The sequence below is a fragment of the Mucilaginibacter sp. SMC90 genome (assembly GCF_022811725.1).
In the GTDB taxonomy this organism is placed as follows: Bacteria; Bacteroidota; Bacteroidia; order Sphingobacteriales; family Sphingobacteriaceae; genus Mucilaginibacter.
In genome coordinates, this window is sequence record NZ_CP094527.1 from 8,066,183 (window position 1) to 8,122,274 (window position 56,092).

Below are 56,092 nucleotides of genomic sequence, written 5' to 3' on the forward strand. Positions count from 1 at the left end.
CCTGATTTAGGAAATGTTTTACCTGATTAAAAAAAGCGTCCCAGCCGTTTTAACATCAATAACACTACAAAAGGCCGGAATTTCCAGCCCTTTGTAACCTATCTTCTATTTGTTAGAAGTTGTCTACGCAACGGATTTTTAACACTGTGTATAACGTTTTGTTTGATAAAATTTTAGCGAAATATATCTTATTGCCCAACTTCTTCAAGCAGGCGTAATGCAAGAATATTACTGACATCGAGCCAATCCTGTAGTCGTTTATCGGTACATACCCAATTAGAACGCTCTGCATCACGGACAAAGATAAAATAACGTGTTTCGTCTGCCAGGTATACGAAATGAGGTGTCCATAGCCCTGGTCCTTTACCAGTTGCTATGACAATAACATCGACATGTTCATTATAGCCCGAAGGTAAAATTGTCCGGGCAGTAAGGAATGCGCGTTGCAAATCGGAAATCATTCCGAAAGATAAAAAATCTTTAACTTTCAGCCATCTTGAACCAAATGAATTGGTTTATAAATTCAGGCGCTCTCCTCTAAATTGCCCCCATCATAATTTTCCAATATTCCTTGCTGGTAAAGTTTCGTGATATCCGTTTCAAGTACCATTGCGATTAGAAAAAGGCGTTCAACCGTCAACAGAGTGTGACCCAGCTCCATCTTACTGTAAGCGTTTTGACTAATTCCAAGTTTCGCTGCCAAATATCCTTGCGAATACTCTTTTTGTTCGCGAATGATACGTATATTCTTTAATATTGATTTTACCCGCTCCTGTGCTGACTGTTCCATGTATTGTTAAATTACTGATCTTCATAATTCGCAAGAATATGAAGAGTAAGCCGTAGCATACAATTTTGAGACCTATTTTACCCCTATTAGGAATAATAGAAATAAAAAACAAGGCGCGAATATTTTGCTCATTATGGGGAGCCTATTACTCACGTAATAAAGCTGGTAATCAATTCATTACTTACTTACTTACTTACTTACTTACAGACTTCCTAAATACCAGCTTAATGCCGTTTTGCCAATATTTTGCTAACGTGATGACGCTGAAAAAGTGAATAATATAAATCAATATCTTGAACTTTTGATTATTCATGTCCGAACTTTTAACATTTAGTACGCATTGCATCACTAAAGGTTACGATCGCTTCGGCAACGGTAAAGGCAAAGCTATTATTGCAGGCCAGGTCCGGTCGGAATTAATATGTCAGTTGGAAGATAGCTATGCGGAGAGATTTATTAGCGGATAATGAAGATGGTAGGCATACCAGCGTATTGCCGCGTGTAATGGTGACAAGTCTTCATACTGATAACGGATCACCCGAAATACAAGCGAACGCATTCCGATAACCGCACAAAGTACTAGATCGTCTTGCATAGGTGAATAATCCTTTTTTTCTATCACGACAAGCCGGCAATCCAGTTCAGGAATGATGATGACATCTATGCCATGACTTGCTACTAAATGGTAGGTATATGCTTCCATATAGTATAGCATGCAAAGTTTATTCCATTGCTATAAGGATAGAAGATACAAGGTCATACCCGTTAGGTAATCGATAGCGCAATAGTATCTGAAATCGTCTTTCACAGTCTTAATGTCATTTCATACCTGCAATTTCCTCACTTATTATAATCAATATCATAATATTCTAACATTTGTGATTACCCACCGTATAAAGTGCAAAGGGAATGATAGATGGGCAGCAGACCAGGTACGACGGAATTTACCGTAAGAAAAGAACAATTTGTTTCACGGCTTGCAGTGTACGATATTGCCAACCAATCTCTTTTAGGCTTATATCACTATACCACTCTCGCTGAGTGCTTTGAAATGGTGATTGCGCACAGTAGCTTCGGCCTCCCTTGTTTCCGTTTAAAACAGCAAGCAAACGTCGTATTGCCTATAGAGGTCCAGCGCCTCGCGCTGATGCTGTTCAAGAAATGTCTGGGTACTTTTGCATTGTAAAAGTCGCGTATGTTTCAAACCTAAGTTAATTCCATTAAATCATCGATGGTGCTTACTTTTTGGGAATCAATCCGATGCTCTATCAACTCTACGACATCGACCTCCAGCACCGCCGCTATTTCGATAAGGCGTTGAACGGAGAGCTTGCTATATCCGAGTTCAAGCTTGCTGTATGCATTTTGGCCGATGTCAAGTCGGTAAGCCAGGTAATCTTGTGAGTAATGTTTGCTTTCCCGTAGTTGTCTTATGTATTCGAGAATTGGTGTAATTTGATCTTTAATTTGTTCCATAGATAGCCAAAGCGCATAGAGCCAAAAGCTCTAAACCAAGAAACATAACCTGCTGAACTAATAATTGTTTTGCAAATATTTTATCGGTAAAAAAATTCTCCTAAAATGAATGTTATTGAAAGAAGTTTGATTCCAGACCGAGCAAATTTAACTAAATATTAATTATTGAGACATATATATTGTCTGTTTTTCCTAGAATGAAATATTGCATTGGTTTAAGCACTCCGGTTCCAGGGCATTCCGGTTTTGATTGAAATCAGGTCATTGCCTGTGTAATTGTCATTGGCAAAAAAACAAGCCCGAGCCAAAAGGCACGGGCGCAAAATTAGTGTATCGGAAAATATAATGCCAGTGGACACTAATGGTGTCGTAAGAAGCATGTGTTTAAGATGTGGGTAACTATAAAGAGAATAGTGTTCTACTATCTTTTACGGCGAAATAGATAACAAGGTTGCCAATGTAAGAAATGATGTTTTTGACTAAGGAAGATTGCTATATTCTTTATCCCGCTTTCTGTTTTTGCAGTTCACAAAATGCCGGATAATTTGCATACCCACAAAATATGGCAAGCACGTCCTTGGTAAAGCGGGAGGGTGGGAATTTCGATGACAGATAGCCGTAAAGCCTAAGGATTGTCGTTTCTGAAAGCTGATACTTAGTGAAGGACAAAACGGAAGCGGCGACGTGACCTGCGTGAAAAGGCGTCATCGACGTAAGCGAGCATTTGGCAAGCACCGACAGTTTCAGCGCTTCCAGGCAGTGTGAAAGAGGAGACATTTAGGTTTATTTTAAAAGAAAATACGAAACGTCTGCTCTGCTGGTTTTCCTATACAGAGATAAATTTCCAACCTCATGAAGACCCCTATGCGAAAAAGAATAATTGTCGTTGACGACGATGATGACATACTGCAAATTATTCGCTATGTCCTGGAAGAACATGGCATGACCGTGGAGGCAGTTAGCGATATCGTTTCTTTTGAAAAGTTACGTCAAAATACGGCCGATTTGATTTTGCTGGATGACTGGCTTAATGATGGCCTCGGCAGTCAACTTTGTAAAGGTCTGAAAAACAATAAGCATACAGCAAATATTCCCATCATACTGATTTCTGCGGCAAACAACTTAGCAGAATCTGCTAAAGAAAGCGGTGCGGACGATTTTCTGTCAAAACCTTTTGACATAGACGATCTTTTAACCAAAGTTGATTTATGGCTGTACGAAAAAGTGTTATCTTAAACATTCCAACATTTTAGCGAGGAATTTATTAAAAAAAAGACCACATTGCTATCAGCAACTTGAACGAATATTGAGCGCATAAATAACCGATTGATACCTTTTTACACCTGCTATTCAACAGAAATCAAACTTTGGAAGTTAATTTGCATTCAAATCTTAATTACTCCACTATGGCTGGTATTAATAAGGTGTTTTTAGCCGGTCATTTAGGCAAAGACCCGGATTTACGTTATCTCGATAATGGCGTCGCCGTCTCATCCTTCCCACTTGCAACATCGGAAATAACCGGCAGAGGGGAGCAGCAAAAAGCTGTCACCGAATGGCATAACATAGTCATGTGGCGATCTTTGGCGGAAAGGTCAGTACAGCTAAAAAAAGGTCAACTTGTTTATATCGAAGGGAAGATACGTACACGAAATATCATAGATCGAACTGGCCTTAAGAAATACGTAACGGAAATATCGGCTGACCACTTTGAAGTACTCGGCGGACAATGTTCCTAAGTCAATCTACCGTATTAAACAAGCGTTGCTTTTCTCAATTTAGATTTCGGCTGTTACTGGATTTTAGTAACCTAAAGTGGAGTGCTTGCTCTCACTTTAGGTCGCTACAGGTTTTTAGCTTATAAGCAGCAATACGATTCGCTTATATGTTGATCGGTGTACGCACTGAAAAGGCTTACTTGTTAACGACTTTGCCTCATCATTTGATCCTCACCTCGCATTCGGTTTGCTCGAAAATACATAGCACGTTAGCTTCGAATTTCCCGGCGCATGAATAGATAATATGCCAAACCAAAACAACAGGTCACCGAGGCTAACAGGCCGCTGAATTGTGGCCACACCACCAGCAGGCTCTGGGTAAACGGCAATGGCGAAGGAATTGCACCCGCCATTTGTTCCATCGTCAGCGGCCCGAGACTCCGAACTGATGGCATGAGCAGCGTTGTAACCGCATCCGTGTAAAGCTGATTAGGAGATATGCGCAGGATGTTCAACACAACATCGTTATAGGCAATCGCCTGCTCCTGGGTAAGTTGTGCAGCGTCCGGCAACAGCGATCTCAGCGCCACGTTAACCAATATCTGGTAAAACACTGTAAAAAAAAGCCAAAGACCTATACAGGTGATAGCCGAAGTGGCAGCTTGTTTGAATACAATGGAAAGCGTCATGGACAAGGCCAGCCAAAACGCGACATAAGTGATTGTGACGAAAACAAAACCAGTAATTCTAAGTACCTCGTCGGGTTCCATCCTTACGCCCGTCAAGATAAGGCCTGCACCGATCATCAGTAACGCGAGAACTATAAATAGACTGCTTATGATCAGCAGGGCGCTGCTGAATTTCGCGAGCAAAAGGTTATCCCGGTAGACCGGCTGGGCCATGAGCCGTATAAGTGTACCGTTGTTCTTTTCAGAATTGATGGCATCAAAGCCCAAACCGATACCCAGCAAGGGTGCTAAAAAACTCAAAAAAATGTGAAAAGGCGGAATGGTGTTATCCGTTACTGTCAGCAACTTAAGATAAAGAAAATTCTGATCCGGATTAGGGAACATAGCGCCAGTTGGCTTAATGTTTGAAAGCGAAGTATAAATAGCAGCTATAAATGTCAGGACAATCAGTGCAACCAGGACAATGAAGCGCCAGCTACGTATATGGTCAGTTGTTTCCTTACGTAGCATCACAGCGAACGCGCCCCTCTCAGGCTGTCCTTTTGTAATCACTTTTTCCGGTTTGGGTTTCAAAATATCTTTGATAAATATCGTCAAGTCCATAATTTTTTTGATTTACACTGATGATGTTATGATCATTTTCGACTAAGAAACGTACCAGGGACGGGGTAATATTCCTGTTGCAGCTGAACACTATCGTTTCACCCTGATATGAAATATCATCGATGGCGTCCCAGCCCTGCAGCACCCGTTCCGGTGGCCAGGGATGGCTTAAATGCTCGTCGAGGGCAATTGAGGTAACATAGCCGTTCTTTCCAAATAATTGCTCAGCAAGCCGGGGCAGGTCTCCTTCTGCCAGAAGCCGCCCCTCTACAAATATACCTACCCGATCACAGACCTGCTGTACATGATGTAAATGGTGCGACGATAGTAAGACGGTCAGGCCCTGTTCCCGGCTCAGCTTCCTAATCAACACTAAAAAATCTTTAACGCCGGTGGGATCGATCCCAAGCGTAGGTTCATCTAAGATGATCACCTCCGGGTCCTTGATGAGCACTTCCGCAAGGCCCAGACGTTGCTTCATGCCCCTGGAAAATGTGGCAGTTTTTTTAAGCCCCGCCTCGTTCAGCCCGACAAGCTCAAGCACCAATTCTACTTTATGCTTAAGCTGATGTTCTGCCAGGCCATTAAGCCTACCGATATACAGCAGGTTGTCCAACGCGGTCATGTGATCATAAAAGCCAACACTATCCGGCATATAGCCGACTTTCGTCTTTACTTTGATGGGATCGGTGGTAGCATTATATCCGCATACCAGTGCTGATCCTTTGGTCGGTTCGGTCAGGCCCAGCATCATGAGTATGCTGGTGGTTTTCCCCGCTCCGTTAGGCCCGAGCAAGCCGAAGATCTCTCCTTTATTTACCTGCAAATTTAAATTATCGACAGCCAGGTGACTGCCGTAGCGTTTAGTCAGGCCCTTTAATTGTATGATAGGAATTTCCATCTGCATATATCGATTATCTTCGGCCATATTTACGAATAAGGTAATAAACGATACCGATAGCAACGAGAATGACGGTTATACCGAGCCAACCAGCCAGTAGCGATGTTTTAACACTAAGCCTGAAAGCCGCCTGGGAATTTGTACTGATGTTCGATGCGGTGATGGTAGCGGCATAGTCCCCGGCAAGTGTCTTATCCGGCACTTTGAGGGTTAGTGTTATGTTTTGAGATTTTGCGGGCTCCAGCGCGGTGATATTGGCCGGTTCGAAACTCGCTTCCCATCCTGTCGGCAACTGATTGGAGAAGCTGATATTGCTGAGGGGCAAGGTGCCGGAATTTTTGACAACCAGTTGAAGCTGTTTTTGGCTTCCGGATGTAACATCCTCACTTAACCTGCCTGTCGGTGTGGTTAGGGTCAAACCATAGGTACCCTTGACGACCGCTTCGAGCGTCAAAGCTATCGTATCCTTACCGGAAATGGCATCAATCGGAATTTTATATTTTCCTGGCTTGGCTTCCGGTGAAGCATTGATCTCGACGGAGATATCCTGCGATTTGCCTGCATCTACACTGATAGAAGTCACCTGGCTGCTTTCGGCTTTGAAGGCTATGATCCAACCAGGCGGAAGCACGGTCTGTAAGTCATACAAATGTGTTGTGGACGATCCGTTTCGTAACGTCGTGCTGTAGCGGAAGGTTTCGTTGGTCGCCGCTTCGATGTTCACGAGCTTGGCGCTGAACCCTGATCCGGAAATCGACTGAGCGGGCAATTGCTGTGCATGACTCATAGAAGAAATAAGAATTAGGAAAAGGAAGAGGGTGGTCTGGCGTAAGACGCCTGATGGTGTTGTAGATAATTTAATTAACATAATTCAACGACTAGAATGATTAATAATAGCTTTCAAAAAATGCTTCGAAAAATTTGTTTAAGGATTAAAAAATGATGGTTCAAATAAAAAAACCTCTTCAAAATCCTGCAATAGGTTTAACATTTTTTAACAAATGAACACGAGAAGTAGCAAACCGAGGCATGGCTGATTTTATAATATTGGAAGCAGAAACCACCATATTTAAATGTCAATACTTCTTCCTCATCTTTAAAATAAATCATCGTGATATTATATTTGTAAAACGAATTATCATGCAAGCTGGAATTTTATCTACGGATCTATCGATTTTAGCTGAAGCGGTCAATGCTTCGAGCAATAGCGTCATAATCACTGATCATTCCAAACCGGATGACCCCATTATATTTTGCAACCCTGCTTTTGAGAGACTTACGGGCTATACGAAAGACGAGGTCATAGGTCGGAACTGCCGTTTCCTTCAAGGTCATGACCGATCTCAAAGTGCCCTTAGCCTTGTTCGGGAAGCAATAAGCGAAAGTAAAAATTGTACTGTGGTGCTGAAAAATTACAGAAAGGATGGCGTGTCATTTCTGAATGAGCTATCCTTATCCCCAGTCTTTGACAATGATGGAAAACTATTACACCTGGTGGGTATACAAAGAGAAGTGCCCTCACCTTTTGACGGCTCGTTGTATGGACGGCGATCATGGATCAGCCATGAGTGGCGTACGCCTTTAACCACGATAAAAGGAACACTTCAAATCTTGCAACGCAAGGGGTTGTCGTTAAATCCGGTTTTCCTGCACAAAAGCCTCTCGTCCGCGCTTCAAGCAGTCGAGCGGCTTGAGCAATTCGCAAAAAGATTGACCAGATAAATAATGCTTTAGTGCGTTACCTATTTGTCAAACCCAAACCATGACAGATATCAATTGAATAAATACTCCAATTAATTCGAAACTAATATTTTAGTGCAAATTGAGTGAGCGCAAGAGTTCAATGGGTTATTGTTTCTGCTTGATATGCCAAAATGGAACGGGATTATTAGATGTAAGGAATTACACTTAGAAGTCATCATTTTTGGTCGGCTAATTGCTTAGGATTTCCCTATTCATATTTTTTTTGCAGATCTTTTAAGTGCTTATTCAAATATATGGTATACTGCACAGTATACTTTTTTCTTTTTCTTCGCCAGCTATAGGACGTTAAAGTATCCTTGGGGTTTACTCAAAAGCCCAACTTTGCTTGCTCCTCTGACTCGTCCTGAAATGGGTTTACAGTTGATACGCTTTCGCGAAGCGACCAGCTCTTTTCTTCCTGATTTGCGAAGCTTAACTGTTATCTATTTGGTCCGAAGACATAAAATATCCGCCTGTTTTACGGCTTCCTCGCCGTTCAACAAGATTTTGCGATACTAATTCTTTAATTTGACGTTCAATAGTTTTCAAAGGCCTATTTTCCAACAATGAAGGCAAAGCTTTAGCTTGTATGCCAGGATTCTTGGCAATGATTTTCAACAATGATTTTAATCCCTCATTTAATCCCTCATTTAATCCCTCATTTAATCCCTCATTGTCATTAAGCTGGCTTGTACTGATTTTTTGCTCTTGATAACTTAAGGCTATTAAAAATCCATTGGGGACTTCATCAAATGATAGATCCATCGATGGATAAGACTTTAACTCCTTCCTAATTCTTAAAAAACCGCTCCCATACTTCTCAATATCTCCGGTAAGGTAAAATGCTTCTGCGATTAACTTATTACGAGCAAATGCCTGATAGCTGTCCTTTTTTAAATCATTAACCGTTTGATCGCCAAATAATTTACCGGGATTGAAAAAGGTAATATTATTATCAAATATTTTTATTTGCACATCAGCAGGACTTAAATAGTCTCGGTGGATCAATGCGTTCAACACTATTTCACGCAAAGCGGGTAACGGATATTCGAATATCTCAGTCCTTTGCGTCGGCATGCCTTTTATTTCAAAGGCAACTTTAAGCCAAGAAATGAGGTAACGCATGGTTTCCTCGACCATTTCAAACAGAGTGCCATTCAGCATCTTATCATCGATAATCAAAGTTGGTGTTTTAAATCGCCCAAGATGGATGTTGTAGCCTGTGGCATGTTTGCCGAAAAGAAGCCAAGCAGCATTAGTGATTGTGTCACCTTTAATAAATTTCAGCTTTTTCAAATTGCCCATCGTGGTATCTTCTAGCAAAAAGCGACCGGCTTCATTTACTTTTTTGACAAACTTTTCAACCTTCTCCAAATCAATATCAGCAATTGTTCTCCCATGTGCAGGATAGGCATCCCATGAAAGTTGAAGTGATTGTAAACTCAGGTCTGCTATTTCAACTACAGATAATTGATGATTGGAATTATTTACCCGTTTAAAATAGCGCCCCCTAAAAGCGACCGGCTTAACCGGAAATTCCTGAATTGATAGGGATGCTATATTTTTACCCTGAATTTGAATAACTTCAGCGTTGGGGATTATACTGGGTTGAGTTTTATTTTTGATTTCATTAATCCATGTTTGAAGACTTTCTGAACCGATGATGAAATTATTAACGGGATTGCCTTTGTTGTCAATTCCAATAAGCACCTTTCCTCCTTTGGTATTTGCAAAGGCTACCAAACTCTCAATTACACCTTCTGAAAAGTTACTTTTAAATTCTATTTTATAATCTTCCTGCATGAATTCGTTTTAAAATGCATCTTCTCTAACGCACTTAATAATCATCTATATATTGTCCACAAAGTCGATACCATACAAAGACATTAATATCAAATGCTTTCATTGATGCGATCGTCAAACAGCGGATCCCCTATTTCATCAAGATATATTTCGGTGGTTTTTGTGCTATCATGTCCCAAGGTTTTTCCTATTTCTTCGATAGTTAATCCCTTTGCTTTGAGCGTTGTAGCATAGGTATGCCGAGCGACATAAGTTGTGATATTCTTCTCTATCTCCGCCTTTTTCGAAATTATTTTCAAATCCTGATTTACCCGCTTCAGAATTTTCATTCGACGGTCTCGCTTTGAGCGAACAGAGGCATGTCGTTTATAAAGTATCGGGAAAACATAGCCATCATCACTATTGCCTTCCATTGTTTTATAGAAGGCTAAAAGCCGTAAAGCCTCGGGATGTAATTTGAAATCAAATTCTTCTTTTGTCTTGGCTCTAATATAGTTAAGATTACCATCAATTATATTTGTCCATTTCATCTAATTCAAGATTCGCAATTTTTTTAAACTGCTCTTGGGTAATCGCACGCTTCTTCGTTTTTGGATTATTGTATTTAGAAAAAGCAAAATCTTTGAATGGGTAGTGATTTTCTTTACAATGCTTCTCCTTTATAGCGTTTCGCCATACCGTACGGAATGTTCGCAGGTCAATACTTCTAGTTGTCACAGCGATATCTTTCTTTATCATCCAATCCTCAAATCTTCGAATGAAATTTAAATCGATATCCTCAAAAGCCATGTCGATATGGTTCATGAATTTGCTTAAACGGTTTTTCGTCATTATATGAACAGAAGCATATCCTAATCTATCCATGGTCTTCAATCTACTAATTTCGTCATCGAAAAACTCCAGTATCTTTTTAGTTGGCGCTTTCTGTATGGCTCCTGTCAACCGCGCAACTATTTCTTTTATTGCACCAATACGGGGCTGCTGGTCGTCCGGTAAACTTGCGAAATATAATGTTGTTTTAACTTTAATATTGTTCAATAAAGCATTGATAGGCTTGTGGTTGGGATGGCTTGTGTGAACCGTCTGGGTACGCCCATCCCAGTCCTTTAACGATGATGACTTTTTCGTAGCAAGCTCATAATTACGCCTTTCCTCGGTAATTCGAAACACAATCGGATGCTCCCCATTAGGAAGGGTCTTATTAATTCTTAAAATTATTTTGATGTTAATTGCCATAATAGGTCTAACATTAATTATTTTTAAACACTAAAAACTTCATTTTAGACAAGTTAAGGCCTTTTTTTGAATAAAATCAGGTCTAACATAGGTCTAACAATTGGGTCTAAAATAGCTAAATTTAACTCAAAATACAATTGTGAAAAAACGGAAAAAGTGCATTTAAAGCCAATTTAAGCAGTTTTTGATCAATAAAAAAGAGAGACAAGTAAGCATGGGGTGCTGGAGGTCGTGGGTTCGAATCCCGCCATCCCGACTTAACAAGACCAATCAGAATGGCTTCTGATTGGTCTTGTTGCTTTACAACTCGCTTTACCTGATAAATAATAATACAACGAGAGGGCTTCACAGTTATAATGTCATCTTAGGTATAAAACAGAAAAGATGACACCATAGCTGCAAAGCCCTTATTCAGTAACTATGATCAACCGCGGCCGGTTGACATGCCACCGTCTACGGCTAAAATAGCACCAGTAGTGAACGCGCTTTCGTCTGATAAGAGGAATACGATTGCGCCGGCCGCCTGCTCTGGCTTACCATTTTTGCCCAACGGATTCAAACTTAACAGGCTGTTGTAAGTTTCTTCAACTTTGTCAACCCCTACAACATCGTTTAACACATTAGTTACGAACAGACCGGGTGCGATGGCATTAACACGAATATTTTCGGGGGCCAGTTCCACGGCCAGGTGTTTAGTCAACGCATGCAAACCTGCCTTCGCTACAGAATAAGCAGAAGTTGGCATTCCTTTTACCACATTGTCTGACCAGTAAGAACCGATGTTCACGATCGATCCGCCTCCATTTTCTTTCATTTTTTTTGCTACTGCCTGTGAAATGAAATAAAATCCTGTGTTGATGTCCAAAAGTGCTGCGTATTCTTCTGGTGTTGTCTCCAGGAATGGTTTCGGCCTGAAGATACCGGATGCATTCACCAGGTAATCGATGCTGCTTTCCTTTTCAATTTCTGAAATAAATGCCTTTACGCTATCCGTGTTGGTAATGTCAACAACATTGCCTGCAATTTTGCTGTCGGGGTTATTGTTTGAGAGTTCTGTTACCGTTTCAACAACTGATTCTTTTCTTTTGCTGGCTACGATAACGTTTGCGCCTCTTTCGGCAAGCAATGTTGCAGTTGCTTTGCCCATACCACTGGTTCCGCCTACAACCAATGCTGTTTTTCCTTTCAGATCCTGAGTTTTCATATTCTTAATTATTTTATTTTACCCTTTGACGTAACTTTCAAATTCCGTGACAAACATTTCATGCTAAGCCAGGAAAAGATTCAACCTGCCGGGGCGGTGAAATATCCAGATGAAAATTTACATCGCTGTGAACGTGTATTTTAAGGGTTATTTAACTTTGTGAATAAACTGGCCTTCATCATCACCTTTTTTCACATGCCTTTCAGGTGAGGTCAGATTCCTGTCTGGCAAGGAAAAATGGACTGATGAAAGATTTTATTTTGGGTTCCATAACAGGAATCATTGATGAAATTGCCTGTTTCCCGCTGGTTGCCATTCGCGCAGAGTGGTATCGCCATGGGTACTTGATAAAGCATTAATTATAAATTTAATCCACTCATATTTCGACAGATGACGCCTTTTAGCAAATCCTATAACGAGGAAGATGATCTTACGCTGGTCAAAAAGTCTTTTGAGGGATCAGAAGCCGCGCTTGATCAGTTAATCAACCGTCATCAACGGTTTATTTATAATCTTGCATTAAAATTTCTGGGCGACAGGGATGAGGCGGCCGACCTAACGCAGGAGGTTTTACTTACACTGGTATCTAAATTAGATAAGTTTCAGGGCAACAGCAGCTTCCGCACCTGGATGTACCGGATAGTCTATAACCAGTTCATCGATACCAAAAGAAAGAAAGTTGAAAAGTCGGTCGTTTCCTTTGATGTGTATGGCGACTTCCTGGACAACAGTTATAATGACCAGGAGATGATGCCGGATGAACAGGCTGAAAATGAAAAGGCAATCGACTGGACCCGAAATAAATGCCTCTCGGGTACGCTTATTTGCCTGGACAGGCAACAGCGCATGGTTTTTATCCTTGGTGCTATTTTCAATCTGAAATCGAATGTTGCCGCTGAAATCCTTGATATTACTCCCGAAAACTTCAGAAAACAGCTTCAGCGTGCCAAAGAAGACCTATTCAAATTTATGGAGGACAAATGCGGATTGATCAACGCAGCCGCACCCTGCCGCTGCCAAAAGAAAACAAAGGAATATATCAGGGATGGTATTGTATCGCCCGACACGGTGAAGTTTTATAGTCAATTTACCGACTCGATAGAGGCTGTTGTGGAAAGCAAAAACCGTGAGATAGATTATCTCATTACCCATCCTTATCTCTATTTATTCACTCAACAGCCGTATGAAGCAAGGGAGGACAATGAAGAAAAGTCGCGTCATATCTTAACCGATCCGGCGGTGTTGGAACTATTTCAATTATCGTAGGCCAGCATTAAGTAGCGGTTGGAAGTAAGCCCTTAATATTTTAAGGGCTTTGTCCTTTGCAAATAAGCAGTCATTATTATTCGCTTCTCAAACTTTTAACCGGGTTTGCCATAGCGGCCTTTATCGCATGGGAGCTAATGGTGAGCATTGCAAAGCCAATTGCTGTTACACTGGCAATTACAAATACCCACACGTTGACGTTGATCCTGTAACTAAATTCCATAAGCCATTTGTTCATCAGATACCAGGCTACCGGCGAAGCAATTACAATGGCTATCGCTACCAGCTTCAAAAAATCCCCGGTTAATAGTCGGGCAATCCCCGGCACACTTGCCCCAAGCACCTTGCGGATACCGATCTCTTTTGTTCGTTGTTCTGCAATAAAGGCAGCCAGTCCAAACAATCCCAGGCATGCTAAGAAAATGGCAAGGAATGAAAACACGGTTGCTATTTGAGCCGTATGCTGTTCAGAAGTGTATAGACTTTGGATATGATTATCCAGAAATTCATAATCAAAGCTTGAGTTTGGCATATTTGCCTTAAAAGTATTCTGCAACTGCTGCATAAAGCGCGGCAGATTTGTAGTATTATACCGGATGAGTAATGTCCTTAATGGTTCCGGTGCCTTATTCATTTCATAATATACGTAGCCGCCTATTTCGTTTTTAAGCGATTGGTAATTGAAATCTTTAACCACACCACTAACTATAGATTTACCTGACATCTCTGTCACGATATATTTTCCAATTGCATCCTGCGGTGATTTGAAGCCGAGATATTTTACGACGGCCTCATTGATCAATACATAACAAGAAGTATCTGCATCAGCAATTCCTGACGGCAATGAGCTGCCGGCCAACAGCTTTAACTGCATGGTTTTTACAATTGAACCATCGGTATGGCAGGATTTCACCGGCAAACCTTCCTTATCGGCAATAAATTTTCTGACACTTTTCCCGCTCTCTCCGTCACCCGGAATGGATTGGACAGCCGAAATGCTTTCAACATTAGGCATGCCCTTCAACTCATTCGCCAATGCTGCCACCTGCTGTTTATTTTGGGCCGATTTAATGTTAACCGTAACCACGCCCCTGGGGTTATAACCAAGATCGCGGTTTCTGACATATTGGATTTGCTGAAATATGACAATAACCGAAATAATAAGAATAATAGATGAGGCAAACTGAAATACAACCAGCGTTTGACGGATCAAATCAGCAAAAGAGTGCTTCAATTTTAGTTTATTCATTAACACCAATGGTGAAATGCGCGACAGGGAAAATGCAGGGTAGCTGCCCGCTATCAATGTTACGAAAACCCAAATAGAGAGCAAACCCAACAAAATCGGCAATGCAAAAAATGCAGATGTATTTAGCTCCATACCGGTAATGTTTTGAAACAATGGTCTTACAGCAAAAGCAAGAAAATAGCCTATAACAATAGCCATGAGCGAGAGCAAGGCTGTTTCGGTATAAAACAGCGCCAGTAAATGACCATTATCTGCACCCAAAACCTTATTAACACCTACGCCCTTGGCGCGCTTTTGCGAGCGTGCGGTAGCCAGGTTCATATAATTGATACACGCTATTACCAACACCAGCAGAGATAAAAACATCAACTCTTTTACAGTACCGATGCTGCCAATTTTGCCCGAGTAACCTTCGCGGATATCAGCCGAATAAAGATGGATATCGGCCAGCGGCTGAAATATAAAATTGGTAAAGTATCTTTCGTCCTCTTTTACATTTTTATTAATGAGCACGGAGGCTAATTTCTGCACCTGCGCTATGTTTGCGCCTGGCTGCAGCAGGCAATATGTTTCATAGCTTGAATTGCTCCAGTAAACATCCTTTCCCATCCATGAATCCATAATATTATAGATCATATCACAATCAATGGTGCTATTGGCGGGCAAATCGGCATAAACGCCCGATACATGCAACGTATCGCGGTTATTTACGCAGACGATTTTACCAAAGGCCTGATCTTTGCCATACAGCCTTTCTTTGGCCGATTGTGAAATTACAATGGATTTTGGCTGGGCAAAAGCGTTGTGTGCAGTGCCCTCAATAAACTTCAAATCAAACAGACCAAATACCGTCGAATCGGCAAGGTATAAGCCCCTTTCGGTAAAGTTTTTATCATCAGTTTTTAGCGATACCCTTGCACCGAAGTCATGCTTGATGAGCCGGGCCATTGTTTTAACCTGCGGTATGCTTTGAACCATGGCGGGCCCTACAGCATTAGGTAACTGTGCCCATACCTTATAATTAAACTGTGCAGTAGTTTGCGTATTTACACGGTAAATATTTTTTGAGTTTTTGTAAGTGCGGTCAAAACTCAGTTCGTAGGAAATGCAGGCGAACAACGTAATACATACACACATACCAATAGCCAGCCCCACAATATTAAGCAAAGTAAAAAGCCTGTTGGCAACAATGTTACGCCAGGCTATTTTTAAGTAATTCCGTACCATGTATTTATTTCAATTTTGTGCATTATTGGTTAGTTGTAAAGGGCGCTATCGGAAGTTCGGGTCTCAAATCTTCCGTTATTGCATGGGGCATACAACTTCCTGTAACATGCCATGATAATTTCATATCTCAACATCGTTATAGTTACAGATTCCGGTAACAACACCGATGCCTTTTTTATAATATCTTGTGAAATAATAAATTACAAATGGAGCACGTTTAAAAAGCGTTCGTTTTTGATACATCACGCGTCCGTTTTCGGATTATGCCCCTTCTTTACTAATAATTGCATGAAAATACCACAGGCAAGGCCAACGTCACTGAACAATACTTTCTGTATAGGTGATATCAGGCGGAGGCACCTTTAATATTGGGTGTATTTTGTCCCGTGTTTAGCTTTGGGCTGTTTTTTAGTGCCCATTGCTTAAGCTATCTCCGAGTTGCCGGTCGTATACTCAAGTGGTGGCCCCTCGCAAAACTTCTCCCAGCTTTCATAACCGCAGAAATTTGCAAGCACCTGAAGCGCAAATAATGACGGCCCGAACCGGGCTTCATTAAACCCATAGAGCCTGCTTAAGGTTATTCGGCTCAATTCCTTATGCGTAACCTTTTTAATCCTGTTCGCCAAAATGGCAATATCCGCCTCTGTAACCGGGGATAAATCAGCATTGATCAAAACCTCCTTTTTCAACAATTCAATTTTCACGTTTGAATACTTATGCACACTACCCCTCATTCTTTACTGATTTCAAGCCTTTTACGGTTTTATTTGGTTTGGGTTACATTTATTGTGTCGCTTCAACACAATAAATAGTAAGATTAATAGCTCCTACATTCGTCGATACATTTATACTAATGGTCGATTCTGTTTTGATTTTGGGATCTAAAAGTTTTCATTTGTTAAACATGCCGCACCATAATCACATCATAGCATATGGCATGTATAATTACAACCTAAAAACTGCGGATATCAAATGCTGGTTGTTAGCACCTATCACAAAACAGAACAAAATGAAACAAACAGAATACGATATATTATTAGCAGGCGAACGGCGCATTTTAGATGCGATCGAACAACTGGAAACCGAATATAAATTCCACTTAATTGCAATGAAAGAGGAATTGGCAAGGGTTAGGGAAGCATTGACAAAATCCAGTATGTCTGTGGTGCACGTTAGTGATAATGTAAACGGGAAACTCAACTCAAATAAGTAAACTCATCACCTGTCTAATTCAAAACTCCTTAATAATTCAGATCTAACTTTGTCCATATCGCCGGCGAGGATTTCATAAACAGCATCGTACTGACCGCACAGATCAAAAATGCCAATACTATACTGGCGAGATACCTTTCCCTGGCTTCATCATTATCTGCGTTTTTGACTTTCTCCGCAATATCCAGCACGTTAAGATACAGCTCGTGCGATTTATTATTTGCAGCAATCAGTTCATCATACGCGAGCGAAACATTAAAATAAAGCCCGATGAGGTTATGTTTCCAGTTGTCGATATTCATTTTTTTGAGCTGGGTATCGGCCTCGTTTAAACTTTCGGTCATTGACCGGTAGCTGGCCGCACTGTGAGCTATGCTCCTGCCCTTCCATAACTGAACGCTCTTTTTAAGAATAGACATCGTTTCGCCGGTTACGTAGTAATAGCTTTCGGCTATTTCAACCTGTTTGTTGCGATAGCGTTTTTTTAGATCGATGCCGGCCTTGCGCTTATCACCAAAATAAGCAAATAAACCAGTTAGCGTTTGGGAAATCAAAGCGCCTGCAAGTCCGGAAAATGCGCTTACAATTAGTGTAGTATTTTCTGTCATCGCACGTTATGCATTTATACGGCAATCCACTATCAGATAGCCAAATACATAACAAACAACGCAACAAAAGGTTAAACCCTTAATGATAAATATGTTGTATAACCGATTTACTTAAACTCAAACCCTCAATGCGCCCCTGAACCCTCTGGCAGCATAGTATGATTCGGCACCATTGTGGTAAATAAAGATGGTTCCATAACGATAATCGGCAAAAATGGCCCCGCCGAGTTTTCTGATACCTGCAGGTGTTTTTATCCAGCTTGATGTTTTAGTATCAAACTTTCCCAGTTTTTGCAGCTCACGATATTGTTCTTCATCTAAAAGTTGAATGCCCATGTCCTTCGCCATTTCAATAGCGCTGTTTGCGGGCTTATGTTCCTTCCGGGCTTCCAGGGCTTCATGATCATAACAAACACTTCTGCGGCCTTTCGGGCTTTCGGCAACGCAATCAAAAAAGATGTATTCGCCGGCATTTTCATCATAAGCAACCACATCCGGTTCGCCTCCAGTTATTTCCATTTCGTTGAGCGACCATAGCTTTTTTGCGCCGGTTTCCAGCTTTGCCTGTACTTCAGCCCAGTCTATCCCCGGATGGCGGTTCATGTTTTTTTCAAAACGCGTTTTTAATATACCGATAAGTTCGTTCTGTTGTTCTGGTGATAGTTTCATTGTTGGTGGTTATGGTTTCATTGGTGTTTGGTTTCAAATTCTCTCCCCCGAAGGAGAGATGTGATTGGAATGTGCTGTAGCAGGGAGGGGTTTATACGTTATTGGGGTTAAGAAGCCAACTGATGAACCACCTCTCTACAACCTTCCAGAGGAGGGAATCGCGCAGGCCACGCTTTTGGCGAATGTTTAATTAATCATTCAACCCTTTGCCATTCAATATCTGCGGCATCCATTTTTCAACTCTCGCCTCGCGGGTAGACGACTGCTTGGGTTGCGAAAAATGCAGCAGATAGGCTTTTTGCCGCCCCGGTGTTAAGGCTTCAAAAGCTACTTTCAGAGCAGGGATCGAGTTTAGTTTACTTTGAAACTCATCTGCTACAGCAAAATCTTCGGTCTTTTTTAAATTGACTTTCAGGCCTGCTTTCTCCACTTCAATAGCTTCATAAATATACGCTTTCAGGATATTTCGCTGCGCCGTTACTTCCTCAACATGGGTAAACCTGATTTGCCGGGCAGCCTGCACGTTTTCCGACTGCTGGATCAAAACTTTATGCGTGTCGCTTAACAGCGCACCTTTAAAAAATAAAAACGCACAATATTCTTTAAACACATGTATTAAAACAATATTGCTTTCGCGGTATGTATAACAAGGGCAGCCCCATTTCAATTCCTCGATCAATCCGCAATCAAGAGCAATCAATCTCAATTGCTCTATTTCCTCCTGCCATTTTTCGGCCTTATTAAAATAAAAATCAACTTTGGGGTTCATTGTGTTTATTATTGGTTAACCAGGACAATCTTTCTATCTGCCGGTCTGAAATACCATGATATTATAGTCAGCAGCAGTAACAGCATTGCAGGAAATATCTCGTTTACTGCACTACCTGCTGCAAGATGCGAAAATATTGCTCCTGACATGGCAAAGAAAAAGCCCGCATAAGCCCATTCCTTTACTACCGGAAATTTAGGGGTAAGTACTGCAATAACTCCCAAAACTTTCCAGATTCCTAATATAGTCAGAAAATAGCCGGGGTAGCCCAAATGAGCAACGCTATCAGCCCCGCCGGCTCCTGATTTCATTTTCAGCAATTGCACCGCCCCTGTCGACAGCATCCCGAGAGCAAGCCATAGGGTTGCAATCCAGTAAATAATTTTATTCCTTTTCATTACAGGCAATTATTTCAATTTATTTAATACTTCCTGAAGGCGGTTATGCGCCATGTTTATACCATAGGCAAAGGGCAGTTTCAGCATCTGATCCCTGAGCTCGGGCGTTCTGTACACTACATGCATATTGAGTTTACAGGTATCTTCTGTAAGTTTCTCAAACTCCAGAAACTCCAATTGCACATCAAATGGTGCGTTGTCCATTTCAAATGTACGGGTGATTTTTTGGCCGGGGATAAACTCATGAATTGTTCCGTTGGCTTTAAAAACCACAGTGCCATGCTGATCTTTGGTTTCAAACTGCCAGCTGCCATGCTTTTTATTTTCCAGCTTCAGCACCCTGGTCCCCATCCATTGCTCAACAATTTCAGCCTCGGTATATGCTTTAAAAAGCAACTTGACCGGCAACTCAAATACCCGGGTTATAGTTAAATCCTGTTTGCCGTTTTCGGCATCAATTTTGGTTTTCTTCTCCATGTTATTTGCCTTTATAGTTTTTCATAATATCTTCCAATTTGTTGAACCTTTCTTCCCACATAGCGCGGAAGGGCTCAATAAAGTCGGCTACGTCTTTCATTCTTTCTGCATTGATATGATAATAGATCTCCCTGCCGTTTTGCTCCTGTTTAAGCAGTTCGCACTCGGTAAGTATTTGCAGATGTTTGGAAACAGTGGGCCGGGCGGTATCAAAATTTGAAGCAATTACGCCGGCAGTCATGGCTTGTGTGGCCACAAGCAAAAGAATGGCCCTCCGGGTTGGGTCGGCTATGGCCTGAAATACATCTCTTCTTAAATTCATCGCGTAGTCATTTGACTACAAATATAAATGTAGCCATTTAACTACGCAAAATATTTTTGGTTTTTTTTGAGATACTGGTTATTACTCGGAAATGGTGGTTCAATTAGCAACCACTTTCAATATCGACACCTCGCTTAACGGAGCAGCAAGCATCCTGGCGGCCATCAAGTGACTTTCGGCCCCAAACCATGACCGGCCTTTTGTCATTACTGCCGTTATCCGGTATTTTGAATCAATTGAAACAAATTTACAATGGTACACTTGCTTTGTTACTTTATTCTCAAATACGGCTGTACCACACCTGCTGGAGATGGGCATGAACGAAACGTCAATTTGCCCGCTTTTTAGATCCATTTCTGAAAGGGATTTAAATAAACTGTGATTTAAAACTTTTGCATTCATATAAATTTAAACACACAAGCTAAAAAAGGTGCCCGTTCAGGTTGTTCAGTTTTAGGCTGGCGCAGCCCCCATGTTCAGCGCCTGTTCATAAACATATCTCATTGACCCGCAAACATTATAGCAGGCTGCGATATCCTGCCAAAAATTGATTCGTTTATTTTCTTAAAGTAATAAAACGGGGCAGCCGTTTATTTTGTAATACATTCTTAACACCGCTTTCGCTCAAAAAAGCGTAATTTTATGCTTTCTTAGCAAGGTTATACTACTGGAAACAGTAAACTATAATAATTTATGGGTATGAATGCCATTCACAATAAAGATATTGGGACCAAACAAAAAGCGCTGGCCATTAATCTTAACCCCGAAATTTATGGCTCATTTGCCGAAATTGGAGCCGGACAGGACGTAGCAGCAAATTTTTTTAAAGCCGGGGCATCATCCGGTACTATAGCCAAAACCATGTCAGCTTATGATATGCTTTTTTCAGATGCCATTTATGGTGTACAACAAAGCCGCCGTTATGTAAGTGAACCCCGGTTAATGGCTATGCTTAGCCATGAATATGGCCTCATCATCGAACGCCTTGGCGCGCAACGTGGTGATACATCAACATTTTTTGCTTTCGCAGATACGATATCAGCCCTTAATTACAATAAAACCAATGAAGGCCACGGCTGGATGGGTGTACGCTTTCAGCAGGAGCCTAACGGGCAGTACAATGATGTGGTGATCCACGTTAAGCTGCTGGACAATGATAATAACTTACAGCAGCAGGCCGTAGGCATATTGGGGGTAAACCTGATGTACGCCTGTTTTTACTATAACGAGATCCCGCCTGTATTCCTGCTGTCGCTGATGGACAACCTCTCGCGCGACAGGATCCAGATTGACATGATCCGATTTGAAGGGCCAAACTTTACCAAGGTTGATAATCGGTTAATGAGCCTTCACCTTGTAAAATACGGCTTTTCGGACGCCGCACTGTTTGGGCCCGATGGTAAAAACCTGCAGCCATCAGAGGTTTTGTACAAAAAGCATATCGTGATGGTTCGCGGCCGTTTCCGCCCGGTTATCAACGTACATATGGATATGTTGAGCACCGGTGTTAAGCAGTTTTTGCAGGAATCGGATGTTGATAAGGAAAACGTGGTTGTTGTTACCGAGCTCACCCTGCAAGCCCTTAAAGAACGTAATGCCGATATCAATGCCGATATCGACGAAAAGGATTTCCTTGACCGCGTAGACATCCTTGGCTCACTGGGCCAAACGGTAATGATCTCTAACTTCCACGAGTATTACAAACTGGTGGCCTATCTTTCAAAGATCACCAAACTAAAAATGGGCGTGGTACTTGGTTTTCCTAACCTCGAGTACATCTTTTCTGAAGAGCATTATAAAGATTTGCCGGGCGGTATCCTGGAATCGTTCGCCACACTATTTAGCCGTAAGGTGAAATTGTTTATTTACCCTACCCTGCGCGATGGCGTGATCTGGAATTGCTTGCGTTTTTACCTGCCTCCACACCTGATAGATTTGTACCGCTATCTCATTGCCAATAATAAGATAGAAGATATCCGTCATTACAACGAGAACAACCTTAACGTTGAAACCGACAATGTGCTCGACCTGATAAAAAAAGGGGCCAATGGCTGGGAAGAATTTGTACCTGCCGAAGTTGCCACCATAATCAAAGAGCGCCGCCTGTTTGGTTATGCTTCCGGCCTTGACCCGGTAAAAACACTTGAGGCCCCGCCAACAGATGGCGACCGTACTGAAATTGATATTGCTTAAAAACATAAAAACGGCGTTATGATAAACATAGCGCCGTTTTTGTTTGCTCAATTGCTATTGGTTTTAACCAACGGTAAACAAGTTGAAAAGCCATGGCTTTAGCCTAACAATGCAAGCGAATTTGGGCTGATGCCCGTTTCTATCGCTACTCATCTTTCCGTGGATTAAAACCAGCGGCAACGAAGTTTTATTTATATATAAAGAGAGCCATCGATTTTAAATTTAAAGACGCATCACATGCGTCTCCCGTGTGCAATTTCCGACGGGATTAAAAGCCTTTTGAATCGGCCTGTCTGCCGGGAGACGCATGTGATGCGTCTTTACAAAAAACTTTCTATCGTTTTTAAACAGCTTCTTACAGATGACGTTAAAGTTTAAAGTGATATCCTAACTTAAGCGATACCGCATCCTGGATAAGGCGATTGCCATAGTTATCGTATTTAGCGCCTATGTCAAGGCCGTTTTTAAACTTGAACCCCAGCGAGGGTGTGTAAACAAATGAGGTATTTCTTTTAGAAGCAAAAGCTACACCTGCTTCGCCGCCAAGGTAAAATATATCGCCCAAAAACAAACGCAAGCCAACTTTAACCGGAACTACATTGCGAACGCTGAAATTATTGTTATAATACACATTGCCCTTACTATCCATAATGCCGTAGGTTGAATAGTATTGCCTGTTCATGTGCGTATATCCAGCAGAAAAAGTAGCGACCAAATTGTTGGTAAGCGGTTTATAAAGTGTTATATCGCCGCCCAGTACCTTATTATCAGACGAATTGACGTCAGATCCTGCATTAAAGCTTACGCCAAGTTCTGTTGCGCCATCATTGACTGTGCTCTCCGCCTTTTTGTGAGCCGTCATGCTCCGGGTACCAAACCCATATGCCAGTCGCAAACCCAGGGTTTTGGTGGCTTTGTCTTTGGTGTAATCCTCGTATTTAAGGCTCAGGTCGATACCATTTTTAAACGCCATGCCCACCGAAGGCGACCACAGAAACGATGTTCCCCATTGTTCAAAGGCAAAACCGGCACCCGCCTCTCCACCCAGGTAAAAATTATCGCCCACAAAATACTTTACACCCAGCTTTACCGGGATCACATTATAAGGACTCCCGTATTGGCTATAATTGGCAAAATGATCTTTCTCAAAAAAATGACTGAAACCGGTGGTAAGCGTGCCGGAAACCCGCTGATTAAAATCTTTTTGTATACGGATATCGCCTCCAAGTGCATATTTAAAAGCATCAGAAGTAGCCACTCCGGCATTTATGCCAAACCCAACGCGCCAGCTGTTATCGTTGCTTTGTGCTTTTGTTACAGCAGATGAAAAAATTAACAGGATAAATAATGAAAAAAGGTGTTTCATGTTATGTAAATTGATTTATAGATAATTGAGATAGTGATATTAATCGGCAGGAAGCAGATCGACGGCCTTTTTAATAGTAAAAATGTTTAGCACAAATACTAAAACTGCAATCATTTGCCAGCTTTTGAGCAAACACGAAATGTAAACAACGATTAGGAAAACGCTGAAAACAGATAAGAGAATAAATTTCAGCAACCGGGTATCGGCACAGGTAAACTCCTGGTCCGGCTGTTTTTTACGCAACCCAGCTATACAGCTTTTAAGTGGCACCAAGGCAAAAAGCATAGTCATGGCCAGCGTTTTAGGAAACTCCTGTAACATCACCAGGCTATAAATAATAACGAGTGTGCCTGCCAGCAAAAAAAGCATCAGCAACACAATTGCTGTTTCACGGAACCTATCCATTGTTGTTTTTTGAGGATGTGACAACAAATGGAGGTTTTACCCCTACGCATGTTCTTATATTTTATTTGCTTAGTTTAAGCCGGTACCCCAGGCGCAGGGCAAACTGCTTATAGTAATAGCCATAATCTTCAAATTTAAACCCGGTTTCTATCCCGCTCTGAAAGCTAAAGCCGGCCCCTGCCGAAATCATCGTGCTTCGGTAAGGTTTATACACGGGTGAAGAAGAAAGATTAGAAAAGTAAAAAACAGGCTCTTTGAACAAACCAAAGGCCACGCCAACATCGCCCGATATATAAAAGGCACTGCCCGTTTTAAGCCTCACCCCTACTTTTAGCGGCATCATGCTGCGTGTTTCGTCATAAATATTAATGGTACCGTCCCCGTAAATTGGCGGGTATCCTTTATCAACAGGAAAATAAGTATACCCTGTTGTTATGATACCTGAAATGTGCTCGCCCAAATCCCGCTGAACAAATACCTCGGCACCATATACTTTGCTGTAGGGATCGTCCCAGCCCAAACCGGCAGTTAAAGCCCCGCCTAAATACCAGGCCCGGCTGTTATCAACCGTTTTTTTGACCGGCTTAAAAACCGAATTAAATGCCAGCCCCGCTTCCCAACCTATCCAATTGCGGGTTTGATGGCCGTCAATTGCCTGCCCCGGATAATCCGGGATATGAGTGACATTCTTATATCCTTCCTGATGAAACGACCCGCTATGGTTATAACTGTTAAAAACCGGACCAGCCAAAAGGCTGATGTGTTTGGAAACCTGTACATTAAAGAGCATTTTAGCCTGAAACCAGCGATCATCCCACAGACCTGTGTAGGCAGCCTGGTATGCAACCTCGGTTGAAACATAAAAACTATTGCTCAGCATAAAATCGTGTCCAATACCTAAACCAAACGAATGCAGCTTGCTGCCGGAAGAAATATTGGTGCCGGTGAGCAAAGTACTGTAAAAGTTATGCGTTCCGGTTTTAAGCGAAATATTGGTATTGGTAACATCATTGGTTGTTAAGGAAACTTTATAAAACCCATTCCCTATAATATTTACCAGCCCGATACTGGCCCCCGATGAGGTATCAACAGTGTTTACCAAACCTATCTGCAACCCTTTTAATTTATGTGCATTGTTGTTTAACGAAGCAATTTGCAGCCCAACAACGGTGCTTTCGGCTTTGTTGATAAAACCGGCTGCCTGGATGCCCCTTACTGTATCTATAGCCCGGTTGTGTACCCCGGCAACCTGGATGCCGGTAACCTTTCCTCCTACCAAATTGAAAACCGTAGCCAGCTGCACATATTTTGCATCCATTTTATTGATGTTGAACAAGCCTCCAAACTCAAAGCCGTTCACTCCGGCTGTGTAACCTCCGGCTATATTCAATGAAAACCTGTTAACTACCTGCGGACTAAACATACCGTGCGAGCTAAGCCCCGGTGTTAAGGAAACCTGGAAAGGCCGTTTGGCAAAAAAATCGGGTATATTAAGCGTTTGGATACGCTGCCTGGCCGAGATGAACAAACGCCCCATCCCTGTCCTTTCAACCCGGTTATTTCGGGTTACAGTATTATCATATACCCCGGGATTAAAGCGGCTGCTTACTGATACCGTTTGCAGGAAATTAATGGTAGTATCTCTATAAGAGAGTTTACTTGCCGTAAGGCTGATCTGGCTCGGATTATCTGCCCTGAATTTAATCCGGAAGTACCCGTGTTCGTCTGTCAGTACAGATACTAACTGCTCTTTAACGTAAACGCTGGCATTCATTAATCGCTCGCCGCTGCGGTCATTCACAACCAGGCCGCTTATTGAATAGTTATTGCTATTATCATTGGTGATATCCGTATCCAAAAACACAAGTCCGGGCAGTTTTTCTGTAATGATGAGGTAGTTTTGATACTCGCGGATAGCATACCTATCTTTTAAAAGCGTACTCAAAATAATTGCCACAGTTTGGTTTGCCACATTGATACTTACCAGGCTATCCTGGGGAAGCAGCCTTGCATTGTACGAAATACTGAAATTTCCCCTTTTTCCAAGATCCAGCAAAACATCGGCTAAGGGTTTACGGTCAGCGCTAAAATTTAACTGTTTATTTAAAATGCTTTGCGCCTGAACACGCCCAAAGCAAAACATCAATACGGATATAAGTAAATAATATGGCTTAGGTATTTGGTTTATCATTAAAATTGTCGGGTTTTATTTAAGGATGATTGTTTCTCCTTTTTTTTCAGCCTTTATGTTTAAAGCGGTTTGTATCACATCCAATATAATCTGCAGGTTTTCGCCGGTATTTAATACGCCTGCCATTTGCATGTTGTTTAATTCCTTGCGCCCAATCACGATATCGCTTCCATAGGCTTCATTTAAAACAGCCACCAACCTTGGCAACGGTATATTTTTAAAAACCAGCTGCCTGCTCCGGTAATATGTATACAACTTATCCGGAGTAGGAAGTTTTATAACCTTTTTAGTATCCGGATTATACAAAGCCATTTCACCGGCCTTAAGAACAGTGATCAAACTACCACTGCCATCAGCCACCTGTACTATCCCTGTCTCCACAATAACCTCAACCTGGTTGTTCCTTTTTTTAACGTTAAACGAGGTACCCACCACCTTTATGGTTGCTGCTCCGGCGGTAATGATAAAAGGCCGGGCCTTGTTATGGGCCACATTAAAAAAAGCCTCCCCCTTAACCAGGTTAACCAACCGCCGGCTGCCATTAAATTTTTCGGGATGATCAAGCCGGGCAAATTTATTGAGCGTCACTACCGATCCATCAGACAGGGTATCAATTTTCACCGCTGCTTCTGTTTCAAATTTCACCACAGGATTGGCGAACCTGTTAAGCCACACCCAGGCACAGCCGCCAATAAAAAGCACCGCCGCAGCTATTTTCAACCAGCTATATTTATTACGCAATGGCACAACCACGGCCTGCCGCTGTTTGGCTTCGGCGGCCCTCTGCTTTACTTTGGCAAGGGAAGCCCCGGCATCTATAGAGGTATCTGCATAAAAGTTTTTACTGCTTTCCCAAATCAGGCTGAAACGTTCAAATTGTTGTTCGTTGGCCGGATTCAATGCCCGCCAGGCTGTAACCTGCCGGGCCTCCTCGTCCGAAATCTCGTTAAGCAGATAGCTGATCAGCAGATCATCGGTTATATGTAAAGGTTTACTCATTGTAATAATTTAATTAAACACATAATTAATAGCGGCAGGTATTCGGCAAGTTGCTGGCGTAAACGTTTAAGCGCCTTAACCATCTGGTTATCTACCGTTTTTACCGAGATGCCCAACTGCGAAGCTATTTCGGCATACTTAAGCTCATCAAAACGGCTCATTTGGAAAATGATCCGGCACTGTGCAGGCAAGTCATTTATAGCCTTGAGCAAATGTTGTTCAAATTCACGGTATTGCATTTTGCTCAACGGGTGTTCAGAATGATTATTGGCTTCGTGCATGATGTGCTGCTGATGTTTTTGTTCAACTTTTTGATGTTTAAAATAATTCATGCACTCGTTATGTACCGATCTGTACAGGTATGCCTTTAGCGATGTGTGAATGCTAACCGGTTCGTCGCGCTCCAGGATCTTCAAAAACACATCCTGTACAATTTCATCGGCATGGGCAGTGTCATTAACCATGGTATAGGCATAGTGGTGCAATGCCGGGTAATGTTCAAGGTAAACCTTATCAAACTCCGGCTCATCTGCATGTAAATGCAGTATATATGTATTATCTGCTGGCAAACGTTGGCTGTAAATTACTTTTTTATCTGTTCAATCAAGTAGCAGACAACAAAACATAGTTTATCCCCTATTCAGAAATGATTTTTTTTATAAATAAAAAAAGCCGGCGCAGCAATATGTGCTACACCGGCTTTCGGCATCTTCAAAATATTAAACGGCTACGGCAAAACCGAGGGCTTTTGCCCAAGGATATATTTAACTCTTTCGGCCTGGCCCGATGTATCTGTTTTTAAATCGAGCGTTTTACCATTAAGCTGCTGGTAATTAACGGCTATATTATTCCCCGATGGTGCTGTTCTGATCACTTCAACCGATTCAACATCCGATGGGATCTTTGCACCAAACCAGTGGTCATCATCCTGTTGCTTCCAGGTTACCAATGTAAAAATCTCATTTGCGGCAATTGATTTATTTCCATCAATGGCCGATTTCAGCGCAAGATCATTGCCATAAAGGGTTGAAGCTGTTCCTTTTGTTTTGTTAACAAATGATGTTATCACCTTAAGGCCGTCGAGGTTATATTTTGGCGATGCAGGCAGTGCGGCTTTAGTGTTGTACAATTCAGCCGGTTTATTGTCAGAACAGGCTGCCAACATTAACGCGCATACAGCAAGTAAACTATATAATGCTTTCATGGATTTAGTGTTTAATTGGTTGGGTGAATACAAAATCTTCGGCAGCCATTGGTTTATGGCAATTCATACACTCTGTTGCAAATAATACGTTAGCCCCTCCGTAGGGAACCATTTTAGGCGTTCTGAACCGCGCCCAGCCCCAGCCGTAAGTAGATGCATATTTTTTATCATCTTTTATCATGTATTCTACCTGCTTAAACTCGCCGGTATGGGTGGTGCCGTCTTTGTCCTGCAGTTGTGCCCATGCTACTTTGGCAAATATGGCCCCGTTTGGCCATGGGTGGATGTTGTTTTCTTTGATGGCTTTTACAGCTATATCGTTACCGAAAATCACGCGGAGGGTGTTGTTGTCAAAACGTTCGGTGGTGCTGATGGGCTGCCAGTTTTTATAATCGGGAATGTAAGAGATGCCGTTGGCGGCTGTTGGTAATTTACCGGTTTCGGCCTCATTTTTTTGCCAGTGCTGATACTGTTTATCTGCCGCATTAATTGCTGCGGTATCTGCAGGTTTGCTGTGCACCATTCCTGCCAGATAATTTTTTAATACCTGCAAATCGGCCGGAGAAACATTTGCCTCTGTATGCACCGCCTTATAACTGGGTAATGGCATAGCCCCGGCGATGATCTGATTTATCGATTCCCATAGTTTTCCTTTCTGATCTGCCGGAGCAAGTTTGTTCCATTCAGAAAAATTAAGATCAGCTCTGCCGTCTTTAATATGTGATGCAACACCCCAATAAACGGGAACAACCTTATCATACCAGCGTAAATTGGTGTTATTTGAATGACAATCATAACAAGCGCGTTGAATAATCGCCTTAACATCGGCAGGCACTTCCAAATCGCCGGTTACGGGTGGATTAGGGACATCGGGGCGTACAAACTGGATGCCCACAAAGCCCAGGAACAAGATCATGATAATAATGAATGCTTTTCGTTGATACAAAGGTTTTCTTTTGGTTTTCATAGCCTTTCGGTTTTGTAATACAAAGAAAAGTACAATCATTAACAATGGATATTACAATTAGTTGAGAGAGGGAAAACAATCGTTAAACGAGTAAAAAAGGAAGTTAAAACTACAAAACATGCCAATTTTTGCGCAATCATTATTGATGTGAGCTCACGTTTTAATAATTGGTAAAATAGTAGCTTTACCAATTATGAAGCTGTACATAAAAAATATGGTTTGCAGCCGCTGCAAAATTATGGTAAAAACCGAACTTGAAAAAGTGGGATTACAACCTGTTGCAATAGAACTTGGCGAGGTTGAGGTTAAAGAGGTCCCGGTTCCGTCACAGCTTAAGCAATTGCAGGGCTCATTAAGCAACCTCGGCTTTGAATTGATCGACGATCAAAAAAGCCGCCTTATAGAACAGATCAAAACACTCATTATTGAACATGTTCATTATACCGAAACGCAATCACCGTTAAAGCTTTCGGCGTTGCTTACGTCAAAGCTGCATTATGACTATGGCTATCTGAGTAACTTGTTTTCGGCCGTAGAAGGTACCACCATTGAAAAGTACCACATAGCCCAGCGAATTGAAAAAGTAAAAGAACTGCTGGTTTATAATGAGCTTACCCTTTCGGAGATCGCCTTTCAATTGGGTTACAGCAGCGTTGCCTACCTGTCAAGCCAGTTTAAACAGGTAACCGGGATGACCCCATCGGTATTCAAAACATTGCAGGGCAGTAAACGCAGGAATTTAGAAGATATTTAATTAAGGCACTAATTTTATGCAAATTGAAGCGAACTACACAAATCTATAGCCCAAAAAATTCTTGCTATTCGATCAAATTGTGGGGGGCTTGCTGAGGCATTCGTGTTAAAAATTTCTACACGAATTTTTTCGAATTAATCGAATTACACGAATCATTGCGGAGAATTTTAGTGCAATTCGATCAAATTGCACTGCGCTTACCAAGCATTCGTGCCAAACTGTAAATCTTATAAATCATAACTATAATACTGTAACAGTTCCCCTACCTGCTCATGGTAATTTTGTATCAGCAAATACAAATTATCATGACACACACATATAACATCACCGGCATGACCTGCACCGGTTGCCTCACTAAAGTTCAAAACTTATTACAACAAGTTCCTGATATTGAAAAGGTTGATATTTCATTGACCGAAGGCACTGCTGATATCACTATGAAAAAACATGTATCAACCACCGATCTTCAGCAGGCCCTTGCCGCTTATCCAAAATACCAGCTCAGCGAAGCGGAACATCACCATCATAGCATGAGCATTGCAGACGATACCGGAAACCGAACATGGCTGCAAACCTACAAGCCCATCCTGCTTATATTCGGCTACCTGCTGGCAGCATCATTAATTGCAGGCTATAACAGCTCCTTTAATGCCATGACCATGATGCGTATTTTCATGAGCGGTTTTTTCCTTGTATTCTCATTTTTTAAGCTATTAGATATACAAGGTTTTGCCGATAGCTATAGCATGTACGATGTGGTTGCCAAACGCTGGCGCGGATGGGGCTACGTTTATGTTTTTGTTGAATTGGGCCTGGGCCTTGCTTTTGCACTAAATATACTACCGGTAACAGTTAATATCATCATGGTTGCGGTAATGACCGTAAGCCTGATTGGTGTACTGCAAAGTGTGTTTAATAAACGGCAGATCCGTTGTGCTTGCCTTGGTGCAGTATTTAACCTGCCCATGAGCACCGTCACCATTATTGAGGATGGGTTAATGATTTTAATGGGGGTTGTGATGCTGGGATTGATGTAAGGCTCCGCGCAGCTTTATTCCAATATAGCGGCATTGGGTCTCCCCTCTGGTAAATCGCTTTTAATCGCAAACAGATTGAAGGCAACAAACAAAAAATTTTCACACTAATTTTTACAGATTAATCGAATTACACGAATTTGAATCAATTTAAGATTTGTGTAGTTCGATTAATTGTTGAATGCCTGAAAAGCATTCGTGTAGAAATTTTTCAGCGTAAGAATTGTTTCTACTTAAAGATTGGTGATCACAGGTCAGATCATTCGGGGGCAAATTGCAAGCGGAGATTTTGTTTGTTTAACTGATGAACCCATCAAAATAAAAAGCGTAGAAATTGGCGACAAAAGACCTAATGATTTCTTTATTGGCCTGATCCTGGAAATAAAAGATCAAAGCAATGTATCACCATTCCTTAACAAATTAAAGGGAAGAAATTTATTGGTATTAACGGCAACAACGGTAAATTAAATTGCTTACATCCTAAACCTTAAAGCTACAGACCTGCCCAAAGCCTGGGCAAAATCCGGTTCAATTGCTGGACCTTCGCCGGTTTGTATCCATACACGACGGGCATCTTTTTGAAGGACTATTTTTTCTCCGTTCAATAAAATTTCAAGTTCGCTGGTGGCCGGGGTAATTGGCGAGGTATTGATCTGATACACGTAATCGGTATCGTTAAAAGTTATTCTTAGTGGCAATCCCATCTTTATCTTCTCTCCGGTAAACATACATATCCCATGTTATAAAAACAACAACCGCAGGCAGGCAATGCCAAATTCAAACATAACTAACTAATTTACAGTTTATTATTTTACAACATCAGCTATGCCGCCAGCTGTAGCTGAACCATGCGGATGAGGCTGTTCATGCCGAATGGCTTCTGTAAAACGTCATCCGGAGCACCTTTTTCCTGGTCGGGATGCTGTGTTTCTTCGTTTTCAGAACAAATTATCACACGCAGATCTTTGGTGGCCCGGTTCAGCTTAATGAGTCGGCAAAGTTCCCGGCCATCCATACTTTTGTTAACAATATCCAGGATCACGAGGTCGGGATGGCTGGCTTTAATGATCTTAAAAATTTCGTGGACACGCGTTGACGCGGCTACTTCGTAACCGTTACCAAGCAAAATATAGGTCATTACTTCTATCATCAGCTCGTTATCATCAACTATCAAAATTCGTTTTGCCATAAACGTGTCCCGTTTTTAATAATGATAGCAGTGCAAAGTGCATGCCATTGATTAACTTACAGTTAAGACAGAAAAGTGGATCCCTTAACAGTGTCCTGATACAACTAATTTTCTGATGATATTTTAACATTTATAGCCCTGATTATTAAACACAATTGATCTGTTTTGTTACATTTGGCACGTAGTAAATAGATTTAGCAGGCAAAATGGATAATATCAATATCAAGAAACTGGCGAAGGAACTCAATATATCCACTTCAACTATATCGAGGGCCTTTAACGGAAATACTGATATTAATAAAGATACCAAAGAAAGGATTTTAGCATACGCCCAACAGCACAACTATTTGCCTAACCATTATGCCAGCAACCTGCGCGATAAAAAAACCAATACACTGGCCGTTATTGTTCCTGAAATAGCCAATGATTTTTTTTCGCAGGCCATAAATGGCATTGAAGAGGTTGCCCGTAAAAAAGGTTTTTACATTTTGCTTTATCGTACCGACGATGTTTTTGAAAAAGAAGTATCGTTTGTAAACTATCTTAACAATGGTAAGGCCGACGGCATTATCATGTCAGTATCCGGAGAAGCCAATGACCACAATTATTTACGCCAGCTGGAGAAAAAACATGTGCCTGTTGTGTTTTTCGACCGCGTTTATGAGGATATTGAAGCTGCCAAGGTAACCACTAATGATTATGACAGCAGTTTTGCCGCAACCGAACACCTCATTAAATCAGGCTGCAAAAAAGTTGCTTATCTGGTAGTTAACAAAAGTATTTCTATTGGTAAAGTGCGGATGCAGGGTTATATGGATGCTTTGGCTAAGCATAAGGTTACCTTTGATGATAACCTGGTTATTGACTGCAGCAATGACGAAAAGGTAAATTATAAGATATTAAAAAAAGCCCTTCAGGAAATAAAACCCGACGGCATTTTCAGCTCGGTTGAGCGTTTAGCTTTTGCTACTTATTATGTTTGTAATGATATCGGTATCTCCATACCCAACGATTTGAAGGTGATCAGCTTTTCAAGCCTGAGGGTAGCACCCTTGTTGTCCCCCCCGCTTTCAACCATAACACAGCCCGCATACGAAATGGGCGTAAAGGCAGCAACACTATTATTCGATGTGCTTGAAAACAACAGCACGGCCCCAAAAAAAGAGCACGTATTAAAATCAAAGCTGTTTATCAGGAAATCGTCTTCTGGTGAATAGTGAATGGTTGATTAAGAGAGTGGTTGAATTCTGTATACCAACAACTACTCACCTAATCAACCATTCACCCAATCAACCTAAATTATGCTTCAATAAAAAGTTCGCTTTGTGGCCTGCGTACTTTGATCATTTTGCTGTATACATCGTCTTCGGCACGGAAACCTACTGCGGCAATCACAGTAGTGGTCAATCCTTTTTCCTTCAGACCAAGGATCTCGTCAAACTTTGCAGCATCAAAACCTTCCATAGGGGCGGCATCAACACCAAGTTCTGCAGCTTCGGCCAATAAAACACCTAAAGCAATGTAGGCTTGCTTATGCGACCATTCAACTTTTTGGGCATCTGTACGGCTGGCTAAAGTTCCTAATACCATTTGCTCGTAACCAGCAAGACTTTCGCGTGCAATGCTGCGGGTTGAAGCAACAAGGTCAATGAATTTCTTTCCAAAGTCTTCATCAAGATTGGTTAATGAAGCAAACACAAACAGGGCCGACGAATCGGTGATTTGCGCCTGGTCGTATCCTACTGCGCGTAGTTTTTGTTTGGTTTCGGCATCCTGCACAACTATCACTTTATATGATTGCAGGCCTAATGATGATGGAGCTAACTGGATAGCAGTTTTTAATGCCTCTAATTGCTCTGCACTTATTTTTTTTGTGGGATCGAATTTCTTAACGGCCGATCTCCATTGTAATTTTTCTACTAATGACATGATTATCTCAATTGTTGAAACAAATATAAATGTTTAAACATGTAAATTTAGCCATGCAATTGTCAAGAGATCAATACGGCCCGTTATTGGGATTACAATTTGATCAAATTATATGAATTTTCATTTAAGCAGTTTAACTGCCGCAGGTTTTCAACCCGTAGTAAGCTGAAAGCTTACAAGATGCCTACCACGAGTTACGCTGCGCTAAACTCGCGGTAGTGGTATAAATACAAAACGGACATTCTACTTGGCAGAATGTCCGTTTTCATCTCTTATGTTATCGCGAGCGCAGCAATCGGATACTATACAGGGCAGATCTGCTTCCGTGCGATTGCCGCGCCGCGCTCGCAATTGGCATCTTTTGATGCCCAGTTACGGCATCTTATCTTTCAATTCCTTTTCTTTCTCCCGCTCCTCATCTTTTAACCGTCGCTTCTCCTGCCGTACATCTTTCCGGGTTTTACCGCCTGTTGTATCAACAGCGTCAATCCTGGCTTTGTATTCGGCTTTGAGTGCTTCAATTTGCGCCTTGATCTGATCTTTTATCGTTTGTTCTTTTTGTTTCAGCTTTTCTTCGGCCTTCTCTTCGGTGGTATCTTTTTTACCAAAAAGACGCTGGAAAAAGTTTGGCCTTTTTACCGGTTCATCAACAACTGGCAAAATGCTGTCATCGTCTGCTCCGCCCTGCTTCATGAGGCTATCGGCAGTAGCCGTATCAACAGGGGCTATCTGGCGGCGCAAGCTTTCTCTTAAACGCACATCATAAAAACCATAGGCATTGGTATCCCGGGCGGTATACCCTTTCATGGCCATCAGCTTACCTATCAGGTTAAAGTAGCCGTGCAATCCCGGTCGTAATGTTCCATCCGGCTGAAAAGCGTACAATCCCCCTTTAGGATATGGTACAATACTGGCCAGGTAAATACTTTCGCCCAAACTAAGTTCGGATGGCGATTTGCCAAAGTAATAATGCGAAGCCTCGCCTATACCATAAATATTACGCCCCCATTCAATAATGTTAAAATAAACTTCCAGCATCCTGTCCTTGGTCATGATACGGTTGTTTTCTATAAGCCAAACTATCAGGATCTCCTCTATTTTGCGGGCCATGGTTTTTTCACGGCTCAGGAAAGCATTTTTAACCAGCTGTTGAGATATCCCGCTGCCACCGCGCTTGTACTTTTTAGTTTTAAAATCGGTGGCTATTGATTTGCGGATAGCTTCCATCACAAAGCCATGATTGGTATAAAACGATGGATCCTCGGCTGTCATCACGGCGTTTCTCAAATTAGGCGAGATCTGCTGCAGCGGGGTAAACTCCGAGTTGTCGGGACCAATCAGGTGCGGTGCCATCGGTTTGCCCTTTTCATATGGCGTGTATATAAAAGGTGTGTTCAGCTTGGTTAAGTCAGTACGCCCAAACTTCAGGATCTTGAAATTATCCTTATCCATACCCGAATCAAATATCAGATCGTCGGGCTTTGACGCATCCATGTAAAAATTCATGTGATAGTTTAACTTGCCGGCAACCTGGATTCCGTCAAGCGCATCAAACATCCCCGAAGGGAACGAATCAAACATATCGGCGGCGTTAAGCCAGCCGGTATTAAGTTTCAGTTCGTAAATTTTTACAGGGTTAAGCGTATATTTTATAAACGGGTGGGCGGTTAATTTTTTTACGTGGATAAGCGAAGTGCTGTCAATTGATACGTAATTAGTACCAACCTTAACATCGGCATCAATAGCCGCCTCCGGAAACACAATATCGGTAGACGAAATACCCGGATGATGAATCAGCAGGTTCTTAACCGACCATGAACCGGAAATTGTAGTTTCACCGCTGCTGTGATCTTCCTTAGTAAGTTTGGTTTGCAGGGTATCAAAGTTAAGTTTCAGGTTAAACTTTTTTTCGATGATGGGCAGCTCTACTTTTTTTCCATCTGCGTAAAGCATCACATCTATATCCTTATCTGACGGGTGCATTTTACCGGCGAAATGCCATGTTGCCTCTCCATCATTAACTTTTATTGTTGAGTTTAACTGCCCGTCTTTAATTTGTGCTGTTTGGGCTAAAAGCTTAAGCTGGGCGCTATCGCTCTTAAAACTGATCATGAAATTATTGAGCGACAGGTTATCAGGGATCTTATAAAGAACCTCGTTGATCAGGTTATCCGCAATATTACTTAAATCGGCTTTTGTATCGGTTGCTGTCGAATCCTTTTTCTTTTTGAAGAGGAAATCGAAGTTTTTAACCCCGTTTTTATTAACAAGGCTGATAAAGCCATCCTGCAATACCACATCTGATAGTTTTACCTCGCCTAACAGCAGGGGCATAATGCGTATGCTTACCGAAAAATTCTTGATGTCCAGCAAACTATCGCGACCATCTGGTACGATACTGATGTTGGAGAAAGCAACCGTGCTAAGACCGGTGAATTGTGCCGATCCTATTTTTACATCTAAATTATAATCCCTCTTTGCTTTTAATTTAGCTTTGTCAATGGCTTTTTCGAGCAGGGCGCCGCGTTTTGAGTAGGCAACATATCCGCCGACAAGCAGAATAAGAATTAAGGGAACGAGAATGTATGCGGCTATGCGTATATATTTAGGATTAAGGCGCTTCATTTGTTAATTTTATCCAAAACTAAACTAAATCTTATCCCCTGCAAACGGTTGTTTATGCAAATTGTTTCCTGATAAACTCAATCAACGACCTGTTTTCATAAATTTGCCTCATATTATGACAATTACTAAAGAACAAGTATTACAGGCACTGGGCAATGTTGAAGAACCGGATCTTAAAAAAGACCTTGTAACCCTTAACATGATCCAGGATATTCATATAGATGGCTACAACGTTAGCTTCTCTGTGATCCTGACCACACCGGCATGCCCGCTAAAGGCCATGATTGAAAATGCCTGCCGTAATGCCATCCTGCATTTTGTAAGCAAAGAGGCCATTATCAACATCAACATGACCTCGCGCGTTACCTCGCAAAAAAACACCGGCGTGCCGGGTGTAAAAAATATCATCGCGGTAGCTTCGGGCAAAGGCGGTGTTGGCAAGTCAACAGTAGCGGCAAATCTTGCTTTAGGCCTGGCAAAATCAGGAGCGAAAGTGGGGCTGATAGATGCCGACATTTACGGGCCTTCGGTGCCTATTATGTTTGGCTTAGAGGGTGCACGTCCAATGGCCAGCCAGGTTGACGGAAAAACCCGTATTGAGCCCATTGAAAAATATGGTATCAAATTACTTTCAATTGGTTTCTTTACAGACCCCAACCAGCCGGTGCCATGGCGCGGGCCAATGGTATCAACCGCTGTAAAGCAATTGTTCAATGATGCTGACTGGGGCGAACTGGATTACCTGGTGATAGACTTACCGCCGGGCACCGGCGATATCCATATCACGGTAACACAAAGCTTCCCGGTAACAGGGGCAGTAATTGTTACAACGCCGCAAAATGTAGCACTTGCTGATGCTAAAAAAGGAATTGGCATGTTCATGATGCCGGCCATTAATGTGCCGATATTAGGTGTGGTCGAAAACATGTCGTACTTTACGCCTGCCGAGCTGCCAGAGAATAAATATTATATATTTGGCAAAGGCGGCGGCCAAAAACTGGCCGGGATTTTGGAAGTTCCATTCCTTGGCGAGATCCCGCTAATTAAAGGAATAAGCGATTCTGGCGATGCCGGTAAGCCCACCGTACTTGAAGAAGACGGCCCGATGACGGCTGCTTTTGTAAAGATGGCCGAGCGTGTTGCCCAGCAGGTGGCAATATCAAACGCCAAAGCAATGGGTGCAGAAAATATTGTAAATAATTAATAACTTTACATAACGTTATAAATTAATAAAAATGAGTTTATTAAATCAGGTTGAAGCAGCTTTAGATACTATCCGTCCGTATTTGGAGGCTGATGGGGGGAATGTTTCTGTTGAGGAGATAACTCCTGAAAAGGTTGTTAAATTAAAGCTTCTGGGTTCATGCGGATCATGCCCTATGAGCATCATGACCCTTAAAGCTGGTATTGAGCAGGCCATTAAAAAAGCTGTGCCAGAAGTTACAGGGATAGAGGCCATCAACTTAACCGACATTGACGACCCCAATGCCGTGCTTCCGGAAAATTTAAGGTAATTGTTAAGTAATGTTAAATCCCCGGTTCAATAAGGGGATATGACTTACTTTTGATGAAGATTAAAAACTATTTTGTTGCCGGCAGCGTAATATTATGTGGAACTAAGTAGTTAATGGTTTTATGAAGTATTTAGTTGGCTTGCTATTTCTGTTTTTTTCAATGGGAGCCTTTGCACAAAGCAAAGACCGCCCTGTTGTGCAGTTTACAGGCATCACGCATAATGCCGATAGCCTCAAGATTACTATTCCCTACGTAACCATTACTAATACATCGGCACATAATATTATCAACGTATCTAACTACAAGGGTTATTTCTCCTTTGTAGTTCATGAACGTGATACACTACGTTTTACATGTGTTGGTTATGCGCCGGTTACGGTGGTTATTCCATCAAACCTGCCAAATGAAAGTTATACTACCCAGGTATCCCTGAAAGCGCAAATCATAAACCTGCCAACGTTCCACGTTTTTCCATGGGCTACTACCGATGAGTTTAAAAAAGATTTTCTGGCCATAAAGCTTGCTGATGATGACCTGGAGATAGCCCGTAAAAACATCAGCAAAGCTACCCTATCTGCCCTGTACAACACTTTACCGCGCGATGCCCAGGAAATACAATCGGCCAGCGCACAAAACATGCACACTACTATCCTGAATTCGCACTCCCTTACCCCCAACCCACTGCTAAACCCGCTTGCGTGGGGTAGCCTCATCAAGTCAATATCCGACGGGGATAAGAGTAGTAAATAATTAAAGATTTTTCTTGTGTTAAGCTATAAATCATGTCAATTGCGAGCGCAGCGCGGCAATCGCACGGAAGCATGTCCGCCCTGTGTAGCTACAAGATTGCTTCGTCGTTCCTCCTCGCAATTGTAAGTGTTTAGTAATTCGGAGACAGAATCAGGTGTTTTTATTTGTTGTTTAAGGCTGCCATTTCAATAGGTTTTTTGCCGTTAATACCCTGATGCGGCCTTTCCCAGTTATAGTAAACGAGGTACTTGAGCAATTCATCCTCCAATTCTTCGAAGCTGTCAAAATCAGTGTCTTCGATCAGATCTTCTTTAAGTGTACGCCAAAAACGTTCTACCTTGCCGTTCGTCTGCGGGCGGTAAGGTTTCATATATCTTCTTTTGATACCAGTTTCCACCAACATTCGTTCAAAGGGATGGTTTTTCTTATTTAAGCTGGTAGAGGTGCCAAACTCAGGGCCGTTATCAGCGATGATCTCTTCGAACTGAATACCGAATTCGCGCTTAAGGGCTTGCATACAGCGCAGCGAAGTAAACATGGTGGTTAAGGCGGTAATATCTTCCATCACCTCTGCCCAGGCAAGACGGGAATGATCATCCAACACACAAAGCAGGTACAGCTTCCTGTTTTGTCCCCTGATCACACTTTTACTCAGGTGATGACAGTCTATATGTCCTAACTGGCCCATGCGTTCCTTGATGATCTTTCGCTTTACTTCCTTATCTGTAACAGTTAAACGGTTCTTGTTGTGCCGCTTCAGGATGTTGTACACCCCTGAAGGCGATGGGGTAAAGTTATTAGCTTTTTGTTTAAACCGGTCTGCTATCTCGAACTTATTGCAGCCTCGCGAACGCAAATCGAGCACTTGCTGTTCATCCTGGGGATCAGGACGCCGTGTACTGTACTTAGGCCCACGTTTACCAGGTAATAAGTCGAGTTCATTACCGGATTGTTTAAACCGATTGTAATACTTCAGAAAACTTCTCCGGTCAGTATCATGAGCCAAATAAAAGTCTTTAGCGAACCTAAAACCCGGGTGTTCCCCACGCTTTACCTGCTCATATTCGCTGATTAAAAAACGATACTTACTGAGATAGTTTCGCTTTAAGGTGAGGTCAGTAGTGTTTATTCGCATAACAAAATTAGCTTAGTTATATAAAGCTAATTCTGTCTCCGAATTATCTAACCTTTACAGCAATGACATATTTTTGGCTTTCCCTACCCACCTGGGGAACAAAACGGCAACCAATTTATTCCAAAGGTTTATGATAACCCATCAAAATCCATAACCTCTCCCTCAAACCCTTCCAGCTCCTGCAAATTATGATTTACAATAATAACTGTAGTGCCCAATTGCTTGAACAATGGTTTAAGCTCCTTTATCAGCAAAGTTTTCATCTTACTATCCAACGCCGAAAACGGCTCATCCATCAACAGTAGTTTTGGTTTAATAGCCAGCGCCCTTAAAATGGCCAGGCGCTGTTGTTGTCCTCCCGAAAGATGTTCCGGTTTGTGAGTGATGAAATTATCCAGCTGGCCCAGTTTCAGAAGCTGATTGATCCAGCCAACATCACCTGTGGCATATTCCAGGTGTTGTTGTACGGTCATGTTAGGGAACAAGGCATAGTTTTGGAATACGAAGCCCACATTCCTTTTTTGGGGTGATAGATTTATCTTTTGCTCAGCATCAAACCAGGCGGCACCATTGGCTGTGATCTTCCCTTTTTGGGGCGATGACAGGCCGGCGATCATTTTAAGCAAAGTGGTTTTTCCTGATCCCGAAGGCCCTAAAATTTTGGTGACCCCTCCGCTATTAAACTGCTTTTTTATCCCGAGCAATTGCCCGCCATTGTAGGCCTTTAGTTTTATTTCAATATCTACGCTGATCATGCCAGAGGACCTTTCGCCTGATATTTATTGACAATAAAAACGGCCATTACCAAAACAAACGTAATGGAAAATAAAATGAGCGAATAATTATTGGCCGATACATAATCCATTTTCTCTACCGAATCATAAACAGCAATCGAAGCTACTCTTGTAACCCCCGGAATGTTCCCCCCTATCATCAGCACTACACCAAACTCGCCAAGCGTATGAGCAAAAGTTAAAACGGATGCCGTTAATAGTGATGGCTTGATATTGGGCAGTAATACATACCTGAACGTTTGCCATTCGCTTTTTCCAAGGGTATATGAAGCTTCGGCCAGGGAATCTGGTAATTGCTGTAAAGCCGATTTTACAGGGCCTACCATAAAAGGCATACTGTAAATGACCGAGGCCAGGATCAACCCCGGAAAGGAAAAAACCAGTTGCACATCAAACGTATCATGCAGCCATTTCCCCAAACCACGCTGCGGACTAAACGCAAGCAACAAATAAAAGCCCAGTACCGATGGCGGCAACACCAAAGGCATGGTGATGATGGCCTCGATAATGATTTTTATAATTGCCCGCCCCCTTGAAAGCCACCAGGCAAATGGCAGCCCGATAAGCAGCAGCAATAGCGTTGTGATGCCCGCTAATTTTAATGTGAGCCATATGGGCGATAGGTCCATTGGTTAAAAATACAAATTATTGTACCCGGTAACCATATGCCTTAAAAATACTTTTTGCAGCCGGGCTTAAAATGTATTGATAAAATTTCGCCGCAACCGGATTATCCGTGCCGTGCTTCAGGATCACGATTCCTTGTTGTATCGGCTCATATGCCTTAGGATCAATAATTTTATAATACAGTGGTTTCTTATCTCCCAATTCCTTCACCAGCGATTGCGTGGTGAAGCCCACATCGGCCACGCCTGTGGTTATATATGTATTTACCTGCGATATGCTTTCGCCATAAACTATCTTTCGTTTCGCATCATCCAAGATACCTTTATCCTGCAGTGCTTGCTCGGCGGCTTTTCCATAAGGAGCGATGGCCGGATTGCCTATCGCTATCTTTTTTATTCTTGCTGTAAGCAACAAGCGCTCCCAGTTTTCAAAACCGATGTTTTGTGTACTGCAAATGATCAGGCTGCCGGAGGCATACACTACCGGCTTTTCTTTAGCAAAACCATTTTTGAACAAAGTTTCCGGAAAGCTCATATCTGCAGATAAAAACACATCAAACGGTGCCCCATTGCTTATTTGCGCTACCAGCTTACCCGATGAGCCTATAACTGCATCAATAGTGGCACCTGTTTTTTGTTTAAAATCCTTTTGCAAAACCTCCATCACCGGCTGCAGGTTAGCAGCAGCAGCAACCCGGATATTTTGTGCGTTTGCAGTTAAACATACCGTAAACAGCAGGGCAAATAAAAAAAATATAATTTTTTTTGGCTTGGTATTGTAATGTTCGCTTTGCATCGGTTTTTATAGTTTTTTGCCTTGCAGGCAATAGTTTCGTTTGGTATTAAAGCGTATCAACATTTCCCGAAAATGCCCTTTTGATACCATAACACCACAAATATACGCTTGTTATAGCCAATACCGGTTCATATATTAGTAATGTTAACCCATGAAATAAACCAATTTTTAACAAAAATTAAGGGCATTATGCCTTCCAACCGATATTTAATATACCCCTGATGAAAAATAATTTTACACGTATTCTGATAGCCTCTTTTATTACCATCGGCGTTTTTAGCGGGGAGGCCTGCGGCAAAAAATCAACCGTAACTCCCGCACCACCGGCTCCCCCTGTTATCCCGCCGGTGGTAACGCCTGTTAAAAGCGATGTTGCCATGTGGCTCACTACTGCCGATCAGACAATCGCTTTTGCCAAACAAAATGTGGCTATCAATTTTAGTACAACGGCAGGCAGCGGCTCAACCATCAACGTCGATGCAGCCACTATCTACCAAACAATTGATGGCTTTGGTTACTGTCTTACGGGGGGCAGTGCAATGGTGCTCAATAAATTAACCGCCCAGAAGCAGGCCGAGGTATTGAAAGATCTGTTTTCTGCCGATGACACCCACATTGGCGTTAGTTATCTCCGTATCAGCATTGGCGCATCAGATATGAGCGCTACCGATTATACTTATGATGAAGTAACGCCCGGCCAAACAGATGTTGACCTGAAAAATTTTTCTATTGATGCCGAAAAACCTGATCTTATCCCTTTGCTTAAAAAAATCCTCGCTATTAATCCAAACATTAAAATATTAGGCAGCCCCTGGACAGCCCCTACCTGGATGAAAGTTAATACACTTGGCAACAATGGCTTTAAAGGCGGCAGCCTTAATGCGGCTTATTATGATGCTTATGCCCGCTATTTTGTAAAATATATCCAGGCCATGAAAGCAGAAGGTATTACCATTGATGCCATAACCCCGCAAAATGAGCCGTTAAATGCAAACAACAATCCGGCAATGTATATGCCATCAAATGAGCAGGCTAATTTTATCAAAAACAACCTGGGCCCGCAATTTAAAACCGCCGGTATTACTACCAAAATCATTGTTTATGACCACAATGCCGATAACACCTCATATCCCGTAGATATTTTCGGTGATGCAGCAGCTAACCCGTTTGTTGACGGTTCGGCTTTCCATTTGTATAATGGCGATATCAATGCGCTCGGCCCCTTGCATGATGCCTTTCCTAACAAAAACCTATACTTTACAGAACAATACACACCCTCAAATGGTGGTTTTGGCGGCGATTTGTCGTGGCATGTAAACAACCTCATTATTGGCGCAACCCGCAACTGGTGCCGTAACGTATTGGAGTGGAACCTTGCAACAGATACAGATTACGGCCCGCATACCGATGGCGGCTGCACAACCTGCCGCGGGGCCTTAACAGTTACTTCATCTTCTGCCGTAACAAAAAATGTATCCTATTACATTATTGCCCACGCTTCAAAGTTTGTACGGCCAGGGGCTGTCAGGATCTCATCTGATAGTGTTGCCGGATTACCAAACGTGGCTTTCAAAAATACAGATGGCAGTAAGGTGCTGATTGTATTAAACTCAAGCGGAAGTCAGCAATCCTTTAATATCAAGATAGATGGAAAAGCGGCTTCGAGCACTTTAGCCAACGGTTCGGTGGCTACTTATGTATGGTAAAAACTGTATTTTAACAACAAATAGCTAAAAATTAACATTTTAAATAACTGTATAACGTACTTTTAATAGGAATAGAAAAATAAAAATATTATAATTGTATCCGGCCTGACGCTAACCAAACAACCATTTCATTCGCGCCTGTAATGAATCCAACATTACAGGTGCGAAAAACATCCATTTTGCTGAGCCTATGTTTAAACTGCTACTGAGATTTTTTATCGGTATTGTTACGTTTTGCTTATGCTTTTCTACAGGCATAAAGGCCCAAACTACCGTACAAATAAATGATAATGTAAACCAGCATATATTTGAATATAAGCAGATAGCTTACTTTGAGGATACAACCGGAAAACTCGGTCTTGATGGTATCCATGCTCTTTTCCTGGCAGGCAAATTTCAAACCAATCATCAGCCTACCCCGGTTACCTCTCATAATAACTCAGCCTATTGGTACCGCATCAAAATTGGTAAGGCCAATACCACCAGTAATAGCTGGATCCTGGAGTTTTTTGATCAAACTATTGATAGCATTACCGTTTATTCGCCTGTAGACAATACTTATAGGGCTACGTCACTTGGCAGCAGCCATCCCTTTGCGGCACGTTTTTACAAGCATAAAAATTTCAGCGTTAATATAAACAGCAGCCATGGGGCCGATGACGTTTATTACATCCGCATCCGTTCGGGGCACTCGGTTAATGTAATCATGGTGCTGCGCACGGTAAGCTGGTTTATTGGCTATGCACTTGATGAATATTTCTTTTTTGGTGTTTTTTATGGTATGATCCTAGTTTTTGGCTTGTACAACTTCATGATGTTTATAGCCATGCGCCAGGTACAATATTTATACTACATCATTTATAACCTAAGCATTGGCCTGTATGAAATGTGTGTTGATGGCATAGCCTATCAGTATATCTGGCCAAACAATCCGGGCTGGAATAATTATGCTTATGGCATTGCCCTGTTTTCGGCCAGCATTTTCGCCATTCTTTTTGCCCAAAAACTTCTCAATTTAAAAGTTAACGCCCCCCGCTTAAACAAAATGATAAAAGGGGTTATCATTTTCAGGTGCATTTATTTCCTGGCGTGTATAAATATTAACATGGCCTGGTTCAACTACAAGATCATTGAATTTTTACCGCTATCTATTTCTTTTTATGCAGGTTGTTATGTTTTGATCAAGGGCTATAAACCGGCAAGGTTTTTTGTTATTGGTTATACATTTCTGCTTACGGGCTTTGTGATCAAAACTTGTATCGCACTAAATATTTGGTGGCTGCCCGTTACGGAGTTTGATTATTACAGTCTCAGTGTTTGTTTTATTATGGAGATGTTGTTCATCTCTTTTGCCATAGGCGATAAGGTACGTATACTAAAAAAGGAAAAGGACGATGCCCAGCAAAATATCATAGCACAAATGAAGCAAAACGAGGAGCTGAAAGACACCCTAAACCGCAGCCTCGAAGTTCAGGTACAGGAACGTACCCGCGAACTGGTTGAAAAATCATCGATGATTGCCGAGCAAAACGAAGAACTGAAATCGGTTAATGAACTGCTGCAGCAGCAAGCAGAAGAAATTTCGCGCATGAATGTGCTGCTTGAGAAAGATAATATTATACTCCACAATGATATCGAAAAAGTAACCCATGACAGGGTAATGCTTACCGAAGTTGATTTTGAAGAGTTTAGCCGCATTTATCCGGACAGGGAGACCTGTTTCAAATTCCTTTCCGACCTGAAATGGGAGCATGGTTATGCCTGCCGTAAGTGCAGTAACACCCATTACGGCAGCGGGCATCTCCCCTACAGTCGCCGGTGTTCAAAATGCGGGTATGAAGAATCGGTGATAGCCTATACCATACTTCAAAACACCCGTATCCCTATCAACAAGGCGTTCTACATGATCTTCTTGATGTACTCAACCAAGGGCAAGATCTCGTCACATAAGCTATCCGAAATACTTTCCATCCGTCAAAGTACCTGCTGGGCATACAGTTCGCGCATTAAAAAAGTGATGGAGGCGCGGAAAAAAGAGATCAAAAATGCCGGTGATAAGGGATGGAGTAAATTAGTGATTGATAATAGCACGAATGCCTGAGCAAACGTTTTAACAATTTAAACGAATTTCACGAATTAAAACCTTGCCCGAAAGATAAAGATCGATTTCCTGTCCCCTCACATCATTGCTGTACGAAGCAATCCCCGACTTTACAGGGCGAACCTGGCCCCAATAGCCCCTATGGCGCAGGTCTTGTGCGGTTGCGAGAGGGCGGATGACTTGTGACTCCCCTCTGTCAAGTCATTGTGATATTTAATTATACTCTTTTGTAGAATACTTTAATTCGTATTCCCAACCATTTATAACTCATAGCTATATAGCCCTATTATTTTCTTTACAATTAACTGTGAAGTAAGCGTATCACAAAAAAAATTTCATTGCAACAAAAACATCACACATGCTACTTAAAGCAATTTTTACTGTTTTAAGTCATGTGATGCAAGCGTATTAAAAACGACACAATACACTATAAATCAATTATTTATAAACTTTTAACTTGATTATTCCGTTTAAATTCCTGTAGATTTGCTACAACCAATTTTAAGCTATAAACAAGCTACTTACTGAAAAACAATGTCGGCAAAGTGCGTTTGCAGTAATAACGCCCTCGATATAATTAAGCAAAGGTTAAATACCACCATGCGTATTTAGCTGTTGGATAGCGGCTTGTGCTACATTTTTAACATGCATTCAAATCAATCAACTAAATAACAACTAAATGAAAATCAATTACAAATTAATGCGGCTTGCAGTCCTCACCCTGCTCTCGGCCACAGCTTTTTACTCGTGTAAAAAAAATGTAAATACGCCTGAGGCGCCTGATCAACAAACAAAAGGCACTGTAGCCCGGGCGGCAAACGAGGTAGTAAATGCATGGGTTACAACCGGCGATCAATCGAAGCTTTTACAAGCTCAAACCAGTTTTAATTTTGCTGCCGATGCAGGTACCAATGCAACCACCATTACGGTAGACGAAAACCAAACCTTCCAGGGTATCGACGGCTTCGGCTTTACCTTAACCGGTGGCAGCGCCGGACTGCTCAATGGCCTCGGAGCTAATCAAACCAATGTGCTTAATGAGCTTTTTGGTACAGCTAACGGGCAAATTGGTATCAGCTATATTCGTATCAGCATTGGTGCTTCCGACCTAAGTGCCAATGATTTTACCTACAACCAAACTGCCGGCGATTTTAATATGAACAACTTTAGCATCAGTGCCGAAAACCAGGACCTGCTGCCAATCCTGAAAAAGATCATCGCTATAAACCCATCCATCAAAATTATAGCTACTCCGTGGACAGCCCCTACCTGGATGAAGGTAAACACTACCGGCAATAATGGCTATACAGGCGGTAGCCTCAACACAGCAGCGGGTTACTATGACGCGTATGCGCGCTATTTTGTAAAATACCTGCAGGCTATGCAGGCACAAGGCATCACTATTGATGCCATTACCCCACAAAATGAGCCGCTTAACCCCTACAATAACCCAAGCATGGTGATGCAGCCCAATGAGCAGGCTAACTTTATCAAAAACAATCTCGGTCCGCAGGTTAGGGCTGCTGGTTTCCAAACCAAGATTATAGCCTATGATCATAATACAGACAGGATTGACTATCCCGAAACGGTACTGGCCGATGGTGGCGCTAATCCATATGTTGATGGTTCGGCGTTTCACCTGTATGCTGGTAGTATTGCCTCCTTAACCGATGTACATAATGCTTATCCTAACAAAAACGTTTACTTTACCGAGCAATGGGTTGGGGCACCAAGCAATTTCGGGGGTGATTTATCTTGGCATGTAAATACACTTATCATTGGCGCTACCCGAAACTGGAGCCGTAACGTATTGGAGTGGAACCTGGCTGCCGATCCTAACAATAACCCGCATACACCTGGTGGTTGCAGTACTTGTTTAGGCGGTATCACAGTTAGCGGCTCATCCATTACCCGTAATGTTGGTTATTACATTATCGGTCATGCTTCTAAATTTGTAAGGCCCGGTGCCGTTCGTATTTCCTCAAACCTGTCGGGCAGTATTCAAAACGTTGCCTTCAAAAATGCTGATGGCAGTAAAGTACTCATCGCCCTTAATAACGGCTCATCAAGCACCGGCTTTAAAGTAAAATGGGGTGCCGAATCTTTTACTTACACCTTAGCCGCCGGTGCTGTGGCAACTTTCAAATGGACAGGAACACAATCAGGCGGTTCAACCTCGGGCGCACCTATAGGTTCAACTATTACGCTTAAAGGCTTTAACAACCAGTATGCAAGCAGCGAAAATGGTACCCAGGCCATGAATTGCAACCGGCCAACAGCGTCGGCATGGGAGCAATTTCTCGTTGTTGATGCAGGTGCAGGCAAAATAGCACTGCAGTCTATGGGTAAATACGTATCCTCAGAAAATGGCACACAGGCCATCACCTGTAACCGCCCAACTTTTGGCGACTGGGAAAAATTTGACTGGGTGCCTACAACCGATGGTAAGGTTACGCTTAGGGGCAATAACGGCAAGTTTATTTCGAGCGAGAATGGTACGCAGGCTATGACCTGCACCCGTGCAACGGCATCGGGCTGGGAAGCCTTTGGTGTAAACCAATAATATAAAATGATATATTTAGCCTGCTCTTTTAAATAAGGGCAGGCTTCTCTTTTTATAAACCTACTAATGAAAAAATTTACCGGCTTTTGCTTTTTATGGCTGATGTTAAGCGCTCGTGCTTTGTACGCCCAATCTGGCGGAAACAACCTGCAGTTTGATATCACCGACGGCTACCAGCGCGAAAACTTTCACTGGTCGATAGCCGGCAACAGCAACGGGCAAAACCCCAATATTTTTTCGGAATTAAAATGGACAAAAATTGGCGGCCAAAGCCTCGCAGCTTCCATGCAATGGAACGTGTACCAAAAATTTAGCCTCTATGCAGATTATATCCGGCAATTCATCACATCGGGCACGGTAAATGATTCGGATTACAGTACCGATAACCGCAGCGGCAATACCTATAACGAAACTTTTGATGCCGGCAAAGGTAATACGCAAGGCTGGGCTTTGGGTGCAGGCTATCAGCTTATAAAAAATGGGTGGCTTAACATAATCCCCTATGCAGGTTATACCAACAACAGGCAATCGCTTTATTTATATGATAGCGATAACCGTTTCCCCGGTTTAAACTCAAGTTACCAAACCAAGTGGAAGGGTGCTTTTATCAAAGCCATTGCATCTATAAAACTCATTGAAAGGCTAAAGTTTAATGCCGATATCACCTATAACCAAGTAAGCTATAATGCCCAGGGCAACTGGAATTTGATCACTAATTTTCAGCACCCGGTTAGCTACCGGCACCATGCTAACGGGTATGGATTAAATATGAATGTCGCATTGGTTTACACTGTTAGCAATCACATCGGGATACAAGCCGGGGCAGGCTATCTGTATTGGCAAACAGGCAATGGAACCGATGAGCTTTACCTCAACAGCGGCGAAGTTGATAAAACACAAATGAATGGGGCTTTTAGGAATGGGTTTAGGATGTTTGGTGGATTAATAATCTCATTATAAGCAAAAATACTACCCCAAGCTCCTGCCGGGTGGTAATTACACCGAATCCTCTCTCCTATCTACAGCATACACCGGCCGGGAGGCCAGGCAATAGCCGTCACTCGGCCAGAGCCCATAGCCGTTAACTTAAGGAAAAAACCTCTGAAAAGCACGGAAATGTGCGATTCCCCTCTCGAGAGGGGTGGAGGGGTGTGTTATTCTACGTGCGGCTTATCGCTTGTATAACACACCCCTGCTGCCTCTCGTTCCATCGTGCCCCCTCTCGAGAGGGGATTTTAAAACGCTTACGCCAAATTACTCCCCTAAGTTAACGGCTATGGGCCAGAGCCGAGCATCGGCGTAGTGTTTTAAGTTTGGGCTTTCCTTCTGAAAATCCTCTATTCTGTAAATTCTGATTTAGAAAATCTGCATATATCTCACCACAAATCGTCATAAAACCATCACTCATTAAGTTGATTATTATTTAGTTTAGATCACTGTAAACCATCGTTTAATCCCATAATACCACTCCTGATGAAGATAAAACTTTTATTCACGCTTTCTCTCTGCTTTTCAGTGTCAGTTTCAGTAGCTCAAACGACAAAAAACTATCATGTCAAATCGCCGGATAGTAAAATAGATCTGAGTGTAACAACCGGTAATAAAATAGAATGGTCGGTAAAACAGGAGAATACAGAGATTATCACATCATCGCCCATATCAATGACGCTTCAAAACGGCGAAATATTGGGAAAATCTCCTATTGTAAAAAGCACAAAGGCATTATCTGTTGATCAGGATTTCAATACGCCTATCTACAAAAAGAATAAGGTTCACGATCAGTATAATCAGCTCACTATCAATTTTAAAAATGATTATTCGCTGGTATTCAGGGCTTATGATGATGGCGTAGCTTATCGTTTTATCACACAGAAAAAAGGTGATATAATTATAATGAATGAAGAAGCCGGTTTTAATTTTAAGAATGATGATAAAGCTTATCTTCCTTTTGTAAATGATTATCGCAATAAAGATAAATGGACAACCTCTTTCGAGGCATTATATAATAACCTTAAACTATCAGAAGTAACTAAAGACAGCCTTGCTTTTTTACCGGTTTTGGTAGATGCTGGAGACAATAAAAAAGCAGCTATTCTCGAAGCCGATTAAACCCGGTAAAGTGGCCTGGGACTGGTGGAACGATTGGAACATTACCCATGTTGATTTTAAAGCCGGCATCAACAACCCTACTTACAAATATTACATCGACTTTGCCTCGGCCAATAAGGTGGAATATGTGGTGTTGGATGAGGGCTGGTCGAACATTGTTGATTTGAACCAGATCTCGCCTGATATCAATCTCCAGGAATTAATAGATTATGCTAAGCAGAAAAACGTAGGTATAATTTTATGGACGAGCTGGTATGCCCTCACCCGGCAAACAGATGCTGCAATGGCCAAGTTTTCGAAAATGGGGATCAAAGGTTTTAAAATAGATTTCATTGACCGCGATGATCAAAAGATGGTTTCGTCCCTATACGATATTGCACAAAAGGCAGCTGATAATCAATTAATTGTAGATTATCACGGCATGTACAAACCCAGTGGCATCCAGCGTACTTTTCCTAATATCCTTAATTTTGAGGGTGTTAAAGGTCTGGAAAATGTAAAATGGGGTGTTAAAGATCATCCCGGTTATGATGTAAGTATTCCTTTCATTCGCATGTTGTCGGGCCCGATGGATTATACACCCGGAGCCATGCGTAATGCCAGTAAAGCTAATTTTCGCGCGGTAAATGGCAATCCCATGAGCCAGGGGACCCGTTGCCATCAACTGGCTATGTATACCGTGTTTGAAGCGCCGCTGCAAATGATGGCCGATAATCCTACTGCTTATCAAAAAGAACAGGAAAGCACCGATTTTATAGCTGCTGTGCCCACAATATTTGATGAAACCGTTGCCATCAGCGGAAAAGTAAGTGAGTATGTAGCTATTGCCCGCCGAAAAGGTTCCACGTGGCACATTGGTGCTATGACCAATTGGGATGCCCGTGATTTAAACATTGATCTTTCGTTTTTAGGTGAGGGCAATTATAAAGCCGTAATTTTTGAAGATGGTTTAAATGCTGACAGGGATGGCACTGATTATAAGCGCACTGTGGTAAATCTCACGTCAAAAGATAAGCTGAATATTAAACTGGCACCGGGCGGTGGCTGGGCGGCAAGGCTGGAGAAGGTGAATTAATAACGTTTATCTCTCTACCGTCATTGCGAGGTACGAAGCAATCCCCGAAAAGCAGAGCGAACTTGCTTAGCTGCTCTGTAAGTAGGGGATTGCTTCGTACCTCGCAATGACGATTTTATATTAAATATCTCATTTTCAATTAATTATCTTTGTTCTTATCCGCAGCTTGCTTAGCTGCTTTCTCCTTTTGCTTTTCAGCTTCTTTAGCAGCTTTCTCTTTATCCTCCTGAATCTTTTCCTGGGCTTTGCGGATGCTGTCCTGGCGCTTTTGTTCCAGTTTCTTTTTCTTGTTAAAGAAACCCCTCAGTAAAAAGTTATGCTGGGCAGCGGTAAGGTCCTCATTCAGGGTGTTTGTTGTGGTGTGAACGGTTTTAATGGTAGTCCGGGCTTGCTTAACGGTACCTTCAAGGTCGCGGGCCATTTTATCACTATTAAGTAAGCGGCCTATGCTGCCTTGTCCGTTGTTGATCTTGGCTACTATCCCTGTCAAATTTTCTGTTAATGATTCGGCGTTATCGGCCACACGGGTGAGTTTATTGATGATTCTGTCTACATCAACCGGGTTTATGGAGCCTAATTTTCCGCCGTCTTCGATCTCTTCATGGCTTACAATGCCTCCGGGCGCTATCACCACCAGCTTATCCCCCATCAGGCCATCGCTGCCTATGCTCAGCTTGGAGTCTTTCTTAATAAACTTTTTAACGCTTTTATTCAGCGTGAGGTCGACCCGTACAGAACTATCTGTTACGATATTGATAGATTGTACCACCCCTACGTTAATACCCGCAAAACGTACATTATTGCCCACCTGCAAACCGCTTACATTTTTAAACCGGCCATACACATGAAAGGTTGAGTTGAACAGGCTTTTTTGATTGCCAATTAAAAATATAGCAACCAACAGCACTGCCAACCCTAAAAAGGTAAACAGGCCTATTTTTATTTTTTGAGATGATGTGGTTTTCATGCGGATTCGTTAAAAAATGATCTGACCATTTCGTTATCCGATTTTTCGAGCTCCTTGTATGAACCCTCGGCTATATATTCGCCCTCATCCATTACCAGGATCCGGTCGGCCGTGATGCGGGCACATTCCATATCATGGGTAATAATGATAGACGAGATCTTATATTTTCGTTGCAGGCGATTGATCAGCTCACTGATCTCGCGGGATGTGATAGGATCCAAACCAGTAGTTGGCTCATCATACAGCATAATTTCGGGGTTAACGATCAGCGTACGGGCAAGCCCTACCCTTTTCCGCATCCCGCCAGATAGATCGGAAGGCATTTTATCTATTGCATCTAACAAACCAACTGCATCCAATACACCCTCAACCTTTTTATTGATTTCCTGCTGATCTTTCAGTTTTAACACCCTGGTAAGCGGAAATTCCAGGTTATCCCTAACCGTCATAGAATCATACAATGCACCACCCTGAAAAAGGAAACCTATCTTTATCCTGAGCTGTTTAAGCTCATCATCATCCATAGTGGTAACATCCTCGCCAAAAACTTTCAGGATGCCGCCATCGGGCTGTAACATACCTACAACACATTGAATGGTAACCGATTTCCCCTGGCCTGATTTACCCAACACCACAATGTTCTCCCCTTTCTTCAGGTCGAAACTGATATTCCTAAGCACTTGCTTTTTACCAAAGGACTTTTTTATTTCCTTAGCATGGATCACAACATCATCCTTTTGGACTGGAGCCTCCTTCTTAGGTTCGATATCTTCGTTTGTTTTCTTCATCTTATTTATAAAACAACAAACTGGTTATCTGAACGGCTATCGCATCAATAATGAAGATCCACAAGGAAGCAGTCACCACAGCCGAATTAGCCGCAATACCTACGCTCTCTGTTCCTTTATCTGAATGGTAACCTTTATAGCACCCCACAAAACCAACCGCAAAACCAAATAGCACGGTTTTAGCTACGGCAGGCAACAAGTCCGAAAAATCAAGCGAGGCTATACATTTATTGAAGTAAAGGGAAAAGCTGATACTATCGGTAAAGTTGAGTGCCAGGAAACCACCAAAAAGCCCAATAGCATCGCCTATAATGGCTAATAACGGGATCATGAAACTGGTAGCCAACACGCGTGTCACTACCAGGTATTGAATGGGGTTGGCGCCCGATACTTCCATTGCGTCAATCTGTTCGGTAACCTTCATGCTGCCCAGCTCGGCACCAATACTTGACGCTATTTTACCGGCGCAGATAATCGCGGTGATCACCGGGCCTATTTCACGAACAAGCGCTACCGAAAGTGTTTTAGGCAGCATGCTTTCGGCACCAAGCGAAATGAGCGAAGGCCTGAGCTGCAAAATAAGCACCAGGCCCATGATAAAGGAGGTAATGCCCACCAGCATCATTGATCGGTAACCTATTTCGTAGCATTGCCTCACAAACTCCGACCATTCAAAGCCGCCGGTGAATATGTTGCGGAAAAAGCGTGTGAAGAATAATACATAGTCGCCTATGCCTTCCAGCCATTTTCTCCATCCGCTTAGTTCCTGCTGTGCTTCCATCAGTGAATCTTAAATAATAGTAAACAACAACGAAGCAATGCTCAATTGTTTTTGAACTTTCAATAATATTCACTTTGCGGATTTAGGTAAATACTGATTATGACATCGGTACATCAATGATCAGGAAACGGGATGGCTCTTCGGTTATAATTGTAAGTGAACTTGTATCATAAACGCCCAGCGCATCTTTTTTGTTTAAAACCTGGTTGTTTATTTTAGCCACTTCATGGGTTGAATGTGAATGGTTGATTAGGTGAGTGGTTATAAAAAGCTATTTACCTAATCAATTCAATTGCTAACTAAGTTGTGATTGGTAGGTAGTTTAAAAAATGATCAGTTAAGAAAACCACTCACCTAATCAACCAAATAAACTGCTAACTAATATATGTTTAAACACACAATATTTATTCCACAATTTTATTATGCGTATTTTTGCGGAAAATCAATAAGTAATGGCCAAAAAAGCTGTCGTTGCAGGCTCAAGCGGACTTATTGGCAGTCACCTCCTGCAAATTTTATTAGAACAAGCCTATTATGATGAAGTATTGATCCTGGTCAGAAAAAAAATACCACTTCAGCATAAAAAATTAACACAGCTTGTTATTGACTTTGATCAGCCCGACACATACAAAAATGAGCTGACTGGCCATGCCTTGTTCTGTTGTTTAGGATCAACCAAAAAGAAAACACCAGATTTGAGCATCTATCGCAAGATTGATCATGATTATCCGTTATTACTGGCACAATTGGCTAAACAAAACGGAGTTGAACAATATCACCTGGTGTCATCCATTGGAGCAAACATAAACGGGGCAAATTTTTATACCAAAACAAAGGGCGAAACCGAAGCTGATATAACAGCGGTAGCATTACCTTCAGTACATATCTATAGGCCATCCTTCTTAGCTGGCGACAGGCAGGAAAGCAGGCCAATGGAAAAGTTTCTTAGCGGTCTAATGGCATTGATCAATCCCCTGCTTTTTGGCAACTGGAAAAAATATCAAAGCATTCCGGGAGCAACAGTTGCCATGGCCATGTATAAACAATCAATAAAAAACGCGACTGGTGTATTTGTATACGAGTCGGATAAAATAAAACAACTATCGTGAGTACTTATCTTTCTGCCGAGAACCTTGGCCATCAATTTCATGACAACTGGCTATTTAAAAA

62 protein-coding genes and 1 pseudogene (1 of these 63 only partly in view) are annotated in these 56,092 nt (G+C 42.1%); 22 read left to right on the plus strand and 41 right to left on the minus strand.

Annotated elements, in window-relative coordinates:
• Positions 1–188: 188 nt before the first annotated feature.
• The 3 genes from MTO98_RS33890 to MTO98_RS33900 all read right to left on the minus strand — a co-directional run bounded on the left by MTO98_RS33890 (position 189) and on the right by MTO98_RS33900 (position 1,493).
• Positions 189–461, minus strand: coding sequence for a hypothetical protein (locus MTO98_RS33890; protein WP_243484211.1), 273 nt, complete (start codon positions 459–461; stop codon positions 189–191).
• A 62-nt stretch (positions 462–523) separates the two neighbouring features.
• Positions 524–790, minus strand: coding sequence for a helix-turn-helix domain-containing protein (locus MTO98_RS33895; protein ID WP_243484213.1), 267 nt, complete (start codon positions 788–790; stop codon positions 524–526).
• Between the two features lie 439 nt (positions 791–1,229).
• Positions 1,230–1,493, minus strand: a complete 264-nt coding sequence (locus tag MTO98_RS33900; RefSeq protein WP_243484215.1) for a hypothetical protein — start codon at positions 1,491–1,493, stop codon at positions 1,230–1,232.
• Between the two features lie 213 nt (positions 1,494–1,706).
• On the opposite strand from MTO98_RS33900, the gene MTO98_RS33905 reads away from it, so the two are divergent.
• Positions 1,707–1,976 carry a hypothetical protein gene (locus MTO98_RS33905; protein ID WP_243484218.1) on the plus strand — a complete coding sequence of 90 codons (270 nt, stop codon included), beginning with the start codon at positions 1,707–1,709 and terminating at the stop codon, positions 1,974–1,976.
• 20 nt (positions 1,977–1,996) lie between these two features.
• Here MTO98_RS33905 and MTO98_RS33910 read toward each other — a convergent pair whose 3' ends face one another.
• Both MTO98_RS33910 and MTO98_RS33915 read right to left on the minus strand, forming a co-directional pair.
• The gene (locus MTO98_RS33910) at positions 1,997–2,266 is read right to left on the minus strand and encodes a helix-turn-helix domain-containing protein (RefSeq protein WP_243484220.1); all 270 of its coding nucleotides are present in this window, start codon (positions 2,264–2,266) and stop codon (positions 1,997–1,999) included.
• Positions 2,267–2,767: 501 nt separating this feature from the next.
• Positions 2,768–3,043 carry a hypothetical protein gene (locus tag MTO98_RS33915; RefSeq protein WP_243484222.1) on the minus strand — a complete coding sequence of 92 codons (276 nt, stop codon included), beginning with the start codon at positions 3,041–3,043 and terminating at the stop codon, positions 2,768–2,770.
• 87 nt (positions 3,044–3,130) lie between these two features.
• Here MTO98_RS33915 and MTO98_RS33920 point away from each other — a divergent pair, with 87 nt between their 5' ends.
• Complete coding sequence (locus MTO98_RS33920) at positions 3,131–3,502, plus strand: PleD family two-component system response regulator (RefSeq protein ID WP_243484225.1); 372 nt, start codon at positions 3,131–3,133, stop codon at positions 3,500–3,502.
• A gap of 170 nt (positions 3,503–3,672) precedes the next feature.
• Positions 3,673–4,005, plus strand: a complete 333-nt coding sequence (locus MTO98_RS33925; protein ID WP_243484227.1) for a single-stranded DNA-binding protein — start codon at positions 3,673–3,675, stop codon at positions 4,003–4,005.
• Positions 4,006–4,253: 248 nt separating this feature from the next.
• Here the strand turns inward: MTO98_RS33925 and MTO98_RS33930 are convergent, their stop codons facing one another.
• The 3 genes from MTO98_RS33930 to MTO98_RS33940 are packed head-to-tail and all read right to left on the minus strand — an operon-like array spanning position 4,254 to position 7,045.
• Positions 4,254–5,276 (minus strand): ABC transporter permease, encoded by a 1,023-nt coding sequence (locus tag MTO98_RS33930; RefSeq protein ID WP_243484229.1) that lies wholly within the window; start codon positions 5,274–5,276, stop codon positions 4,254–4,256.
• Positions 5,203–6,204, minus strand: coding sequence for an ABC transporter ATP-binding protein (locus tag MTO98_RS33935; protein WP_243484231.1), 1,002 nt, complete (start codon positions 6,202–6,204; stop codon positions 5,203–5,205). The genes MTO98_RS33930 and MTO98_RS33935 overlap by 74 nt, the downstream gene beginning before the upstream one ends.
• On the minus strand, positions 6,191–7,045 hold the full coding sequence (locus MTO98_RS33940; RefSeq protein ID WP_243484234.1) for an NEW3 domain-containing protein: 855 nt from the start codon (positions 7,043–7,045) through the stop codon (positions 6,191–6,193). The genes MTO98_RS33935 and MTO98_RS33940 overlap by 14 nt, the downstream gene beginning before the upstream one ends.
• Before the next feature lie 179 nt (positions 7,046–7,224).
• Between MTO98_RS33940 and MTO98_RS33945 the strand changes: the two genes are divergently transcribed.
• Positions 7,225–7,899 (plus strand): PAS domain-containing protein, encoded by a 675-nt coding sequence (locus MTO98_RS33945; RefSeq protein ID WP_243484236.1) that lies wholly within the window; start codon positions 7,225–7,227, stop codon positions 7,897–7,899.
• 453 nt (positions 7,900–8,352) lie between these two features.
• On the opposite strand, the gene MTO98_RS33950 is transcribed toward MTO98_RS33945, so the two are convergent.
• From MTO98_RS33950 to MTO98_RS33965, 4 genes are all read right to left on the minus strand, one after another.
• On the minus strand, positions 8,353–9,723 hold the full coding sequence (locus tag MTO98_RS33950) for an RNA-binding domain-containing protein (protein ID WP_243484238.1): 1,371 nt from the start codon (positions 9,721–9,723) through the stop codon (positions 8,353–8,355).
• An 89-nt stretch (positions 9,724–9,812) separates the two neighbouring features.
• Entirely contained in the window at positions 9,813–10,253 is a 441-nt protein-coding gene (locus MTO98_RS33955) for a tyrosine-type recombinase/integrase (RefSeq protein ID WP_243484240.1), read from the minus strand.
• Entirely contained in the window at positions 10,231–10,959 is a 729-nt protein-coding gene (locus MTO98_RS33960; protein WP_243484242.1) for a phage integrase SAM-like domain and Arm DNA-binding domain-containing protein, read from the minus strand. Before MTO98_RS33960 ends, MTO98_RS33955 begins: the two co-directional genes overlap by 23 nt.
• A 424-nt stretch (positions 10,960–11,383) precedes the next feature.
• Positions 11,384–12,163: an SDR family NAD(P)-dependent oxidoreductase gene (locus MTO98_RS33965; RefSeq protein WP_243484244.1), complete on the minus strand. Its 780-nt coding sequence runs from the start codon at positions 12,161–12,163 to the stop codon at positions 11,384–11,386.
• 390 nt (positions 12,164–12,553) lie between these two features.
• Here MTO98_RS33965 and MTO98_RS33970 point away from each other — a divergent pair, with 390 nt between their 5' ends.
• On the plus strand, positions 12,554–13,429 hold the full coding sequence (locus MTO98_RS33970) for an RNA polymerase sigma factor (RefSeq protein ID WP_243484246.1): 876 nt from the start codon (positions 12,554–12,556) through the stop codon (positions 13,427–13,429).
• Between the two features lie 76 nt (positions 13,430–13,505).
• On the opposite strand, the gene MTO98_RS33975 is transcribed toward MTO98_RS33970, so the two are convergent.
• Positions 13,506–15,905, minus strand: a complete 2,400-nt coding sequence (locus MTO98_RS33975; protein ID WP_243484248.1) for an ABC transporter permease — start codon at positions 15,903–15,905, stop codon at positions 13,506–13,508.
• Positions 15,906–16,327: 422 nt separating this feature from the next.
• On the minus strand, positions 16,328–16,609 hold the full coding sequence (locus tag MTO98_RS33980) for a hypothetical protein (protein WP_243484250.1): 282 nt from the start codon (positions 16,607–16,609) through the stop codon (positions 16,328–16,330).
• Positions 16,610–16,914: 305 nt separating this feature from the next.
• On the opposite strand from MTO98_RS33980, the gene MTO98_RS33985 reads away from it, so the two are divergent.
• Complete coding sequence (locus MTO98_RS33985; protein ID WP_243484252.1) at positions 16,915–17,118, plus strand: hypothetical protein; 204 nt, start codon at positions 16,915–16,917, stop codon at positions 17,116–17,118.
• A gap of 28 nt (positions 17,119–17,146) precedes the next feature.
• On the opposite strand, the gene MTO98_RS33990 is transcribed toward MTO98_RS33985, so the two are convergent.
• From MTO98_RS33990 to MTO98_RS34020, 7 genes are all read right to left on the minus strand, one after another.
• On the minus strand, positions 17,147–17,725 hold the full coding sequence (locus MTO98_RS33990) for a hypothetical protein (RefSeq protein ID WP_243484254.1): 579 nt from the start codon (positions 17,723–17,725) through the stop codon (positions 17,147–17,149).
• Positions 17,726–17,842: 117 nt separating this feature from the next.
• Positions 17,843–18,394, minus strand: coding sequence for a DUF4256 domain-containing protein (locus tag MTO98_RS33995; RefSeq protein ID WP_243484256.1), 552 nt, complete (start codon positions 18,392–18,394; stop codon positions 17,843–17,845).
• Positions 18,395–18,584: 190 nt separating this feature from the next.
• On the minus strand, positions 18,585–19,163 hold the full coding sequence (locus MTO98_RS34000) for a YdeI family protein (RefSeq protein WP_243484257.1): 579 nt from the start codon (positions 19,161–19,163) through the stop codon (positions 18,585–18,587).
• Positions 19,164–19,171: 8 nt separating this feature from the next.
• Entirely contained in the window at positions 19,172–19,561 is a 390-nt protein-coding gene (locus tag MTO98_RS34005; RefSeq protein ID WP_243484259.1) for a DoxX family protein, read from the minus strand.
• A 9-nt stretch (positions 19,562–19,570) separates the two neighbouring features.
• On the minus strand, positions 19,571–20,038 hold the full coding sequence (locus MTO98_RS34010; protein WP_243484261.1) for an SRPBCC domain-containing protein: 468 nt from the start codon (positions 20,036–20,038) through the stop codon (positions 19,571–19,573).
• 1 nt (position 20,039) lies between these two features.
• Complete coding sequence (locus MTO98_RS34015; protein ID WP_112568216.1) at positions 20,040–20,360, minus strand: helix-turn-helix transcriptional regulator; 321 nt, start codon at positions 20,358–20,360, stop codon at positions 20,040–20,042.
• 99 nt (positions 20,361–20,459) lie between these two features.
• A complete protein-coding gene (locus MTO98_RS34020) occupies positions 20,460–20,714 on the minus strand; it encodes a hypothetical protein (RefSeq protein ID WP_243484264.1) in 255 nt (84 codons plus the stop codon).
• A 345-nt stretch (positions 20,715–21,059) separates the two neighbouring features.
• Between MTO98_RS34020 and MTO98_RS34025 the strand changes: the two genes are divergently transcribed.
• Entirely contained in the window at positions 21,060–22,553 is a 1,494-nt protein-coding gene (locus MTO98_RS34025) for a TonB-dependent receptor (RefSeq protein ID WP_243484265.1), read from the plus strand.
• A 367-nt stretch (positions 22,554–22,920) separates the two neighbouring features.
• Here MTO98_RS34025 and MTO98_RS34030 read toward each other — a convergent pair whose 3' ends face one another.
• From MTO98_RS34030 to MTO98_RS34060, 7 genes are all read right to left on the minus strand, one after another.
• Positions 22,921–23,919 carry an outer membrane beta-barrel protein gene (locus MTO98_RS34030; RefSeq protein ID WP_243484268.1) on the minus strand — a complete coding sequence of 333 codons (999 nt, stop codon included), beginning with the start codon at positions 23,917–23,919 and terminating at the stop codon, positions 22,921–22,923.
• A 39-nt stretch (positions 23,920–23,958) separates the two neighbouring features.
• Complete coding sequence (locus tag MTO98_RS34035) at positions 23,959–24,324, minus strand: hypothetical protein (RefSeq protein WP_243484271.1); 366 nt, start codon at positions 24,322–24,324, stop codon at positions 23,959–23,961.
• Between the two features lie 61 nt (positions 24,325–24,385).
• Complete coding sequence (locus MTO98_RS34040) at positions 24,386–26,515, minus strand: carboxypeptidase-like regulatory domain-containing protein (protein ID WP_243484272.1); 2,130 nt, start codon at positions 26,513–26,515, stop codon at positions 24,386–24,388.
• A gap of 15 nt (positions 26,516–26,530) precedes the next feature.
• On the minus strand, positions 26,531–27,514 hold the full coding sequence (locus tag MTO98_RS34045; RefSeq protein ID WP_243484274.1) for a FecR domain-containing protein: 984 nt from the start codon (positions 27,512–27,514) through the stop codon (positions 26,531–26,533).
• Positions 27,511–28,083 (minus strand): RNA polymerase sigma-70 factor, encoded by a 573-nt coding sequence (locus tag MTO98_RS34050; protein WP_243484276.1) that lies wholly within the window; start codon positions 28,081–28,083, stop codon positions 27,511–27,513. Before MTO98_RS34050 ends, MTO98_RS34045 begins: the two co-directional genes overlap by 4 nt.
• 158 nt (positions 28,084–28,241) lie before the next feature.
• Positions 28,242–28,718 carry a hypothetical protein gene (locus MTO98_RS34055; protein WP_243484277.1) on the minus strand — a complete coding sequence of 159 codons (477 nt, stop codon included), beginning with the start codon at positions 28,716–28,718 and terminating at the stop codon, positions 28,242–28,244.
• 4 nt (positions 28,719–28,722) lie between these two features.
• On the minus strand, positions 28,723–29,685 hold the full coding sequence (locus MTO98_RS34060; protein ID WP_243484279.1) for a heme-binding domain-containing protein: 963 nt from the start codon (positions 29,683–29,685) through the stop codon (positions 28,723–28,725).
• Between the two features lie 193 nt (positions 29,686–29,878).
• Here MTO98_RS34060 and MTO98_RS34065 point away from each other — a divergent pair, with 193 nt between their 5' ends.
• From MTO98_RS34065 to MTO98_RS34075, 3 genes are all read left to right on the plus strand, one after another.
• Positions 29,879–30,439 carry an AraC family transcriptional regulator gene (locus MTO98_RS34065; RefSeq protein ID WP_243484281.1) on the plus strand — a complete coding sequence of 187 codons (561 nt, stop codon included), beginning with the start codon at positions 29,879–29,881 and terminating at the stop codon, positions 30,437–30,439.
• A 305-nt stretch (positions 30,440–30,744) separates the two neighbouring features.
• Positions 30,745–31,476, plus strand: a complete 732-nt coding sequence (locus tag MTO98_RS34070) for a heavy-metal-associated domain-containing protein (RefSeq protein WP_243484283.1) — start codon at positions 30,745–30,747, stop codon at positions 31,474–31,476.
• Positions 31,477–31,716: 240 nt separating this feature from the next.
• A complete protein-coding gene (locus MTO98_RS34075; protein WP_243484285.1) occupies positions 31,717–31,941 on the plus strand; it encodes a hypothetical protein in 225 nt (74 codons plus the stop codon).
• 5 nt (positions 31,942–31,946) lie between these two features.
• Here MTO98_RS34075 and MTO98_RS34080 read toward each other — a convergent pair whose 3' ends face one another.
• Positions 31,947–32,177: a hypothetical protein gene (locus MTO98_RS34080; RefSeq protein ID WP_243484288.1), complete on the minus strand. Its 231-nt coding sequence runs from the start codon at positions 32,175–32,177 to the stop codon at positions 31,947–31,949.
• A gap of 119 nt (positions 32,178–32,296) precedes the next feature.
• Positions 32,297–32,662, minus strand: a complete 366-nt coding sequence (locus MTO98_RS34085; RefSeq protein WP_243484290.1) for a PleD family two-component system response regulator — start codon at positions 32,660–32,662, stop codon at positions 32,297–32,299.
• Positions 32,663–32,868: 206 nt separating this feature from the next.
• Between MTO98_RS34085 and MTO98_RS34090 the strand changes: the two genes are divergently transcribed.
• The gene (locus tag MTO98_RS34090; RefSeq protein WP_243484292.1) at positions 32,869–33,879 is read left to right on the plus strand and encodes a LacI family DNA-binding transcriptional regulator; all 1,011 of its coding nucleotides are present in this window, start codon (positions 32,869–32,871) and stop codon (positions 33,877–33,879) included.
• A gap of 82 nt (positions 33,880–33,961) precedes the next feature.
• On the opposite strand, the gene MTO98_RS34095 is transcribed toward MTO98_RS34090, so the two are convergent.
• Together MTO98_RS34095 and MTO98_RS34100 are read right to left on the minus strand one after the other, a co-directional pair.
• Positions 33,962–34,591, minus strand: coding sequence for an NAD(P)H-dependent oxidoreductase (locus MTO98_RS34095; RefSeq protein WP_243484294.1), 630 nt, complete (start codon positions 34,589–34,591; stop codon positions 33,962–33,964).
• 372 nt (positions 34,592–34,963) lie between these two features.
• A complete protein-coding gene (locus MTO98_RS34100) occupies positions 34,964–37,216 on the minus strand; it encodes a transglycosylase domain-containing protein (protein WP_243484299.1) in 2,253 nt (750 codons plus the stop codon).
• A gap of 115 nt (positions 37,217–37,331) precedes the next feature.
• Between MTO98_RS34100 and MTO98_RS34105 the strand changes: the two genes are divergently transcribed.
• The 3 genes from MTO98_RS34105 to MTO98_RS34115 all read left to right on the plus strand — a co-directional run bounded on the left by MTO98_RS34105 (position 37,332) and on the right by MTO98_RS34115 (position 39,481).
• Positions 37,332–38,420, plus strand: a complete 1,089-nt coding sequence (locus tag MTO98_RS34105; RefSeq protein WP_243484301.1) for an Mrp/NBP35 family ATP-binding protein — start codon at positions 37,332–37,334, stop codon at positions 38,418–38,420.
• A gap of 31 nt (positions 38,421–38,451) precedes the next feature.
• Entirely contained in the window at positions 38,452–38,730 is a 279-nt protein-coding gene (locus tag MTO98_RS34110) for a NifU family protein (RefSeq protein WP_243484304.1), read from the plus strand.
• Positions 38,731–38,851: 121 nt separating this feature from the next.
• Complete coding sequence (locus tag MTO98_RS34115) at positions 38,852–39,481, plus strand: hypothetical protein (RefSeq protein ID WP_243484306.1); 630 nt, start codon at positions 38,852–38,854, stop codon at positions 39,479–39,481.
• 160 nt (positions 39,482–39,641) lie between these two features.
• On the opposite strand, the gene MTO98_RS34120 is transcribed toward MTO98_RS34115, so the two are convergent.
• The 5 genes and pseudogenes from MTO98_RS34120 to modA form a co-directional block, all read right to left on the minus strand.
• Positions 39,642–40,616 carry an integrase core domain-containing protein gene (locus tag MTO98_RS34120; protein WP_243484318.1) on the minus strand — a complete coding sequence of 325 codons (975 nt, stop codon included), beginning with the start codon at positions 40,614–40,616 and terminating at the stop codon, positions 39,642–39,644.
• Positions 40,617–40,744: 128 nt separating this feature from the next.
• On the minus strand, positions 40,745–41,371 hold the full coding sequence (locus tag MTO98_RS34125; protein WP_243484320.1) for a sulfate/molybdate ABC transporter ATP-binding protein: 627 nt from the start codon (positions 41,369–41,371) through the stop codon (positions 40,745–40,747).
• Positions 41,368–41,973, minus strand: a complete 606-nt coding sequence (gene modB / locus MTO98_RS34130) for a molybdate ABC transporter permease subunit (protein WP_371825441.1) — start codon at positions 41,971–41,973, stop codon at positions 41,368–41,370. Before modB ends, MTO98_RS34125 begins: the two co-directional genes overlap by 4 nt.
• Positions 41,927–42,022, minus strand: a pseudogene (locus tag MTO98_RS34535) (hypothetical protein); the annotation flags it as partial. The gene modB and the pseudogene MTO98_RS34535, both read right to left, overlap by 47 nt.
• A gap of 33 nt (positions 42,023–42,055) precedes the next feature.
• A complete protein-coding gene (gene modA, locus MTO98_RS34135) occupies positions 42,056–42,832 on the minus strand; it encodes a molybdate ABC transporter substrate-binding protein (protein ID WP_243484324.1) in 777 nt (258 codons plus the stop codon).
• Between the two features lie 221 nt (positions 42,833–43,053).
• On the opposite strand from modA, the gene MTO98_RS34140 reads away from it, so the two are divergent.
• The 6 genes from MTO98_RS34140 (at position 43,054) to MTO98_RS34165 (ending at position 52,386) form a co-directional block, all read left to right on the plus strand.
• Positions 43,054–44,538: a glycoside hydrolase family 30 beta sandwich domain-containing protein gene (locus MTO98_RS34140; protein ID WP_243484326.1), complete on the plus strand. Its 1,485-nt coding sequence runs from the start codon at positions 43,054–43,056 to the stop codon at positions 44,536–44,538.
• A gap of 190 nt (positions 44,539–44,728) precedes the next feature.
• Complete coding sequence (locus MTO98_RS34145) at positions 44,729–46,639, plus strand: 7TM diverse intracellular signaling domain-containing protein (RefSeq protein WP_243484328.1); 1,911 nt, start codon at positions 44,729–44,731, stop codon at positions 46,637–46,639.
• Between the two features lie 679 nt (positions 46,640–47,318).
• The gene (locus MTO98_RS34150; protein WP_243484330.1) at positions 47,319–49,202 is read left to right on the plus strand and encodes a glycoside hydrolase family 30 beta sandwich domain-containing protein; all 1,884 of its coding nucleotides are present in this window, start codon (positions 47,319–47,321) and stop codon (positions 49,200–49,202) included.
• 66 nt (positions 49,203–49,268) lie between these two features.
• Entirely contained in the window at positions 49,269–50,162 is an 894-nt protein-coding gene (locus MTO98_RS34155; RefSeq protein ID WP_243484332.1) for a hypothetical protein, read from the plus strand.
• Positions 50,163–50,675: 513 nt separating this feature from the next.
• Positions 50,676–51,311, plus strand: coding sequence for a glycoside hydrolase family 97 N-terminal domain-containing protein (locus MTO98_RS34160; RefSeq protein WP_243484334.1), 636 nt, complete (start codon positions 50,676–50,678; stop codon positions 51,309–51,311).
• Positions 51,268–52,386, plus strand: a complete 1,119-nt coding sequence (locus MTO98_RS34165) for a glycoside hydrolase family 97 catalytic domain-containing protein (RefSeq protein WP_243484336.1) — start codon at positions 51,268–51,270, stop codon at positions 52,384–52,386. The genes MTO98_RS34160 and MTO98_RS34165 overlap by 44 nt, the downstream gene beginning before the upstream one ends.
• Before the next feature lie 139 nt (positions 52,387–52,525).
• Here the strand turns inward: MTO98_RS34165 and MTO98_RS34170 are convergent, their stop codons facing one another.
• The 4 genes from MTO98_RS34170 to MTO98_RS34185 form a co-directional block, all read right to left on the minus strand.
• Positions 52,526–53,353, minus strand: coding sequence for an MlaD family protein (locus MTO98_RS34170; protein WP_243484339.1), 828 nt, complete (start codon positions 53,351–53,353; stop codon positions 52,526–52,528).
• Positions 53,350–54,141 (minus strand): ABC transporter ATP-binding protein, encoded by a 792-nt coding sequence (locus MTO98_RS34175; RefSeq protein WP_243484342.1) that lies wholly within the window; start codon positions 54,139–54,141, stop codon positions 53,350–53,352. The genes MTO98_RS34170 and MTO98_RS34175 overlap by 4 nt, the downstream gene beginning before the upstream one ends.
• Position 54,142: 1 nt before the next feature.
• The gene (locus MTO98_RS34180) at positions 54,143–54,922 is read right to left on the minus strand and encodes an ABC transporter permease (RefSeq protein ID WP_243484345.1); all 780 of its coding nucleotides are present in this window, start codon (positions 54,920–54,922) and stop codon (positions 54,143–54,145) included.
• A 97-nt stretch (positions 54,923–55,019) separates the two neighbouring features.
• The gene (locus MTO98_RS34185; protein ID WP_243484347.1) at positions 55,020–55,145 is read right to left on the minus strand and encodes a hypothetical protein; all 126 of its coding nucleotides are present in this window, start codon (positions 55,143–55,145) and stop codon (positions 55,020–55,022) included.
• 229 nt (positions 55,146–55,374) lie between these two features.
• On the opposite strand from MTO98_RS34185, the gene MTO98_RS34190 reads away from it, so the two are divergent.
• Together MTO98_RS34190 and MTO98_RS34195 are read left to right on the plus strand one after the other, a co-directional pair.
• Positions 55,375–56,031, plus strand: a complete 657-nt coding sequence (locus MTO98_RS34190) for an oxidoreductase (protein ID WP_243484349.1) — start codon at positions 55,375–55,377, stop codon at positions 56,029–56,031.
• On the plus strand, positions 56,028–56,092 hold the 5' portion of the coding sequence (locus MTO98_RS34195) for an ABC-F family ATP-binding cassette domain-containing protein (protein ID WP_243484352.1). 1,801 nt of this gene lie beyond the right edge of the window; only the first 65 of its 1,866 coding nucleotides appear in the window; its start codon is at positions 56,028–56,030; its stop codon lies beyond the right edge, outside the window. Before MTO98_RS34190 ends, MTO98_RS34195 begins: the two co-directional genes overlap by 4 nt.

Excerpts from the sequence above, each read along its gene's own strand:
- MTO98_RS34110 (WP_243484304.1), top strand. The coding sequence starts at position 38,452 with ATGAGTTTATTAAATCAGGTTGAAGCAGCTTTAGATACTATCCGTCCG.
- MTO98_RS34015 (WP_112568216.1), bottom strand. The coding sequence starts at position 20,360 with ATGAATTTAAGAAGAGATGTATTTCAGGCCATAGCCGACCCAACCCGG.
- MTO98_RS34140 (WP_243484326.1), top strand. The coding sequence starts at position 43,054 with ATGAAAAATAATTTTACACGTATTCTGATAGCCTCTTTTATTACCATC.
- MTO98_RS34125 (WP_243484320.1), bottom strand. The coding sequence starts at position 41,371 with ATGATCAGCGTAGATATTGAAATAAAACTAAAGGCCTACAATGGCGGG.
- MTO98_RS33950 (WP_243484238.1), bottom strand. The coding sequence starts at position 9,723 with ATGCAGGAAGATTATAAAATAGAATTTAAAAGTAACTTTTCAGAAGGT.
- MTO98_RS34155 (WP_243484332.1), top strand. The coding sequence starts at position 49,269 with ATGAAAAAATTTACCGGCTTTTGCTTTTTATGGCTGATGTTAAGCGCT.
- MTO98_RS33970 (WP_243484246.1), top strand. The coding sequence starts at position 12,554 with ATGACGCCTTTTAGCAAATCCTATAACGAGGAAGATGATCTTACGCTG.
- MTO98_RS33995 (WP_243484256.1), bottom strand. The coding sequence starts at position 18,394 with ATGAAACTATCACCAGAACAACAGAACGAACTTATCGGTATATTAAAA.
- MTO98_RS33975 (WP_243484248.1), bottom strand. The coding sequence starts at position 15,905 with ATGGTACGGAATTACTTAAAAATAGCCTGGCGTAACATTGTTGCCAAC.
- MTO98_RS34090 (WP_243484292.1), top strand. The coding sequence starts at position 32,869 with ATGGATAATATCAATATCAAGAAACTGGCGAAGGAACTCAATATATCC.
- MTO98_RS34070 (WP_243484283.1), top strand. The coding sequence starts at position 30,745 with ATGACACACACATATAACATCACCGGCATGACCTGCACCGGTTGCCTC.
- modA (WP_243484324.1), bottom strand. The coding sequence starts at position 42,832 with ATGCAAAGCGAACATTACAATACCAAGCCAAAAAAAATTATATTTTTT.
- MTO98_RS34160 (WP_243484334.1), top strand. The coding sequence starts at position 50,676 with ATGAAGATAAAACTTTTATTCACGCTTTCTCTCTGCTTTTCAGTGTCA.
- MTO98_RS34020 (WP_243484264.1), bottom strand. The coding sequence starts at position 20,714 with ATGGATCTAAAAAGCGGGCAAATTGACGTTTCGTTCATGCCCATCTCC.
- MTO98_RS33890 (WP_243484211.1), bottom strand. The coding sequence starts at position 461 with ATGATTTCCGATTTGCAACGCGCATTCCTTACTGCCCGGACAATTTTA.
- MTO98_RS33930 (WP_243484229.1), bottom strand. The coding sequence starts at position 5,276 with ATGGACTTGACGATATTTATCAAAGATATTTTGAAACCCAAACCGGAA.
- MTO98_RS33920 (WP_243484225.1), top strand. The coding sequence starts at position 3,131 with ATGCGAAAAAGAATAATTGTCGTTGACGACGATGATGACATACTGCAA.
- MTO98_RS34190 (WP_243484349.1), top strand. The coding sequence starts at position 55,375 with ATGGCCAAAAAAGCTGTCGTTGCAGGCTCAAGCGGACTTATTGGCAGT.
- MTO98_RS33895 (WP_243484213.1), bottom strand. The coding sequence starts at position 790 with ATGGAACAGTCAGCACAGGAGCGGGTAAAATCAATATTAAAGAATATA.
- MTO98_RS34000 (WP_243484257.1), bottom strand. The coding sequence starts at position 19,163 with ATGAACCCCAAAGTTGATTTTTATTTTAATAAGGCCGAAAAATGGCAG.
- MTO98_RS34025 (WP_243484265.1), top strand. The coding sequence starts at position 21,060 with ATGAATGCCATTCACAATAAAGATATTGGGACCAAACAAAAAGCGCTG.
- MTO98_RS33935 (WP_243484231.1), bottom strand. The coding sequence starts at position 6,204 with ATGGCCGAAGATAATCGATATATGCAGATGGAAATTCCTATCATACAA.
- MTO98_RS33955 (WP_243484240.1), bottom strand. The coding sequence starts at position 10,253 with ATGAAATGGACAAATATAATTGATGGTAATCTTAACTATATTAGAGCC.
- MTO98_RS34120 (WP_243484318.1), bottom strand. The coding sequence starts at position 40,616 with ATGCGAATAAACACTACTGACCTCACCTTAAAGCGAAACTATCTCAGT.
- MTO98_RS34095 (WP_243484294.1), bottom strand. The coding sequence starts at position 34,591 with ATGTCATTAGTAGAAAAATTACAATGGAGATCGGCCGTTAAGAAATTC.
- MTO98_RS33925 (WP_243484227.1), top strand. The coding sequence starts at position 3,673 with ATGGCTGGTATTAATAAGGTGTTTTTAGCCGGTCATTTAGGCAAAGAC.
- MTO98_RS33985 (WP_243484252.1), top strand. The coding sequence starts at position 16,915 with ATGAAACAAACAGAATACGATATATTATTAGCAGGCGAACGGCGCATT.
- MTO98_RS34175 (WP_243484342.1), bottom strand. The coding sequence starts at position 54,141 with ATGAAGAAAACAAACGAAGATATCGAACCTAAGAAGGAGGCTCCAGTC.
- MTO98_RS34180 (WP_243484345.1), bottom strand. The coding sequence starts at position 54,922 with ATGGAAGCACAGCAGGAACTAAGCGGATGGAGAAAATGGCTGGAAGGC.
- MTO98_RS34065 (WP_243484281.1), top strand. The coding sequence starts at position 29,879 with ATGAAGCTGTACATAAAAAATATGGTTTGCAGCCGCTGCAAAATTATG.
- MTO98_RS33965 (WP_243484244.1), bottom strand. The coding sequence starts at position 12,163 with ATGAAAACTCAGGATCTGAAAGGAAAAACAGCATTGGTTGTAGGCGGA.
- MTO98_RS33960 (WP_243484242.1), bottom strand. The coding sequence starts at position 10,959 with ATGGCAATTAACATCAAAATAATTTTAAGAATTAATAAGACCCTTCCT.
- MTO98_RS34115 (WP_243484306.1), top strand. The coding sequence starts at position 38,852 with ATGAAGTATTTAGTTGGCTTGCTATTTCTGTTTTTTTCAATGGGAGCC.
- MTO98_RS34035 (WP_243484271.1), bottom strand. The coding sequence starts at position 24,324 with ATGGATAGGTTCCGTGAAACAGCAATTGTGTTGCTGATGCTTTTTTTG.
- MTO98_RS34060 (WP_243484279.1), bottom strand. The coding sequence starts at position 29,685 with ATGAAAACCAAAAGAAAACCTTTGTATCAACGAAAAGCATTCATTATT.
- MTO98_RS34170 (WP_243484339.1), bottom strand. The coding sequence starts at position 53,353 with ATGAAAACCACATCATCTCAAAAAATAAAAATAGGCCTGTTTACCTTT.
- MTO98_RS34085 (WP_243484290.1), bottom strand. The coding sequence starts at position 32,662 with ATGGCAAAACGAATTTTGATAGTTGATGATAACGAGCTGATGATAGAA.
- MTO98_RS33940 (WP_243484234.1), bottom strand. The coding sequence starts at position 7,045 with ATGTTAATTAAATTATCTACAACACCATCAGGCGTCTTACGCCAGACC.
- MTO98_RS34030 (WP_243484268.1), bottom strand. The coding sequence starts at position 23,919 with ATGAAACACCTTTTTTCATTATTTATCCTGTTAATTTTTTCATCTGCT.
- MTO98_RS34105 (WP_243484301.1), top strand. The coding sequence starts at position 37,332 with ATGACAATTACTAAAGAACAAGTATTACAGGCACTGGGCAATGTTGAA.
- MTO98_RS33900 (WP_243484215.1), bottom strand. The coding sequence starts at position 1,493 with ATGGAAGCATATACCTACCATTTAGTAGCAAGTCATGGCATAGATGTC.
- MTO98_RS34040 (WP_243484272.1), bottom strand. The coding sequence starts at position 26,515 with ATGATAAACCAAATACCTAAGCCATATTATTTACTTATATCCGTATTG.
- MTO98_RS34100 (WP_243484299.1), bottom strand. The coding sequence starts at position 37,216 with ATGAAGCGCCTTAATCCTAAATATATACGCATAGCCGCATACATTCTC.
- MTO98_RS34055 (WP_243484277.1), bottom strand. The coding sequence starts at position 28,718 with ATGAAAGCATTATATAGTTTACTTGCTGTATGCGCGTTAATGTTGGCA.
- MTO98_RS33915 (WP_243484222.1), bottom strand. The coding sequence starts at position 3,043 with ATGTCTCCTCTTTCACACTGCCTGGAAGCGCTGAAACTGTCGGTGCTT.
- MTO98_RS34145 (WP_243484328.1), top strand. The coding sequence starts at position 44,729 with ATGTTTAAACTGCTACTGAGATTTTTTATCGGTATTGTTACGTTTTGC.
- MTO98_RS34150 (WP_243484330.1), top strand. The coding sequence starts at position 47,319 with ATGAAAATCAATTACAAATTAATGCGGCTTGCAGTCCTCACCCTGCTC.
- MTO98_RS33905 (WP_243484218.1), top strand. The coding sequence starts at position 1,707 with ATGGGCAGCAGACCAGGTACGACGGAATTTACCGTAAGAAAAGAACAA.
- MTO98_RS34010 (WP_243484261.1), bottom strand. The coding sequence starts at position 20,038 with ATGGAGAAGAAAACCAAAATTGATGCCGAAAACGGCAAACAGGATTTA.
- MTO98_RS34045 (WP_243484274.1), bottom strand. The coding sequence starts at position 27,514 with ATGAGTAAACCTTTACATATAACCGATGATCTGCTGATCAGCTATCTG.
- MTO98_RS34005 (WP_243484259.1), bottom strand. The coding sequence starts at position 19,561 with ATGAAAAGGAATAAAATTATTTACTGGATTGCAACCCTATGGCTTGCT.
- MTO98_RS34165 (WP_243484336.1), top strand. The coding sequence starts at position 51,268 with ATGCTGGAGACAATAAAAAAGCAGCTATTCTCGAAGCCGATTAAACCC.
- MTO98_RS33910 (WP_243484220.1), bottom strand. The coding sequence starts at position 2,266 with ATGGAACAAATTAAAGATCAAATTACACCAATTCTCGAATACATAAGA.
- MTO98_RS34080 (WP_243484288.1), bottom strand. The coding sequence starts at position 32,177 with ATGGGATTGCCACTAAGAATAACTTTTAACGATACCGATTACGTGTAT.
- MTO98_RS33990 (WP_243484254.1), bottom strand. The coding sequence starts at position 17,725 with ATGACAGAAAATACTACACTAATTGTAAGCGCATTTTCCGGACTTGCA.